Origin of the sequence: Anoxybacillus eryuanensis, assembly GCF_051200995.1 — a bacterium.
Classification (GTDB): domain Bacteria; phylum Bacillota; class Bacilli; order Bacillales; family Anoxybacillaceae; genus Anoxybacillus; species Anoxybacillus tengchongensis.
This window is the reverse complement of sequence record NZ_JBPODS010000002.1, coordinates 132518-190188: the sequence shown is the minus strand read 5'-3', so window position 1 is coordinate 190188 and position 57671 is coordinate 132518. Positions and strand designations below refer to the sequence as shown.

At 42.0% G+C, this 57671-nt stretch carries 53 protein-coding genes and 2 pseudogenes; 43 read left to right on the top strand and 12 right to left on the bottom strand.

What is annotated here, in order from left to right:
* Positions 1 to 40: 40 nt before the first annotated feature.
* Complete coding sequence (locus tag HNQ84_RS03440) at positions 41 to 745, bottom strand: polysaccharide deacetylase family protein (RefSeq protein WP_435621182.1); 705 nt, start codon at positions 743 to 745, stop codon at positions 41 to 43.
* A gap of 166 nt (positions 746 to 911) precedes the next feature.
* Between HNQ84_RS03440 and HNQ84_RS03435 the strand changes: the two genes are divergently transcribed.
* The 4 genes from HNQ84_RS03435 (at position 912) to HNQ84_RS03420 (ending at position 4284) form a co-directional block, all read left to right on the top strand.
* Positions 912 to 1736, top strand: coding sequence for an amidase (locus tag HNQ84_RS03435; RefSeq protein WP_435621181.1), 825 nt, complete (start codon positions 912 to 914; stop codon positions 1734 to 1736).
* Positions 1729 to 1869: a hypothetical protein gene (locus HNQ84_RS03430; protein ID WP_435621180.1), complete on the top strand. Its 141-nt coding sequence runs from the start codon at positions 1729 to 1731 to the stop codon at positions 1867 to 1869. The genes HNQ84_RS03435 and HNQ84_RS03430 overlap by 8 nt, the downstream gene beginning before the upstream one ends.
* 101 nt (positions 1870 to 1970) lie before the next feature.
* Entirely contained in the window at positions 1971 to 3461 is a 1491-nt protein-coding gene (locus tag HNQ84_RS03425) for a glycoside hydrolase family 32 protein (protein WP_435621179.1), read from the top strand.
* A gap of 100 nt (positions 3462 to 3561) precedes the next feature.
* Complete coding sequence (locus tag HNQ84_RS03420) at positions 3562 to 4284, top strand: TspO/MBR family protein (protein ID WP_435621178.1); 723 nt, start codon at positions 3562 to 3564, stop codon at positions 4282 to 4284.
* Positions 4285 to 4308: 24 nt separating this feature from the next.
* Here HNQ84_RS03420 and HNQ84_RS03415 read toward each other — a convergent pair whose 3' ends face one another.
* Positions 4309 to 4590 (bottom strand): hypothetical protein, encoded by a 282-nt coding sequence (locus tag HNQ84_RS03415; protein ID WP_435621177.1) that lies wholly within the window; start codon positions 4588 to 4590, stop codon positions 4309 to 4311.
* A gap of 136 nt (positions 4591 to 4726) precedes the next feature.
* Positions 4727 to 5046 (bottom strand): annotated as a pseudogene (locus HNQ84_RS03410) (IS701 family transposase); the annotation flags it as partial.
* Positions 5047 to 5422: 376 nt separating this feature from the next.
* Here HNQ84_RS03410 and HNQ84_RS03405 point away from each other — a divergent pair.
* From HNQ84_RS03405 to HNQ84_RS03355, 11 genes and pseudogenes are all read left to right on the top strand, one after another.
* Positions 5423 to 6796 carry a sensor histidine kinase gene (locus HNQ84_RS03405; RefSeq protein ID WP_435621176.1) on the top strand — a complete coding sequence of 458 codons (1374 nt, stop codon included), beginning with the start codon at positions 5423 to 5425 and terminating at the stop codon, positions 6794 to 6796.
* Positions 6797 to 6801: 5 nt separating this feature from the next.
* Positions 6802 to 7473 carry a response regulator transcription factor gene (locus tag HNQ84_RS03400; protein ID WP_435621175.1) on the top strand — a complete coding sequence of 224 codons (672 nt, stop codon included), beginning with the start codon at positions 6802 to 6804 and terminating at the stop codon, positions 7471 to 7473.
* Complete coding sequence (locus HNQ84_RS03395; protein WP_435621174.1) at positions 7474 to 8022, top strand: TVP38/TMEM64 family protein; 549 nt, start codon at positions 7474 to 7476, stop codon at positions 8020 to 8022.
* Positions 8023 to 8070: 48 nt separating this feature from the next.
* Positions 8071 to 8376: a metal-sensing transcriptional repressor gene (locus HNQ84_RS03390; protein ID WP_055441593.1), complete on the top strand. Its 306-nt coding sequence runs from the start codon at positions 8071 to 8073 to the stop codon at positions 8374 to 8376.
* 14 nt (positions 8377 to 8390) lie between these two features.
* A complete protein-coding gene (locus tag HNQ84_RS03385) occupies positions 8391 to 10772 on the top strand; it encodes a heavy metal translocating P-type ATPase (protein WP_435621173.1) in 2382 nt (793 codons plus the stop codon).
* Positions 10773 to 10807: 35 nt separating this feature from the next.
* Positions 10808 to 11011: a copper chaperone CopZ gene (copZ, locus tag HNQ84_RS03380; RefSeq protein WP_435621172.1), complete on the top strand. Its 204-nt coding sequence runs from the start codon at positions 10808 to 10810 to the stop codon at positions 11009 to 11011.
* Between the two features lie 927 nt (positions 11012 to 11938).
* A complete protein-coding gene (locus tag HNQ84_RS03375; protein WP_183246799.1) occupies positions 11939 to 12634 on the top strand; it encodes an ATP-binding cassette domain-containing protein in 696 nt (231 codons plus the stop codon).
* Positions 12627 to 13820, top strand: a complete 1194-nt coding sequence (locus HNQ84_RS03370) for a hypothetical protein (RefSeq protein ID WP_435621171.1) — start codon at positions 12627 to 12629, stop codon at positions 13818 to 13820. The genes HNQ84_RS03375 and HNQ84_RS03370 overlap by 8 nt, the downstream gene beginning before the upstream one ends.
* Positions 13821 to 13926: 106 nt before the next feature.
* A pseudogene (locus tag HNQ84_RS03365) lies at positions 13927 to 14013 on the top strand (copper-binding protein); the annotation flags it as partial.
* Between the two features lie 164 nt (positions 14014 to 14177).
* On the top strand, positions 14178 to 14453 hold the full coding sequence (locus HNQ84_RS03360) for a nucleotidyltransferase family protein (protein ID WP_435621308.1): 276 nt from the start codon (positions 14178 to 14180) through the stop codon (positions 14451 to 14453).
* On the top strand, positions 14437 to 14781 hold the full coding sequence (locus tag HNQ84_RS03355) for a HepT-like ribonuclease domain-containing protein (protein ID WP_435621170.1): 345 nt from the start codon (positions 14437 to 14439) through the stop codon (positions 14779 to 14781). The genes HNQ84_RS03360 and HNQ84_RS03355 overlap by 17 nt, the downstream gene beginning before the upstream one ends.
* A gap of 36 nt (positions 14782 to 14817) precedes the next feature.
* Here the strand turns inward: HNQ84_RS03355 and HNQ84_RS03350 are convergent, their stop codons facing one another.
* Positions 14818 to 16305, bottom strand: a complete 1488-nt coding sequence (locus HNQ84_RS03350) for a multicopper oxidase family protein (protein ID WP_435621169.1) — start codon at positions 16303 to 16305, stop codon at positions 14818 to 14820.
* Between the two features lie 126 nt (positions 16306 to 16431).
* Between HNQ84_RS03350 and HNQ84_RS03345 the strand changes: the two genes are divergently transcribed.
* Positions 16432 to 16836 carry a protease complex subunit PrcB family protein gene (locus HNQ84_RS03345; RefSeq protein WP_435621168.1) on the top strand — a complete coding sequence of 135 codons (405 nt, stop codon included), beginning with the start codon at positions 16432 to 16434 and terminating at the stop codon, positions 16834 to 16836.
* A 22-nt stretch (positions 16837 to 16858) separates the two neighbouring features.
* On the opposite strand, the gene HNQ84_RS03340 is transcribed toward HNQ84_RS03345, so the two are convergent.
* A complete protein-coding gene (locus HNQ84_RS03340) occupies positions 16859 to 18319 on the bottom strand; it encodes a phytoene desaturase family protein (protein ID WP_435621167.1) in 1461 nt (486 codons plus the stop codon).
* Between the two features lie 80 nt (positions 18320 to 18399).
* On the opposite strand from HNQ84_RS03340, the gene HNQ84_RS03335 reads away from it, so the two are divergent.
* The 3 genes from HNQ84_RS03335 to HNQ84_RS03325 all read left to right on the top strand — a co-directional run bounded on the left by HNQ84_RS03335 (position 18400) and on the right by HNQ84_RS03325 (position 22408).
* On the top strand, positions 18400 to 19806 hold the full coding sequence (locus HNQ84_RS03335) for a cryptochrome/photolyase family protein (RefSeq protein WP_435621166.1): 1407 nt from the start codon (positions 18400 to 18402) through the stop codon (positions 19804 to 19806).
* Between the two features lie 179 nt (positions 19807 to 19985).
* Complete coding sequence (locus HNQ84_RS03330) at positions 19986 to 21425, top strand: aldehyde dehydrogenase family protein (protein ID WP_435621165.1); 1440 nt, start codon at positions 19986 to 19988, stop codon at positions 21423 to 21425.
* Positions 21426 to 21484: 59 nt separating this feature from the next.
* A complete protein-coding gene (locus tag HNQ84_RS03325; protein ID WP_435621164.1) occupies positions 21485 to 22408 on the top strand; it encodes an AEC family transporter in 924 nt (307 codons plus the stop codon).
* Between the two features lie 53 nt (positions 22409 to 22461).
* Here HNQ84_RS03325 and HNQ84_RS03320 read toward each other — a convergent pair whose 3' ends face one another.
* Positions 22462 to 22923, bottom strand: a complete 462-nt coding sequence (locus HNQ84_RS03320; RefSeq protein WP_435621163.1) for a GyrI-like domain-containing protein — start codon at positions 22921 to 22923, stop codon at positions 22462 to 22464.
* Positions 22924 to 23039: 116 nt separating this feature from the next.
* Here HNQ84_RS03320 and HNQ84_RS03315 point away from each other — a divergent pair, with 116 nt between their 5' ends.
* Both HNQ84_RS03315 and HNQ84_RS03310 read left to right on the top strand, forming a co-directional pair.
* Entirely contained in the window at positions 23040 to 23435 is a 396-nt protein-coding gene (locus HNQ84_RS03315) for a GtrA family protein (protein ID WP_435621307.1), read from the top strand.
* A 96-nt stretch (positions 23436 to 23531) separates the two neighbouring features.
* Positions 23532 to 24893: a methyl-accepting chemotaxis protein gene (locus HNQ84_RS03310; protein ID WP_032101473.1), complete on the top strand. Its 1362-nt coding sequence runs from the start codon at positions 23532 to 23534 to the stop codon at positions 24891 to 24893.
* A gap of 32 nt (positions 24894 to 24925) precedes the next feature.
* Here HNQ84_RS03310 and gltC read toward each other — a convergent pair whose 3' ends face one another.
* On the bottom strand, positions 24926 to 25825 hold the full coding sequence (gene gltC, locus HNQ84_RS03305; RefSeq protein ID WP_055441604.1) for a glutamate biosynthesis transcriptional regulator GltC: 900 nt from the start codon (positions 25823 to 25825) through the stop codon (positions 24926 to 24928).
* A 119-nt stretch (positions 25826 to 25944) separates the two neighbouring features.
* Here gltC and gltB point away from each other — a divergent pair, with 119 nt between their 5' ends.
* The 5 genes from gltB to HNQ84_RS03280 all read left to right on the top strand — a co-directional run bounded on the left by gltB (position 25945) and on the right by HNQ84_RS03280 (position 34614).
* Positions 25945 to 30489, top strand: a complete 4545-nt coding sequence (gene gltB, locus HNQ84_RS03300; protein ID WP_435621162.1) for a glutamate synthase large subunit — start codon at positions 25945 to 25947, stop codon at positions 30487 to 30489.
* A 36-nt stretch (positions 30490 to 30525) separates the two neighbouring features.
* A complete protein-coding gene (locus HNQ84_RS03295; RefSeq protein WP_435621161.1) occupies positions 30526 to 31986 on the top strand; it encodes a glutamate synthase subunit beta in 1461 nt (486 codons plus the stop codon).
* 65 nt (positions 31987 to 32051) lie between these two features.
* Positions 32052 to 32411: an alpha-helical endospore appendage domain-containing protein gene (locus HNQ84_RS03290; protein WP_183242236.1), complete on the top strand. Its 360-nt coding sequence runs from the start codon at positions 32052 to 32054 to the stop codon at positions 32409 to 32411.
* 109 nt (positions 32412 to 32520) lie between these two features.
* On the top strand, positions 32521 to 34203 hold the full coding sequence (ilvD, locus tag HNQ84_RS03285; protein WP_435621160.1) for a dihydroxy-acid dehydratase: 1683 nt from the start codon (positions 32521 to 32523) through the stop codon (positions 34201 to 34203).
* Between the two features lie 84 nt (positions 34204 to 34287).
* Positions 34288 to 34614 (top strand): DUF3870 domain-containing protein, encoded by a 327-nt coding sequence (locus HNQ84_RS03280; RefSeq protein ID WP_032101467.1) that lies wholly within the window; start codon positions 34288 to 34290, stop codon positions 34612 to 34614.
* 19 nt (positions 34615 to 34633) lie between these two features.
* Here the strand turns inward: HNQ84_RS03280 and HNQ84_RS03275 are convergent, their stop codons facing one another.
* Complete coding sequence (locus tag HNQ84_RS03275) at positions 34634 to 35827, bottom strand: acyl-CoA dehydrogenase family protein (RefSeq protein WP_035019864.1); 1194 nt, start codon at positions 35825 to 35827, stop codon at positions 34634 to 34636.
* Positions 35814 to 36971, bottom strand: a complete 1158-nt coding sequence (locus HNQ84_RS03270; RefSeq protein ID WP_435621159.1) for a CaiB/BaiF CoA transferase family protein — start codon at positions 36969 to 36971, stop codon at positions 35814 to 35816. The genes HNQ84_RS03275 and HNQ84_RS03270 overlap by 14 nt, the downstream gene beginning before the upstream one ends.
* Before the next feature lie 411 nt (positions 36972 to 37382).
* Here HNQ84_RS03270 and gabT point away from each other — a divergent pair, with 411 nt between their 5' ends.
* From gabT to HNQ84_RS03185, 17 genes are all read left to right on the top strand, one after another.
* Entirely contained in the window at positions 37383 to 38684 is a 1302-nt protein-coding gene (gene gabT / locus HNQ84_RS03265) for a 4-aminobutyrate--2-oxoglutarate transaminase (RefSeq protein ID WP_435621158.1), read from the top strand.
* Positions 38684 to 40126, top strand: a complete 1443-nt coding sequence (locus HNQ84_RS03260; protein WP_435621157.1) for an aldehyde dehydrogenase family protein — start codon at positions 38684 to 38686, stop codon at positions 40124 to 40126. The genes gabT and HNQ84_RS03260 overlap by 1 nt, the downstream gene beginning before the upstream one ends.
* A 14-nt stretch (positions 40127 to 40140) precedes the next feature.
* Entirely contained in the window at positions 40141 to 41520 is a 1380-nt protein-coding gene (locus tag HNQ84_RS03255; protein ID WP_435621156.1) for an APC family permease, read from the top strand.
* Between the two features lie 89 nt (positions 41521 to 41609).
* A complete protein-coding gene (locus HNQ84_RS03250) occupies positions 41610 to 43235 on the top strand; it encodes a thiamine pyrophosphate-binding protein (RefSeq protein ID WP_435621155.1) in 1626 nt (541 codons plus the stop codon).
* Positions 43232 to 44707 (top strand): aldehyde dehydrogenase family protein, encoded by a 1476-nt coding sequence (locus tag HNQ84_RS03245; RefSeq protein WP_435621154.1) that lies wholly within the window; start codon positions 43232 to 43234, stop codon positions 44705 to 44707. Before HNQ84_RS03250 ends, HNQ84_RS03245 begins: the two co-directional genes overlap by 4 nt.
* A gap of 12 nt (positions 44708 to 44719) precedes the next feature.
* Complete coding sequence (locus HNQ84_RS03240; protein ID WP_435621153.1) at positions 44720 to 45868, top strand: saccharopine dehydrogenase family protein; 1149 nt, start codon at positions 44720 to 44722, stop codon at positions 45866 to 45868.
* Between the two features lie 98 nt (positions 45869 to 45966).
* A complete protein-coding gene (locus tag HNQ84_RS03235) occupies positions 45967 to 46779 on the top strand; it encodes an electron transfer flavoprotein subunit beta/FixA family protein (protein WP_435621152.1) in 813 nt (270 codons plus the stop codon).
* 11 nt (positions 46780 to 46790) lie between these two features.
* The gene (locus tag HNQ84_RS03230; protein ID WP_435621151.1) at positions 46791 to 47840 is read left to right on the top strand and encodes an electron transfer flavoprotein subunit alpha/FixB family protein; all 1050 of its coding nucleotides are present in this window, start codon (positions 46791 to 46793) and stop codon (positions 47838 to 47840) included.
* Positions 47833 to 49128 carry an FAD-dependent oxidoreductase gene (locus tag HNQ84_RS03225; RefSeq protein WP_435621150.1) on the top strand — a complete coding sequence of 432 codons (1296 nt, stop codon included), beginning with the start codon at positions 47833 to 47835 and terminating at the stop codon, positions 49126 to 49128. Before HNQ84_RS03230 ends, HNQ84_RS03225 begins: the two co-directional genes overlap by 8 nt.
* Complete coding sequence (locus HNQ84_RS03220; RefSeq protein ID WP_041638309.1) at positions 49125 to 49412, top strand: ferredoxin family protein; 288 nt, start codon at positions 49125 to 49127, stop codon at positions 49410 to 49412. Before HNQ84_RS03225 ends, HNQ84_RS03220 begins: the two co-directional genes overlap by 4 nt.
* A gap of 5 nt (positions 49413 to 49417) precedes the next feature.
* Positions 49418 to 49621, top strand: a complete 204-nt coding sequence (locus HNQ84_RS03215) for a hypothetical protein (RefSeq protein WP_435621149.1) — start codon at positions 49418 to 49420, stop codon at positions 49619 to 49621.
* Between the two features lie 146 nt (positions 49622 to 49767).
* Positions 49768 to 50808, top strand: coding sequence for a S8 family peptidase (locus HNQ84_RS03210; RefSeq protein WP_435621148.1), 1041 nt, complete (start codon positions 49768 to 49770; stop codon positions 50806 to 50808).
* 15 nt (positions 50809 to 50823) lie between these two features.
* Complete coding sequence (locus HNQ84_RS03205) at positions 50824 to 51696, top strand: SAR2788 family putative toxin (RefSeq protein ID WP_435621147.1); 873 nt, start codon at positions 50824 to 50826, stop codon at positions 51694 to 51696.
* Positions 51697 to 51711: 15 nt separating this feature from the next.
* Entirely contained in the window at positions 51712 to 52254 is a 543-nt protein-coding gene (locus HNQ84_RS03200; RefSeq protein WP_429633090.1) for a hypothetical protein, read from the top strand.
* 717 nt (positions 52255 to 52971) lie between these two features.
* Positions 52972 to 53169 carry a hypothetical protein gene (locus HNQ84_RS03195; protein ID WP_183248175.1) on the top strand — a complete coding sequence of 66 codons (198 nt, stop codon included), beginning with the start codon at positions 52972 to 52974 and terminating at the stop codon, positions 53167 to 53169.
* Between the two features lie 100 nt (positions 53170 to 53269).
* On the top strand, positions 53270 to 54103 hold the full coding sequence (locus HNQ84_RS03190) for a 5'-3' exonuclease (RefSeq protein WP_435621146.1): 834 nt from the start codon (positions 53270 to 53272) through the stop codon (positions 54101 to 54103).
* Between the two features lie 22 nt (positions 54104 to 54125).
* On the top strand, positions 54126 to 54608 hold the full coding sequence (locus HNQ84_RS03185) for a hypothetical protein (protein WP_435621145.1): 483 nt from the start codon (positions 54126 to 54128) through the stop codon (positions 54606 to 54608).
* Positions 54609 to 54632: 24 nt separating this feature from the next.
* On the opposite strand, the gene HNQ84_RS03180 is transcribed toward HNQ84_RS03185, so the two are convergent.
* The 3 genes from HNQ84_RS03180 to HNQ84_RS03170 all read right to left on the bottom strand — a co-directional run.
* Positions 54633 to 55874 (bottom strand): glutamate-5-semialdehyde dehydrogenase, encoded by a 1242-nt coding sequence (locus HNQ84_RS03180; protein WP_435621144.1) that lies wholly within the window; start codon positions 55872 to 55874, stop codon positions 54633 to 54635.
* A gap of 21 nt (positions 55875 to 55895) precedes the next feature.
* Complete coding sequence (gene proB / locus HNQ84_RS03175) at positions 55896 to 57014, bottom strand: glutamate 5-kinase (RefSeq protein WP_435621143.1); 1119 nt, start codon at positions 57012 to 57014, stop codon at positions 55896 to 55898.
* Between the two features lie 311 nt (positions 57015 to 57325).
* Positions 57326 to 57671 (bottom strand): DUF1640 domain-containing protein (locus HNQ84_RS03170; RefSeq protein ID WP_435621142.1); only part of this gene is annotated, 346 nt, incomplete at its 5' end.

Here is a 57671-nt window from a genome sequence, read left to right as displayed (position 1 = left end):
ATGGGCTGAAAAATCAAAATATATGCTTACATGAAAGGTGCTACAAGTTCAACTCGCGATAGTTTGGATGGTGTTTTAACAGCTCCGAGACAGTGACGAACGTATATCCTTTTTCCTTTAAAATCGCCAAAATTTCTTTTAAAGCTTGAACGGTTTGTTTGCGACTACCGCTTCCATGGTCGTGAAATAAAATAATTTGCCCAGGCTGAATATGGCTAATGACACGGCGCACGATGCGGCTTGTTCCAGGGTTTTGCCAGTCATACGTGTCTTGATGTTTTGACCACATCACGACGGTATATCCTCGTTGCTTAGCAATGTCAATGATACGTTTATTGTAGTAACCGAGCGGGGGACGAAACAATGTCGGTCGTTTTCCTGTTATTTGATATATAACATCTTCGCTTTTTTTTATTTCCTCTTCAATCGTTTGCTTTGATTTACCTCGAAAATCGAGATGTTTATACGAATGATTGGCAATTTCATGTCCTTCGTTCATTTGGCGTTTAATAATGTCAGGGTATTTTTCCGCTCGAAATCCAACGACGAAAAAAGTCGCTTTGGCGTCATACTGCTTTAAAATTGTTAAAATGTCAGGCGTATATAACATATCCGGTCCGTCATCAAACGTAATAGCGACCATTTTTTCATCGGTCGGAACGTTCCAAACAATATCGTCATTCATTCGCTGAACAGGTGTTGTCGCCATAACGAATAAAGACAAAAATAAGAAAAATGCATTCATTTTTCATCCCCACTTTTTTTATATATCATGTGAAAAAAGTCGTTTTGTCATTCTCTTTTCTATGCAAAACATAGTAAAATAAAGATAATCGATATGTGTGGGAAGGGATATAGATGAAAAAAGTGATCAGTATGATTACATTTTTATTTGTACTTGTTGTAGGGGGGTGTATTTGTTCGCACAAGAAAAACAGCTCGTGCGCACCACATGGCTTTGGAATCCGTGGCTGCTCGTGAAAAATGAAGAGCGCATCTTTTCATTTTTAGAAAAGAAGCAAATAAGCGATGTATACGTACAAATCGACGAAGAAATCCCTATTGATACGTACCGTCAATTTGTTCGGCATGCAACCGAAAAAGGGATTCGTGTTTATGTACTAGATGGAGCACCGCATTGGATTGAAACGAACGAAGGAATTGAACGTTTATTCCGATGGATTGACCGATATGAAAGCGCTGCCGAACAAAATGAAAAGTTTAGCGGTGTACACTTAGACGTTGAACCGTACTTGCATGAACGTTGGCGTACGAACCGAGAAGAAGCGATCGTTTCGTATCAAACACTTTTACAGCGCACACGTCAGCTCTCAAGCGAACGATCGCTACGTTTTGAAGTCGACATCCCGTTTTGGTTTGATGAAGTACAATACGTGAACGGCAACTTAGCGGAATGGGTGATTGCACATGCAGACGGTGTGGCGATCATGGCGTATCGCGATGAAGCAAAGGCAATCATTAACATTGTAAAAAAAGAAATGAACTTTGCGAAAAAGTACAACAAATCGATTGTCATCGGTGTGGAAACAGGACAAGTTGAGGAAGGAGATCACGTTTCATTTGTTGAAGAGAGCGAAACGTATATGAATGAACAATTAGCGATCGTTCAGCAACATTATGCTCGTACAAAAAGTTTTTCCGGCATTGCGGTGCATCATTTAGAACAATGGATGAATAGGAATGAAAAAACAGGCGAAGGTGGGATGGATGAGTGAGCGTGAAGAAAAACGACTATATACGTTTGCCGAGTTTTTTGAGCTTTTCGGAGAACGACGAATGGAGTTGTACGAAGGCACTCCTGTGCTCATGCCCCCGGCTTCGTACGAGCATGGAGGGGGGAAGGTGTAATTGGAGAAATGACGTTCCACTTTATTTCCGAACATAAAGTTCTCTACACATCATATTTTTTCATTTCTTGATATATAAACAAAAGAGGAAGGGGCAAATTTATGTCGAAACATACGAAGCACATTCACGAGGTAGAAACACGAGTACAGCTTGCCAAACAAAACATGGACGGCACATACCGGCTAGCATATCATATTATGGCTCCGGTACACTGGATGAATGATCCAAACGGATTGATTCAATGGAATGGGGAGTACCACGTATTTTATCAATTTCATCCCGACAGTCCAACATGGGGGCCGATGCACTGGGGGCATGTGAAAAGTAACGACCTTGTACATTGGGAACGTGTACCGATTGCGCTTGCGCCGAGCGAATGGTACGACGAAGGCGGCTGTTTTTCAGGAAGTGCAGTCAATGACAATGGCGTGCTCACGCTCATTTACACCGGAAATGTCTGGGTGAACGAGGAACAAACGGAGTTGAAGCAATACCAATGCATTGCGACAAGCAAAGACGGCATTCATTTTGAAAAGGACGAAGCGAACCCTGTTTTAGCTGAGCCTCCGTTTAATTGCCAAGGCCATATTCGCGACCCGAAGGTATGGAAACACGGCGATAATTGGTATATGGTGCTTGGGACAAGAGAGGGAAATAACGGAAAAGTTGTTTTATATAAATCGAACGATTTACGCCATTGGAAATATGTAAATATCATGGCTGAAAGCGATGGTAGCTTAGGTTATATGTGGGAGTGTCCAGATGTCTTTCATTTGAACGGCAAGGATATTTTGTTATTTTCACCGCAAGGGATTGAACCAGACGGGGATCGTTTTCAAAACCTTCATCAAACAGGCTACGTCGTTGGTACGCTTAATTATGAAACAGGAAAACTTGTGCACGGGGCGTTTGAAGAGCTCGATAAAGGGTTTGATTTTTACGCTGCGCAAACGTTTGAAGATGAAAAAGGTCGGCGCATTTTGTTCGGCTGGATGGATATGTGGGAGTCGCAAATGCCGACGCAAGCGCACGGTTGGGCAGGAGCGTTGACGATTCCGCGTCTTTTGGAATTAGCAGATGATGAGAAGCTATTGATGAAGCCGGTGCCGGAATTGCAATTATTGCGCCAAGAGCACGTGAGGCTGGAATCGATTTCAGTAAACGATAGAACGTATACACTTCCAGTAAAAGGTGATCGACTAGAATTGCTCGTTCGTTTTTCATTAGCCGATTTTCGTGGGAATGCATTTGGTGTAAAGGTGCGCTGTGCGGAAGACGGAAGTGAAGAAACGGTTTTCCGCTATGACGTAAAAGACGCTCTCGTCACATTTGACCGAAACCGATCCGGAAAAGGAGAGGGTGGCATTCGCCGTGCCGTATTGGATAAACAAAAAGATGTTGTCACGTTCCATGTTTTTATTGACCGTTCTTCTGTTGAGTTATTCGTCAACGATGGTCGGCTTGTGATGACAGGGAGAATATATCCATCTGAAACGAGCCAAGGGATTGAATTGTTTGCAGAAGGTGGAAAATTGACCGTGCTTTCTGTTGAGGCGTGGACGTTGAAAGATATTTGGGGTGAGCTAGTGTAAAAGAGGCGGGACAAAAACCGTCTCTTTTTGTTATAAACGGTTATCGTGTCCATATGGAAGGAATAATATAAATGATAAAGAAAAGAGTTGGAGGATAGCGATGGGGCGATTTATTGGTTATGTTATAGCGTATGTCGTGATGGTGTTTGTTAATGTGATAGCTGAGTGGCTTCCGTTAAACGGTCAGACGACAGGAGACATATCGCGTAAAGTTAACGTCTTGTTTACACCTGCAGGGTACGTATTTTCGATTTGGGGCTTTATTTATGTGCTATTAGCGATTTGGATTTTTAGACAAATCCCAACTTCTCGTCGCCATTTACCTATGTACCGCCAAGCGTTTATTCCTTTTGTCGCTAGCTGTATGCTTAATGCGTTATGGATTGTTGTATGGCATTATGAATATTTTCTTTTTTCTGTTATTGTGATGCTTCTTCTTCTTTTGACACTTATTTCGTTGTATATGGCTGTTAAACGTACGAATTCAACAAGTCTTGATTTGCTCCCATTTTCTGTGTATCTCAGTTGGATTAGCGTTGCGACAATTGCAAACATTTCCTTTGTTTTAAAATACAATGGTTGGGACGGACTCGGGTTACCTGAAGTATTTTGGGCGATTGCGATGTTACTTGTTGCAACAACTTTAGCTCTTCTCTTCATGGTTCGGCAACACGATTACATATATCCACTTGTATTTGTTTGGGCGTTTGTTGGAATTGGCGTGAAAAATCAAGGTGCTGCGTCACTTGTCGCATACGTTTCATTTTTGTTGGCAGGAGTTATATTAATTAGCACAGCATCTTTATACAAAGAAAAAACATAATCGTCCACCTTTGTCGTGGGCGATTTATACATATTTGCTGATCGCTTCGTTGAACTGTTTTTGCATATCTTTATCATGCAACAGTTTTTTGTAATTTGTTCTTGAATATAAATAGGTAGAAATGTTCGGATCTTGTAACAAACGCTTTACAGTGTTTTTGTCGAACGATTTTTGTGTTTCAATAATTCTTGTTTTTTGCATATGTTTCAATCTTCGTTTTGCTATGAGGTAATCAAACTGACCTAGCAGCAAAAAATTTAACAATCCTCCTACAAATTCAAAACATATCGTGACTAGTGTTTCCATTTCCTCCTCCGTCCCTTTGTTATTTTCAAATTAAGTGCCAGGCACATGTCGAACGGGGCGTCCAACAGTGTAACAATCTACTGATTGGACAGCTCCTTTTTTATTGGAGTCATCGACACCTAAGCGAGCCGCTACCCGTATCATCGATCGAAACAAAAAGGGGTGATTGTTCTGTTTAGCTATGCGTTCGACACGATGAAGCACCCACTTCTGGAGTTGGCGAAACAATGTTTCTTCATCACACGGACTTTTCGTGAAAAAATGGCTCAGTGTTGTGCGATGGTTCGGATGAAAGCTCCCATGATGAAGATCGGTCAGCGTTCCTGAAAAGCCCTTTGTCATCATCGCATCCACAATGTATGCGAGATGCTTCATGACCGGTTTTGAAAAATAAAGTGGTAACCCCAGCATCGTCAAAAACTTGTGAATTCCTTGATGATGTGCTAATCGATTCATGAGACATGAACCTCCTTGTCGATAGTTGTGGATACATCTATTCTAAACAAGGAATCGGGTTCATGTTTCCTTTTTGTTTCGATGTAAATTTATGTTAGTGGATTTGCTCATCTACAGAAGCTAAATTAAGTTACTTAAGGAACAGGCACCATTGGAATGTGGACATTGATTATCACTATATAAGCTAAACCAAGAAAAGTAACCACTTCCCTAAAACTAACGGATGAAGCTGGTTACTTCTTTTTGCTAATCTCTAATCTGGTTAGATATCGTGCATTCCCCTGTCTCAACCTCACAGGCGCATGTCGTCTCTCCACATTTTCTCCATATTTTTTCTGCTATAATAAAGAAAAACGCCTGTAAGGAAGGAATCTTCGTGCGAAAACTTTCATTTAAATTAGGGCTATTGTTTTTTGTCTTTGTGCTAGGAATTGAAACGGTGTTATTTGCGTCGTTGTATGTGACGCTTGTGAACGCGAGAATTAATGAAGAATTTGAGCAGTTGTTGGCAAGAGGGAATAATCATCGGGATGTATTGGAAAAAAGCTATCATCTTTCCACGTTAGAACATGTCGTGATGATGGAGTCGGAAGCAGAAACGGATGTCGTCATTACCGATGCGAACGGGAATATTTTATATTTTTCTGATCGCATTTTGCCGTTTGCGAAAAAACTCATTCCACATGCCGATGTTCGCCACATTTCTCATAGCGGGATGGTGGTGCAAAACAACTGGAAAAAACAACCGTATATCGCTACCGCCAGCCCGATTCGGATGGAAGGAAAGACAAAAGGGTATGTGTATATGTTTCAGCGGACGGCTTCCATTCAAAATATGATTTCTAAATTAAAACATCATTTTCTCGTCGTTGGGATTGTTTCTGTCTTTTTGACGATTATGACGATTTTTTTCTTATCAAGAGTCATTACGATTCCGCTCATTCGGATGAAACAAGCGACCGAGAAGCTAAGCAAAGGAGATTTTTCTGTCCGCCTGCAAGTAAAAGGGGAAGACGAGTTAGCGCAACTCGGAAAAGCGATTCAAACCCTTGCGACTGATTTGGAACATTTGAAAAAAGAACGAAACGAATTTTTAGCGAGCATTTCACATGAGTTACGTACTCCGCTTACATATGTGAAAGGATATGCGGACATTGCGCGTAGACCGAACATCGCCGAGGAAGAACGAGCGAACTATTTGTCCATTATTTATGAAGAAGCCGAGCATATGCAAAAGTTAGTGAAAGATTTGTTTGAGCTTGCGAAAATGGACCGACATTCGTTTCACATCGAGAAAGAGCCAACCCCGTTGTGCCTTTTTTTGAAAAAAATATACGAGAAAATGGCTCCTGCGTTTCAGGCGAAACAAATGGGGCTGATTTATCGTTGCGAAGAGAACGTTACCGTCCATATCGACCGACAGCGATTTGAACAAGTGATGATCAACCTTTTAGACAATGCGTTAAAATATTCTCATGAAGGCTCTACCGTTTCGATGAATGTCAAACGAGAGAAAAAGAACGTAATCATCACGATTTCTGACGAAGGAATAGGGATCCCTGAAGCAGATTTGCCGCATATTTTTGAACGGCTTTACCGAGTCGATAAATCTAGATCGCGAATAGGCGGAGGGACGGGGCTTGGATTGGCGATTGTAAAAGAAATTGTCGAAGCGCACGGCGGTTCGATTTCCGCCACAAGCCAATTCGGAAAAGGAACAACTATGCTTATTACATTGCCGAGGGGGTGATGAAGGTGTACACGGTTTTATTGGTTGATGACGAAAAACGAATGTTAGATTTATTAGAGCTGTATCTTACTCCGAACGGGTACCGTTGTGTGAAATGCGAGTCAGGAGTAGCGGCGATTCGCTATTTAGAAAATAATAAAGCGGATCTGGTGTTGCTTGATGTCATGATGCCAGAGATGGACGGATGGGAAACGTGCAAACAAATACGAGAGTTTTCGAACGTTCCGATTATTATGGTCACCGCAAGAGATGCGACGACAGACGTTGTCCAAGGGCTAAAAATCGGCGCAGATGATTATATTACAAAACCGTTTGACGAATCCGAATTGCTCGCTCGGATGGAGGCAGTATTGCGCCGTTCGGTCGGAAAACAAGCGAAACTAGAGTTTTACGGCTTAGTTTGGGACGAAGCGCAGCATAAAGTTCAATATGCCGAGCGCGATATTTCCCTCACGCCAAAGGAGTTTGCTATTTTAGGGATTTTTCTCAAACATCCAAATCGAGTATTTAGCCGCGAGCAACTGATCGTGACATTATGGGGGTATAATGCCAATACAGAAGAACGAACCGTCGATTCGCACGTAAAAAATATTCGCGAAAAACTTCGCCAAGCTGGTTTCCCGATTGATCAGTTTCTGCAAACCGTTTGGGGGGTAGGATATAAATGGGAGGCATAAATGGAACAACAGATGATTGCGTTATTCCGAACATATGAACCATTTGCTTTTTTAATCAGTATCGCAATGAATGTCATCATTAGTATTTTAGGCGTTGTCCCGAGCGTCTTTCTCACTGCCGCTAACTTGGCGGTATTCGGTTTTTGGAAAGGTACTTTTTTATCGTTTGTCGGGGAGGCTGTTGGGGCGATTGTATCTTTCGTTTTATATCGAAAAGGGTTTCGCCAATTTTCAGAAACAAAATGGTTTTCCTATCCGAAAGTGAAACGTTTGCTTATGGCAGAAGGAAAAGAAGCGTTTTTACTTGTTTTATCGTTGCGTCTTCTTCCATTTGTTCCATCCGGAATGGTCACGTTCGTTGCCGCTATCGGGCGCATGTCGCTCCTTCTTTTTACAGCAGCAAGCTCGATTGGGAAGCTGCCCGCACTGTTGTTAGAGGCATATTCGGTGCATCAAGTGATGAATTGGACATGGCAAGGGAAAGTCATTTTCACGTTCGTTGCGTTAGGGATATTTATCGTTGTTGTACGACGTATGTTTGCACGTTGAGTTTTATACCCACTACCGGTATAATGTATGATGAAGGTGGTGAAATAAATGTCCCATTGTGAGCCTCATGAACAACGAATGGTTCCGCGCACGGAAGAAGAAATTGAAAACATTATTAAACGTTTGAAGCGTATTGAAGGACAAGTGCGCGGTGTGCAAAAAATGGTCGAGGACAATCGGTATTGCATCGATATTTTAGTGCAAATTTCGGCGATTACGGCCGCGTTAAATAAAGTCGGATTGAATTTGTTAGAACGTCACGTCAGCCATTGTGTATCGAAAGCGATTCGCGAAGGAAATGGCGAAACGTCCATTCGTGAGCTGATGGATGTCATTAAGCAATTTTCAAAGTAAGGGAGGGAAAATGGATGCGAACGGTGACACTAAAGGTGACCGGCATGACATGTGCTGCCTGCTCTACCCGCATTGAAAAAGTGCTCAATAAAATGGACGGGGTAGAAGCAACCGTCAATTTAGCGATGGAAAAAGCGACTGTTCAATACGACCCGAATAAATGTAGCCTTGCCGATATTGAAGCGAAAATTGAAAAGTTAGGGTATGGCGTGGCGGCTGAAAAAGTGACGCTCGATATTGAAGGCATGACATGTGCAGCATGTGCGACACGGATTGAAAAAGGGTTAAATCGGATGGAAGGTGTTACAAGCGCTACGGTAAACTTAGCGACAAACAGTGCGGTTGTCGAATATAAAGAAGGCGTTACATCTGTCGAAGACATTTTAGAAAAAATCAAAAAGCTTGGGTACAAGGGACAAATTCGCAACGAGGAACAAGACGATGCTCGTCGGAAAGAAGAGAGGCTTAAACAAAAACAACAGCAACTTGTTATTTCTACCCTTTTATCCTTACCTTTGCTTTATACGATGGTTGCCCATATGCCATTTGATATAGGCTTGCCGATGCCGCACATATTAATGAATCCATGGGTTCAGCTTTTATTAGCAACACCGGTTCAGTTTTATATCGGTGCTCCGTTTTATGTCGGAGCGTACCGGGCGTTACGAAACAAGAGCGCGAATATGGACGTTCTTGTCGCACTTGGCACATCGGCTGCTTATTTTTATAGTTTATTTGAAACGTTGCGGGCGCTCACGAATCATGAACCGCGCTTATATTTTGAAACGAGCGCCGTCTTGATTACGCTTGTGCTTGTCGGCAAATACTTTGAAGCGCTTGCGAAAGGGAGAACGACGGAAGCGATTTCCAAGCTACTTCGTTTGCAGGCAAAAGAAGCGACTGTCATCCGTAATGGGGAAGAAAGAAAAGTTCCATTAGAGGAAGTAGTAATCGGCGATACAATCCTTGTCAAGCCAGGAGAAAAAATCCCGGTGGACGGTACGGTGATCGCCGGCTCTTCTTCAGTTGACGAATCGATGATTACCGGCGAATCGATTCCGGTAGATAAAAAAGAAGGGGACTTCGTGATCGGTGCAACAATCAACACGAACGGAATACTAACGATTCGCGCAGAAAAAGTCGGAAAAGATACCGCACTTGCCAATATTATTAAAATCGTCGAAGAGGCGCAAGGGTCGAAAGCGCCGATTCAGCGGATGGCGGATACGATTTCCGGCATTTTCGTTCCAATCGTTGTCGGCATTGCTGTGTTATCCTTTCTCATTTGGTATTTCGTTGTGGCGCCAAATGATTTACCAACTGCGCTGGAAGTGGCGATTGCCGTTCTTGTCATTGCGTGTCCTTGTGCACTCGGCCTTGCGACGCCGACGTCGATTATGGTCGGTACAGGAAAAGGAGCAGAACATGGCATTCTTTTTAAAGGGGGTGAGTATTTAGAAGGAACGCATAAAATTAACGCGGTGCTACTCGATAAAACCGGGACCGTAACAAAAGGAAAACCAGAAGTGACTGATGTTTTGTCATTTCAAGAACATATGCTTGAGCATGCTGTTTCCGCCGAAAGTGCTTCTGAACATCCGCTAGCACAAGCGATTGTGGCGTACGGAAAAGCAAACGGAATCGTCGCGCAACCGTTGACGCAATTTTCTGCGCTTGTTGGGCATGGAATTGAAGCAACGGTGAACGGAAAGCACGTGCTCATCGGCACGCGCAAGTTAATGAACGAACGTGCGGTCAATATTGCCGAACATGAGCCAACAATGATAAAGCTTGAAAGCGAAGGAAAAACGGTCATGCTTGTTGCGATCGATGGACAGCTTGCTGGAATGATCGCTGTTGCCGATACGATCAAGGAAACATCAAAACAAGCGATTGCGACATTAAAACAAATGGGCATCGATGTGTATATGGTGACAGGCGACAATAAACGAACAGCCGAGGCGATCGCGAAACAAGTCGGCATAGAACATGTGTATTCGGAAGTGCTTCCGGAAGACAAAGCGAAAATCGTCGAGGAATTGCAAAAACAAGGGAAACGAGTGGCGATGGTTGGCGACGGCATTAACGACGCTCCAGCGCTCGCGAAAGCGGATATTGGGATGGCGATTGGCACAGGCGCAGATGTCGCGATTGAAACGGCGGATGTGACGCTCGTTGGCGGCGATTTACTGCATATTCCAAAAGCGATTGAACTGAGCCGGCAAACGATGCGCAACATTCGGCAAAATTTGTTTTGGGCATTATTTTATAATAGCGTCGGCATTCCTGTCGCTGCAGCTGGATTATTACAACCGTGGATCGCTGGGGCAGCGATGGCGTTTAGCTCTGTATCGGTCGTAACAAATGCCCTTCGTTTGAAACGCGTGAAAATATAAACATTAAAATATAAACATTTAAGGAGGAATGGACGATGACGATTACATTACAAGTACAAGGAATGACATGCGGACATTGCAAAGCAGCGGTAACGAATGCACTTCAACAATTAGATGGCGTCAGCCGTGTAGAGGTGCATTTGCAAGAAGGTACGGTCGATGTCGAGTATGATGAAACGAAGGTCAGCGTAGACAAACTGAAAGAAGCGATTGAAGAGCAAGGATATGATGTGAAGTAAGGGAGAAAAGGGTATTCCTCTGTCGAAGGGATGCCCTTTTTTAGTATCGAAAGGTTTTTTCTTTTTATGAAGAATAATGAACCCGAGTTCGATAGTCACTAGGCAAACAAAATGCCTCTCGCCCCTTGATACAAAAAGGAACGGAGTCATTTGGGCACACTTCGGGCGTGTATCTAGAAGGCTGGTTAAAAAACATGATTTTCGCTCCATCCGCATTTTCTGTTGTGAGAGAAGAACTGATTTTTCATTAAATCACCGGTCTTCTAGAGCCGCAAAGAGTTGCGATTGTTTGGCCGTCAGTTCGGTTCGTTGATCAAGGTCTCCGTTTTTTAAAGAAAAATGCCCAAGCATGAGACGCTCGCATTCGTCTCTTACGTTCGGCCACGATTCATGAGTCAGGAGAAAGGAATCGCGAAATGCTTTTGGCCAGACGCTCCAAGACAATGCGATCCACCTCGTCTTCGCGCCCCAACGAATCCATCACCTTCGCTTTCGCATAGTTGGCCTTTGGGTCCCATTCTTATCATTCATCGCGTAAGATCGACAAAAAATCGGGGTACGTCTTTAAAGCTTTTGACAGTACCTCTTAAATTTTGTATTTTTTTTGAAACATAAACTGTTTATATTGATTGTTTTCCTTAAATTAAATAATAATAGAATTGTAGGTTTTTAATTCCATTTTGTAATAAGAAAGGTGGTGAATATGATGAATTTTGTAACTCCTAAAACGATTAATTCTCAAATTGCTGGATGTTACATTACACCTTTTAAGTCGAGACTACTTACCGCTTGCTGGAACCAATATTTGTTGGCTGTTTAACAAGTTCTTGTTTAGATCAAATATTCGTGAATTTTTTAGTAATTTTTATATTTTGGATCAGAATCAAAAATGTATTTTATTCGAAATAAATAAGTGAGGGCGAACATATGTTACGGTTAGAACATATCACTATAAAATACAATGAAAGAGTGATCTTTCGCGACTTAAGCTATCAATTTCAAGAGAATAAAATATATGGTCTAATCGGGAGAAACGGAGCGGGAAAGACAACATTGTTAAAAACGATCGTACGTTTGAAAAAAGAAGAATACGGAGATATTTTTTGGGGGGATGTTTCCATTAAAAACAAAGATTATTTTGATTTGGATGCTACGTTCATTAGCGATGATCACTCTTTTTTTCAAGATTTGACGATGTACGAACAAATGTTGTTTTTATGTAAAATTAAGGGACTTCAAAAAACAAAAGCACAAAAGAAAATAGAAGGAATTGTCGACCTGTTTAAGTTGGGAGACTACATTGATTATTTTCCTCATGCGCTTTCGAGGGGGACGCTTCAAAGGTTTGGTATTGCCTTTGGGTATTTAAGAGGGAGTAAGTTGCTGTTATTGGATGAACCTTTTATTACCCTTGATCCAATCCAAGTGAATACATTGGAAAAATTATTAATATCTCAAAAAAGTCCGAACAGAATTATTGTTGTTTCTAGCCATGACTTGGATAGTTTAGAAGCCATTTGCGATGAATATTTAATTATTAAAGATAAGAACGTTATTCGTTATCTTCCTAATGAAATTGGACGGTCAACAATTACTCAAATCATTGGTGATAGTTATGAATAGTCATATCGTATATTATTTTATACTCAATCAAATGAGAAAAGGGATGCGGATCGTCAAACAATATCCTTTCTATGTCGTTGGGATGATTGTTGCCATGTTTTTTCTTGTTCCCGTAGCAATCGATTTGAGTCGTGTTTATGGGAATATCGTTAATCACTATGCTCCTTATTTGATTTTTGTTTATGGGGTAGTCAAGTTATTTCAAAATAACCCGATCATAAATGTTCCGTTTCAAATTTTTCAGTATCGGCTTTTTGATTTTAAAAAATTTAAGCGATATTTGCTCATGAAAATGATTTTCCCCAGCATCGCTTTTTTGATCGTCTATGTGCTATTCATGCAACAAGTCAGCATATCGTTGATTATAGCTCTATTAGCTAATGTTCTTTTTAATTACCTATGTTTCATGCGTTATCAATATGAAATATTGTATGTTCAGTTGCTCATGATGAGTACAGTGGTGTTAGGTTTCATAGCGATTTATGTAAAGGCGATAATAATTCCAGCTTTGATGTTTGTGGCGATGATTATACATTTGTTTTCTTTGAAATCGCTAGACTATTCATTATTGCATCGCTACTATCAAATTATGTCTAAAATGGGAGAGGGACTGTTAAATAAAGATATAAGTAAAATATTGGAGATTCAACAGTTACTCACAACAAAAAAAGTGTCATCAAATACAAAGTTATTGCTGAAGTATTATGATCAAGATTATTCATTTTACTTCATGAGGGAAGCTTTAAAAATCAGGTACTATCAGAAAGATTTTTTTGCTTACGTAACAACTTTGTTACTATTTAGCATGGCAGGAATTTGGCTAGACCATTTTTATTACGAAGTGGTTTACATTTTTTTAGTCATTTTTTTCACGGATCATATGTTGACGAAATTGAACAAATATGAGTTAGAAACAATGAAAAAAAGTCTCGTTTTTCATATCAACTTGAGACAGTATGTGAAAAGAAAATATATATGCCACCTTATTTTTATGTTAGTGCCTATCATTTTAAGTTTTTCAATTTTGATAAAGCTACCGCTTTCCTTTTTGTTGATTTGGGGATGTTTACCTCTGAAAAATGTATTATTTAATTATACAGAAAAAAAGTTTTTCAGAGCGATGCTATATGCTCTAGGGGGGGTACTGTACTCTTTTCCTTATATAGAAATGACATGGCTCCATTAATAATTCAATTGGATTAAGAGTGAATGTGGGAGGCACAACTCATACGTTTGTATCCCCTCGTCAGCGATGTGTTTGTCTTTTTGCGAAGCGATCTGAAACCAAGGATACGGTTAATGTAGATTATGATGAAACAAAAGTAAGCGTAGAAAAACTGAAAGAAGCGATTGAAGAGCAAGGATATGATGTGAAGTGAGGAGAGAGGGTGTCCCGAAAATAATCGGGCACCCCTTTTCAATAGCGCAAATTTTTTCTTTTTCACGAAGAATAATAAAAAGCCGAGATGTTATAATGAAAATAGCAGATACGAAGAAAAAGGTGGTGATTCATTTGTTATCACAACAAGACATACTTCGTGAAATGTCAAAAAATTTAGATATATGGAGCAAAAAGTATGGCGTAAAACGAATCGGACTATTTGGTTCATACAGTCGTGGAGAACAAAGAGAATCGAGTGACATTGATGTGTTGGTAGAATTTATAGATCATGCGATGACATTCGATAACTATATGGAGCTGAAATTTAGTTTGGAAGATCATTTTCAAAAACCGGTAGATTTAGTTATTGTAGATGATATCAAACCGACATTAAAGCCGACTATTTTAAGGAGTGCTAAGTATGCAGAGAGAGCCTAGCGTTTTTTTACAAGATATTCTGGCTGCTGCAGAAAAAATTGAGAAGTACACCCAAGGGCTTTCTTATGATGACTTTCTAGATAATGATTTAATATCAGATGCGGTCATTAAAAACATATTAGTAATCGGAGAAGCAGCAAAACACATTCCAGACGAAATGAGACAGGCATCTCCACATATCGAATGGAGAAAGATGGCTGGCATGAGGGATATGATGATTCACGGTTATTTCTCCATTAATTATCGAATTGTTTGGGATGTTGTCCAAAATAAAATCCCCAGGCTAAAGCAACATATTATGCAATTGCTAAATGAGAAAAAAGTCTAACCCCCCTCCAACGCTTTTATTTAGAGGGGGGGATCTTTATTCCCCTTTATTCATTGTGTCATTCGGATCTGGGGTATAGTCCGATTTGTAGTCGGTATATTTGACCTCTGTCACCATTCCCGCTGACGCATGGTGCAAGTCGTGGCAATGGAACATCCAATTCCCTGAATTATTTGCTTGAAATGCGATGACATATTCTTCACTCGGATTTATATTTAACGTATCTTTAATCAATGGAGAGCCTGTAACTGGCTTCCCATTTTTGCTTAATACTTGGAAGAAATGTCCATGTACATGCATCGGGTGGATGTCCGTCGGTGAATGGTTCACGAATTTTACTTTGACGAGATCGCCTTTTTTCACGTTAACTGGAGCTGTGTCAGGATACGTTTTTCCGTTAATCGTGAAAACCATCCCATTTTTGCCCATTGCTGTTCCTAAATCCATTGTGTATTCGACATCATATGTTTGGTCTAATGTAAATCGAGCCGGTTTCTGTTTTCCGTATGTCGTTATATCTACAACAGGAAGCGTTTCTTTTGCATTTGCTTTGTCCGTATGGTTTGCTTGCCCCTCATATTGAATTTTTACTTTCATGCCATCGGTGCCTTTCATATTTCCATGGCATTCTAGTAACCATTCGCCTGGATTATCCGCTATAAATTCAATATCGTAACGCTCGCCGGGAGCGATATTTAACAATTCGTCTTTGATTGGTTGTGGGCTGTTGATCGGCTGACCATCCGTTGCGACAATTTGAAACTTATGTCCGTGCAAATGAAGCTTGTGGGACATGTACCCTGCGTTAATCAGACGAAGCCGTACTTTTTCCCCTTTTTTCACCTTTAACGGTTCAATGGACGTTCCGCTTTTTCCGTTTATGGTGAAAATATCGTACATGCTCATATCATGCATCATTCCATCGCCACCGTGGTGCATATTTGTATGTTGAGCATGTCCGTTTGTTGACGATGTTTCTGGTTGACTCATCCATTCGTCTAGCACTAGCGTATAGTCTCGATCGACTTTTTCTTCCTTTTTCGGTTCGACGATCAGAGTGCCGTATAACCCTTTATCCACTTGCTCGGCGCTTTTTTGATGCGAATGATACCAATATGTCCCAGGGATCGTTGCTGTAAATGCATACGTAAATGTTTCGCCAGGTTTGACTGCGTCCATTGTGACGCCAGGTACGCCATCTTGGTTAATTGGAACAGGATAGCCGTGCCAATGAATGGCCGTCGGTTCTGGTAATTCATTTTTAAAGACAATTTTTACGCGCTCTCCTTGCTTTACGCGGATTTGCGCTCCGGGAACGGAACCGTTATACGTATAAACAGGAACGGTTATGTTGTCATTTATTTGCAACTGCGCCTCTTTTGCAACAAGATGAATTTCTTGTCCAGATAATACGTCCGATCGTTTCGTTTTTTCTTTATGCTCTGTAGAATGATGTGGAGAATCATTTGTGCATGCAGCGGTGAACGTAGCGAGCACAGCCAATATAAACAGTTGTCGTAACATTTTATCTCCCCTTTCTAAATCTTATTGCCACTATTGTAAAATAAAAATATGGAGAATTTATGAATGTGGATGACGGTTGTCGTTTCAGCATAAGATGAAGAAGAAAAAGAAAAAAGGAGAATGTGTATGAAAAAATGGTTTTTTGTATTTAGCATTTTGTTTCTCTCTGCTTGCGGTGTATCAAAAGCGGATGAACGATATAAAGAGGGAGAAACGATCGCGTACGAAGTTGTAACAGGCGAACAGCTTCCACCACATGTAAAAGCATTATATGATAAACAACATAAACAATTTCAAACGTACACAGTTCAACAAGATGACATGACGTATGCGATCATTCATCTCGGAGAAAGAAAAACAGGAGGATATGGGGTTGAAGTTACCGAGGTCCGATATAAAAAAGGCAAAGCAATCGTCTATTATAAAGAACAAAAGCCAGCACCAGATGCAATCGTTACACAAGCGTTAACGTATCCGAAAGTCGCTATAAAAATAAAAACAACGATTCCGATCGAAATAAAGAAAAAATAAGCCCTATGCTTCATGCATAGAGCTATTTGACCATAGCAATCGCATCCGCCACGATCCACCCTGATAACGCGCAACCGAGCGAGCCTGCGCCAGGAAATACAGTATCTCCGCAAAGCCAAAGCCCTTCGACATTTGTTTGTAGGGCATACGTGGAAAACAAACTGAAGGCACCATTTGGAATATACCCACCTACTTTTCCGAACGCACGGTGAGTAAAGCGAGCAAATGTTACAGGTGTGCCGACTAATTGAACATGTATATTCGTTAATGGGAATGTTTTATTCACACGTTGCAATATTTGTTCTGTAAGCATCTTTTTCTGTTCATCATACGCATGACGATTCCACCAATGAAGTGGTTCGGTATGCGTGGAAATCGTGATGGAACGTTTTCCTACAGGCGTCATTTGTCGATCAAACGGTGCGGAAGTGGACAATAAAAATTGATTTCCTTCACTCATCGGCTTTGTTTTGTCAACGATAAATTGATGGTATAAGCTATCTGTCTGAAAGTTGTCGTCCACTCCCATGTAAATCGTAAACGCTCCCCAAGCCGGGCGTTTTTTTTCTTTTTCTTCGCGTATCGAAAATGTACGTTTAATAGAATCGTCTAAAATGGCAAAAATACTATGGACAGAGCCGTTAAATACAACATGTTTTGCTTCGTACGTTTGGTTTCGATTTGTCGTCACAAGCCAATGGCATTCTTTGCGAATGGAAATGACTTTCTCACGCATCCGTAGTTCTCCGCCAAGTTGTTTGTAGCGTTCTGCAAGTGCATGAACAACGGTTGCGAGCCCGCCCTCAACGTAAAATGCACCGCGATGGAAGATGCTTAAGGCAACGGCGCCAAGTAAAGCAGGACAACGTTCAATCGTTGTTTGCACACTATCAACGAGTTGGCCGTTTAAAAAAGCGATAAACGTCTCGTCGCGAATGCCATAATGTTGCAGGCGTTTTGCAATCGATTGAAATAAAAATGGTGCTGCGCTCAATAATTTTCGATCTGCTTTTTGTATCGTTTCGAATATATGTCTCATCGTTTTTGGTGGAATCATCGGTCGTTTATATATAAAAGAAAGGAGTGCATCTGCAAGAGAAAACATTTCTTCAAAAAAACGGACGATGGCTCCGCTATCTTTTGAAAACTGTAGGGCAATTTCATCAAACCAACGCTCTTTTTGTTGGTAATAACGAATCGTCCGCTCAGAAAAGTGTACATCCATTACGGTGTGTAATAAATGAACGGGAGGAGAGGACATGCCGAGCTCATGAAAAAGTTGTGAAAATACACCATCTTCTTCAAATCCCATCCCAAGCGTCGCTCCTGCTTGAAAGCGAAACGACTGCCGTTCAAATTTTCCTGCGCATCCGCCGAGTTCGTTTGCGGCTTCAAGCGTCAATGTGCGATATCCTTTTTTCGCAAGAAGGGCGCTTGTCGTTATCCCTCCAAATCCTGTTCCAACGATTATGACATCGTACAATATAGTCACCTTCTTTTTTCTTTTTATTATACAATTATTGAACAAATATTGTACAATGAAAGTGTGTAAAAGATGAAAGGATGGGATACATGCATACAGCAGTTGTTTGGTTTCGCCGAGATTTTCGTCTGCACGATCATACAGCGCTCGTGCACGCGCTTCATTGGGCGAAAGAAAGACAAGGGAAACTTCTTTTTTTCTTTCACTTTGACCCTTATTTTGCAAAAGAACGAACGTATCACCATGAATATTTTTTTCAAACAGTAGAGCAGTTTCGACAAACGTTGCGTCAACAATACGGGATACATGTTCACGTGTTGTATGGAGATGTGGATGATGTATTCGTTCGGCTAATCAGCCGTACACATATGAACACCATCTTTTTTAATAAAGACGAAGTCGGGCGTGGAAAAGAGCGGGACGATTACGTTCAGGCGTTGTTACAAAAACATGGGGTGGAAGTGTATACATATGATGATGCCCATATGCACGGCGCATTTGATGTGCTAAAAGCAGACGGAACTCCTTATAAAGTATATACACCGTATTACCGTGCCTGGCGGAAACGTCCGAAACGTTTCCCACTTTCTATTGATATGGATCTATTGAGTGCACATATGTTGCATATCACACCGCTGTCAGAAGATGACGAACGCGCTTTTACGCGCTGGCTTTCACAGTGTACGAAGCGTTGGGAACGTACGAGTGAACAAGATGCGCTGATCACTTTACAACATTTTATCGAATCAGCTCTTCCGTATTATGACGAAAAGCGCGATATTCCAAGCGTTGCGGGAACGAGTCGATTATCCCCACATTTAAAAACAGGAACGATTTCGATTCGGACAGTGTTTCATGCGGTTGCGCAACAATTTGGTAATGGCTATGACGAAGCGGTAGAAACATATATAAAAGAATTAGCATGGCGCGATTTTTACCATATGATTTACGCGCATTTTCCATTTACAAAAACAGAAGCGTTTATAGAAAAATACCGCCATCTTCCATGGTCACGCGATAATGAACGGTTTCAAGTTTGGAAAGAAGGAAAAACAGGCTTTCCACTCGTTGATGCAGGGATGCGTCAATTGAAAGAAGAAGGATGGATGCACAATCGTCTTCGTATGATCGTGGCATCGTTTTTAACAAAAGATTATTTGATCGATTGGCGCATGGGCGAGCAATATTTTCAGCACATGTTAATTGACTATGATGAAGCATCAAATATCGGAGGATGGCAATGGGCTGCTTCTGTTGGGACGGATGCTGTGCCGTATTTTCGTGTGTTTAACCCGATTGAACAGTCGAAAAAGTTTGATCCGGACGGCACGTATATTCGCACATATGTTCATGAACTTGCTTTTTTCCCTTCGCCACATATTCATGAACCGTGGAAAAGCAACTTCAACATCAATTATCCTGCGCCGACAGTCGATCATCGCCTGCAACGCCAACGTGCGATTGCGTTATTTCAGATAAATGAGTGAGTATAAAAGCCCGCTTGATGAAGTGGGCTTTTCATTTTTGTTGCGACTAAGACGTAAAGTTTGTGAAGGATTATAAACAAAGAAAAAAGAATAGGAATAAATATCATCTATGTTAGACGGATTGTATAGCACTATTCATCACCAAGTAAGGAATAAACGAAGAAGGGAAGGAAAACGAGATGAGAACAGCAATCGAAAGAAAGAGGTTCTATATTAATGGTGAATGGGTCGAAGCACAGTCGTATACCAAGCTTTTCTCCCCGTATTCTAGCGAAGTGTTAGCGGAGATTCCGCTCGCGTCAGAACAAGATGTGAAGCGGGCGATTGCGGCTGCGTACGAAGCACGGAAAAAGATAAAAAAAATGCCAGCACACGAGCGTGCAGCGATTTTAGAGCGAGTTGTTTTGCTATTGCAACAGCGTGCGGAAGAAGCGGCAATGCTAATCGCAAAAGAAGCAGCAAAACCAATCACGACCGCTAAAACAGAAGTCGCACGCACGATTCAAACGTACAAATTTGCGGCGGAAGAGGCGAAACGGATTCACGGAGAAACAATTCCGCTCGATGCCGCACCGGGCGGAGAACATCGCGTCGCATTTACGATGCGAGAGCCAATTGGAGTCATTGGAGCGATTACCCCGTTTAATTTTCCGATGAATTTAGTAGCACATAAACTAGGTCCCGCGATTGCAGCGGGAAACACCGTTGTATTGAAACCAGCCAGCCAAACGCCGCTTTCTGCGTATTTTATTGCGGAGTTGTTTGAACAGGCGGGACTGCCGAAAGGGGCGCTTAATGTCGTAACTGGAAGTGGAAAAACAGTCGGCGACCAAATTGTTACCGATCCTCGTGTGAGTATGGTGACGTTTACTGGAAGCCCAAAAGTAGGCATCGGCATTCGCAACAAAGCTGGCTTAAAACGCGTGACGCTAGAATTAGGATCAAACTCAGCTGTTATTATTGATGAACAAGTGGACGTTGATCGGATCATTCCGCGGTGCATTGTGGGTGTTTTCTCGTTCCAAGGACAAGTGTGTATTTCGTTGCAACGCATTTATGTGCATAAAAATCGGTATAAAGAGTTCGTTGAAAAGTTTATTGAAGCGGTGAAACAATTGAAAGTCGGTGATCCGCTTGACCCAAGCACAGACGTTTCGGCTCTTATTTCTGAAAAAGACGTTGAGCGTTCGTTACAATGGATTGAGGAAGCAAAACAAAACGGTGCGACCGTAGCGATCGGTGGAGAACGGCAGGGAAATATTTTGTTGCCGACTGTCATTTTAGATGCGGCGCCAACGATGAAAGTATCGTGCCAAGAAGTGTTTGCGCCAATTGTATTAATTAATCAAGTGTCTTCCATCGATGAAGCAATTGAACGAGTTAATGACTCGCGCTACGGGTTGCAAGCCGGTATATATACAGACAACGTTCATACCGCATGGGACGTAGCCGAGAAACTGCATGTTGGTGGAGTGTTGATTAATGACATTCCAACGTTTCGTGTTGATCATATGCCGTATGGTGGGGTAAAAGAAAGTGGCTTCGGACGTGAAGGCATTCGATATGCAATAGAAGAAATGACAGAATTAAAGTTGATTATTTTTAATCGGAATCGGTAATGCTTACCCGTACTATCAAATGGTAGTACGGGGTTTTACGTCGAAGAGAGGTGTTTTTCTTGACCATTTTCGTCCGCATAGTTGTTGATGTCATGTTGCCGTTATTTTTGTTGATTGGCGCAGGGGCGTATTTGCATCGATTGTTTCATTTTGACATGAATACATTATCGAAAATTACGACGTATTTTTTGCTTCCAGCGGTTGGATTTGTGAACGTTTATGAAAGTGACATGACAAGCGATGTATTGTTTGACGTTTTTTTCTTTCTTGTCTTACAAGCTGGGACGCTCATCGTTCTTAGTGCGATGATGGAAAAATGGCTAAGGCTTGACCGCAGCTTAGGAGCTACGTTTCAAAATACGATTGTCCTTAACAATTCCGGCAATTTTGGCATTCCAGTAAGTCAACTTGTGTTTCGCGATGAGCCGTTAGGTTTGTCGATCCAAATTGTCGTAACGATTTTTCAAAACTTTTTAACGAACACGTATGGATTGTTTCAGTTTATTTCTGCCAGTGAAAATAAAGGGAAAATGAGTCGTGAATTTTTTAAAAATCCAATTATTTATGCGCTAATCCTTGGTGTCATTTGTCGATTTTTTCATATTTCAGTACCGACATTTATTTGGCAACCGCTTACACATGTCGCTGATGCTTTTCTGGCAATTGCTTTGCTGACGTTAGGTGCTCAACTTGCTTATATGAACATCAAACAGATTCCGCGTCTTATGTTTGTAACGATTGGCAGTCGCCTTATTTTATCTCCTATGATTGCTTTTTTGATCATTTTGATTTTACATATCAAAGGGACGACAGCACAAGCGCTGCTTATTGCTAGTGCATATCCTTGTTCCCGAAACACGGCGTTGTATGCATTACAATACAACCATCATCCAGAATATGCTGCTCAAGCTGTATTTTTATCTACCTTGCTTAGTCCGTTGACGGTATCGGGTGTCATCGGGCTTGCCCGTGTTTATTTTTAACTTGCATGCCAAAGGAGTGCTCTGACCTCGCTCCTTTGGCAATGTTTGTTCGATTATTTACGTATGACCGGAACCCATAATTCACTTTCTGGAAGGTGATTTGGTGCGTAGTAACATTCAATACATGGAGCATCAGCAAGTTCATATTGAGAAGAAGGGAGCCATTCATATAATTGATTCCACGCTTCGGTTACGTTTGGAATGACTGCCCACGTGTCGTGAGAGATCGTCATACATTGCATATCGTTCGGAGCTTCTCCGTCATAGCGTATCCCCATAAAATAAATAAACTCCTCATCTGTAATTTTCGCTTCTTTCCCACAAACACCTAAAAGCCCTTCAAGCGTGCATTTTGGACGCTCCCATGAGAGATCGATCAGTTTTTGCATAAACCCATCCTTTTTGGCATGATCCCAAAGCGAAGAAATCGTTTGGAATGCTTCATTTGTTTTTACACGGTACCTTTTTCCCACGATGGTCAATTCAAATGGAATCGTTTCAATTTTATGCTCCATTTTGATAGCTCCTTTTGTTGATATGATGGATATTTCTATATGAGTTGATATTCCTTACCTTTTTATATTAACATAAAAATCCAATATACACTTATAAATGTTTGAGAAGGTGCCTAATTATGTCGAATAAAGTAGTTACGATATTTCGCTTTGCAGTGGTTGGAGTAGGCAATACATTTGTAGATTTTGGACTGTTTTTCTTGCTTGTAGCCCTTGGTATGCCATATATGTGGGCGCAAATGTTTGGCTATAGTGCAGGTGTGATCAATAGCTACGTATGGAATCGGACGTGGACATTTCGAGCACAAGGGGCGATCATGAAGCAGTTTGTTCGTTTTCTTGTTATCAATCTTTGCTCTTTTATAGTGACGCTCTTACTTTTGTATGCGCTAAACAAAATTTACCCCATTTTTCTAAGTAAAGTAATTGCAACGATAGGTGGGATGGGCGTCAGTTGGTTAGGTAGCTATAAATGGGTATTTTCAGAACGAATGTTACGTAAAGATATATAACATAATATTTCGAAAAATATGAAAAAAATATTCCTTTCCCCTTCCTTAGATGTTATAATCGTGTTATGAAATATAACATAAGGGGGTGGGTTATACATGTTTTTGCTCAGAAAACGAGTAAAAATAGAAAAAGAAAACGAAGTGCAAACGAATGTGATGCTCGGTCAAATTGAAGTAGCTGCTGATCAACTGAAAGCAGTTGTAGAACAAATGAAATTGGCTGCCGAGTCGCTCGATCAAACATCGAGTGCTACACAACAAAGTACTGTACAGCTCATTGATCGTTTGGAAAAAACAGTGATTTATACGACACAAGTAGAAGAAAAAATGAAAATGATTGAACAGTCCGCGTTGAAAATTTCAGATGTTTCTCAGTGCATTCATGCAGACAGCGAAGCGTCTTGTAATGAACTTATTCGATCGTTACATTCATTAGAAAACCTTCAACGCGAAATGAATGATCTGCGAACAGGGCATTATGCACTGCTTCGTCAAATGGAATTGTTAGTAGAGCGCTCACAAGAAATTCATCATATTCTTTCAACGATCGCCTCTATTTCGCAACGGACGAGTATTTTAGCATTAAATGCAAACATTGAATCAGCGCGTGCGGGTGAGCACGGGAAAGGGTTTTCTGTCGTCGCGAATGAAGTTGGAAAATTAGCCAACCAAACGTCAGTTGCGGTAGAACAAACGCGTGATATTTTGTCATCTATTCAATCAGAAATTGCTTCAACGATGCACATGGTGAAATCGGAGACAGAACAAATCGAAAATGGGTCAAGCGAAATGAATAATGTTCTTTCGATTCTAACTGATTTTAGAAAAAAGCTTCATCATATGACAGCTATGGCATACGATTCATCGCAATCGGTCGAAGAACAAACAGGGAGTGTGCAAGAAATTTCGGCTTTACTTGCATATATTTCTTCGCTTGCCTTAGAAAACAAAGAGCATGCGCATAAGGTTGCGGATCATATGGATATACAGCATAAAAATGTCGAACAAATGTTACAAGTAAATAAAGCCATTGAACAAACATCAAATGAATTACAAGCCATTATAAAAAATGATGAACGAGAGCAGACATTTTCTGCAGATGTATATGTGATTGAGCAGATGAAAGAAAAGCTCACATCCTTTATCCGTTTTTATCCACTCGTTCGTTTAGATGCGACAGAACATGAGAGATATTTAAATGAATTTTTGCGGATGAACGAGAATATAGAAGCTGTTTGGTCAAATCGCATCGATGGAACGTTCATTTATTCAAATCCCCCGGCTGGTCTCGTAAATGCGAAAGCAAGACCGTGGTTCGTTGAGGCAACTAAAGGCAATGTGTACGTTTCTTCCGTATACACGTCAGCATTGACAAAACGTCCATGTTTAACGATTTCAGCACCGATTGTGCAAGAAGGTGACGTCATTGGAGTTGTCGGGATCGATTTATCTGTGTAAGAGGCAGTAAGCCGGCTAGTATATTAGCTGGCTTACTGGTATCGATCTAACATGGTGAAAAATTGTTTTACAAATTGATAAAATACGTTGACAGACGGTGCAAGTTCATATTTAGGTAAAATAATGCCGACATTACGGCGGACGAGTGGAAGTTCAATCGGTACTTTGACTGTATAACGCGGTGTTGTTTCGTAAAATGTACTTTCTGGCAACAAAGTAACGCCAATACCTGCCGAGACAAGTCCTTTAATTGCATCTAAATCTTCTCCTTCTGACGAAATGATCGGAGAAAAGCCGGCTTGTTTGCAAGCATCTTCAACAATTTTACGCAAAATAAATCCTTCTGGAAACATGACAAACGGCTCATGTCGTAATTCGCTTAAAGCAATGCTTCGTTTTTGATTGAGTGGATGATCTGTCGGAATGAGTGCGGCGAACGACTCGGTAAATAAAATATCGCCTTGAATGCCTTTTTCTTCTGTTGGTACAGGACCTAAAAAAGCTAAATCAATTTCTCGTTTTTTTACTGCCTCGATTAAAAACTTATAAGAACCTTGGCGTAAATGGAAAGAAATGTGCGGGTGTTGTTGCTTAAATGTTGAAATGACCATCGGCATCGTGTAACTTGCAAGACTTGTTGGAAAGCCGATTTTAATCGTTCCTCGTTCGGGATCTAAATATTCTTCAATTTGTTGTTTCGCATAGTCAATCGCTTTTAATGCTGATTCAATATGTTGTAGAAAGTGGCGTCCGATCGGTGTTAATTTCACATTTCTTCCTTCTCGTTCGAATAATTTGACCCCAAGTTCATCCTCTAAGTTTGCAATTTGGCGGCTGACAGCGGATTGAGCGACATGTAACGCTTCGGCGGCTTCTGATACATGTTCCCTTTTGGCAACTTCTGTGAAATAGACCAATTGTCTTAACTCCATTTTCTCCACCTCTTGCCATCGTTCTCAAAATGAGATGAATGTTATCTAAATTATATATTGTTTGTATGATTATTGAAACCTACAATTATACATACACGATGACGGAATGGGGGATTTACGTGAGAGGACTACCAAAGGCACAAGGACTGTACTGTCCACAATTTGAGCATGATGCATGCGGGATCGGGCTATACGCTCATTTAAAAGGAGAAGCATCTCATCATATTGTAAAACAAGGACTTCATATGTTGCGCCAACTAGAGCATCGAGGAGGTCAAGGAAGCGATCCGCAAACAGGTGACGGAGCTGGAATCATGGTGCAAATTCCTGATGATTATTTTCGATCCGTTTGTTCATTTTCACTTCCCGCCAAAGGACGTTACGGAGTCGGTATGGTTTTCTTTTTTGAACATGATGAACAAAAGAGAGTCATTTTAGAGAAGAAAATCAATGAAATCATCTGCGAGGAAGGACAAACGTTACTCGGATGGCGAGATGTACCTGTTGATGTCGAAAAACTTGGAACATTAGCAAAACAAAGTCGTCCATTTATTCGACAGCTTTTTGTGGCAGCGGGCAATGACGTAACAGATGAGCAACATTTTGAACGTAAATTATACGTCATTCGTAAACGGGCAGAAAAGTTAGTGAAAAACAATGAATATTATTTTGCTAGCTTATCAAGTCGAACGATCGTTTATAAAGGGCTAGTCACCCCTGAACAATTGGATGCTTTTTATATCGATTTACAAGATGAGCGATTTCGTTCGGCGTTTGCGCTCGTTCATTCGCGCTTTAGCACGAATACGTTTCCGAGTTGGGAGCGTGCGCACCCAAACCGCTATTTAATTCATAACGGGGAAATTAATACGCTACGTGGCAACATTCATTGGATGATGGCGCGAGAAAAACAATTTTCATCACCTGTTTTTGGTGAAGATTTACAAAAAGTACTTCCGATTTTAGATACGAATGGAAGCGATTCTTCCATGCTCGATAATGCGTTTGAGTTTTTCGTTTTAGCTGGAAAATCGCTTGCTGAAACAGCGATGATGCTCATTCCGGAGCCGTGGTATTGGGATGAAGAGATGGACGATGATAAAAAAGCATTTTATGAATATTATAGCTGTCTTATGGAGCCGTGGGACGGTCCGACGGCTATTGTGTTCACAAACGGAAAACAAATTGGTGGCATTTTAGATCGAAACGGTCTTCGTCCAGCTCGTTACTATGTGACAAAAGATGACTATATTATTTTTTCATCGGAAGTTGGAGTAATTGATGTGGCTCCAGAAAACATTTTATACAAAGAACGATTAAGCCCTGGAAAAATGCTTTTTATTGATTTTGAACAAGGCCGCATCATTTCTGATGAAGAAATAAAAAGACAAATTGCGAATGAACGACCATATCGTCAATGGGTAAATGAACAGATGATTTCTATTGATGAATGTGCAGAAGACGAGCAGGAACAACCGTTTGACAACCTTTTGACATGGCAAAAAGCGTTCGGATATACGTATGAAGATGTCGAAAAAACAATCATTCCGATGGCGACGGAAGGAAAAGATCCGACTGGAGCGATGGGGAATGATACGCCGTTAGCGGTTTTATCCGATCGACCGCAAAGTTTATTTAACTATTTTAAGCAACTGTTTGCCCAAGTGACAAACCCACCAATCGATGCGATACGCGAATATATCGTCACATCTACAGTTACGTTGCTTGGAAAAGAAGGAGATTTGTTAAATCCAGACGCATCTTCGGCTCGTCGCATTCGATTAGAGTCACCAATCATTACGAACAAACAATTAGAAGCGATCCGAATGAGCCCGTATCGTGAATTCGTTAGTGTGACATTGTCAACGGTGTTTACACATAACTTAAAAGAAGCGCTGGACGAATTATGTCAAGCGGCGGATGAAGCGATTGCTTCTGGCGTAACGTTGCTCATTTTATCCGATTGCTCGATAGATGAACATCGCGTTGCGATTCCAGCGCTCCTTGCGGTAAGTGCGGTACATCAACATCTCGTTCGAACAGGAACGCGCACAAAAGTCAGTTTAATCGTGGAAACTGGAGAAGCGCGTGAAGTGCATCATTTTGCGGCGTTAATCGGCTATGGGGCAGATGCGGTCAATCCGTATTTGGTATTTGCGACTATTCGAGAAGCGATTGAAAAAGGAGTGCTTCATTCCACATACGAAAAAGCAGTCGAAACGTACAAAAAAGCAGCGACAGACGGTGTTGTCAAAGTGATGTCTAAAATGGGCATTTCCACGGTGCAAAGTTATCGCGGAGCGCAAATTTTTGAAGCGATCGGCATTGGGAATGATGTCATCGATCAATATTTTACCGGCACAGCATCACAAATTGGTGGAATTGGTTTGAATGAAATTGCCCAAGAAGCAAAGATGCGTCATATGCAAGCGTTTCAAACAACTTATGATCATACACTAGATTCCGGTAGCGAGTTGCAATGGCGCAAAAACGGTGAACATCATGCGTTTAATCCGAAAACGATTCATACGCTACAATGGGCGTGTCGAAAAAATGACTATGGGTTATTTAAGCAATACTCAAATATGGCCAATGAAGAACAACTAACGTTTTTGCGGAATTTGTTTGAGTTTGACGAAACGCGTACGCCTATTCCGATTGAAGAAGTTGAACCGGTAGAAGCGATCGTCCGTCGCTTTAAAACAGGAGCGATGTCATACGGTTCTTTGAGTGAAGAAGCTCATGAAGCGCTTGCGATTGCGATGAATCGCATCGGTGGAAAAAGCAATAGCGGAGAAGGTGGCGAAGATCCGCGCCGCTATGTACGGGATGAGAATGGTGACTTCCGTCGCAGTGCGATTAAGCAAGTTGCATCGGGACGTTTTGGTGTGAAAAGTCATTATTTAGTTCATGCCGATGAGCTGCAAATTAAAATGGCGCAAGGGGCGAAACCGGGAGAAGGGGGACAACTTCCTGCGAATAAAGTATATCCGTGGATTGGAAAAGTGCGTGGATCTACGCCGGGTGTGGAACTTATTTCACCGCCGCCGCACCATGACATATACTCTATCGAAGATTTAGCGCAACTCATTTACGACTTGAAAAATGCGAATCGTCATGCGCGCATTAGCGTGAAGCTCGTTGCAAAATCTGGTGTTGGCACGATTGCTGCGGGAGTGGCTAAAGGTGGTGCGGACGTCATCGTCATTAGCGGATATGACGGCGGTACAGGTGCTTCACCGAAAACGAGTATTAAACATGCGGGGGTTCCTTGGGAGCTTGGTTTAGCTGAGACGCACCAGACGCTCATGTTAAACGGACTGCGCGATCGCGTCGTATTAGAAACAGATGGAAAATTAATGACTGGTCGCGATGTTGTCATGGCAGCGTTATTTGGCGCTGAAGAGTTTGGTTTTGCAACAGCTCCACTTGTCGTTTTAGGATGTGTCATGATGCGCGTTTGTCATCTAGATACGTGCCCAGTCGGTGTAGCGACGCAAAATCCAGAACTTAGAAAAAAATTCACAGGTAATCCAGAACATATTGTAAACTTTATGTATTTTATCGCTCAAGAAGTGCGTGAGACGATGGCGCAACTCGGGTTCCGTACGATCGACGAAATGGTTGGACGGGTAGATGTGTTAAAAGTAAGCGAGCGGGCAAAGCGGCATTGGAAAGCGAAACATCTTGATTTGTCGAGATTGTTGTATCAAGTGCAAGGACCGCGCACGTTTTCTAAACCGTACGATCACTGTCTTGAGCAAACGCTAGATTATGAAACTATTTTGCCGGCTGTACAGAAAGCAATAGAGGAGAAAAAGTCTGTGCAATTGCACGTACGAATTAACAACGTGCAGCGAACAGTCGGTGCGATCGTCGGGAGCGAAGTATCGAAACGATATGGGGAAGAGGGTCTCCCAGCAGATACGATTCAGCTAAGTTTTTACGGTTCAGCAGGACAAAGTTTTGCGGCGTTCGTGCCAAAAGGGATGACGATGACATTAGTCGGTGATGCGAACGATTATGTCGGTAAAGGTTTATCAGGTGGAAAAGTAATCATTCGACCGCCGCATGAAGCGACGTTTGCGTGCAACGATCAAGTCATTATTGGAAATGTAGCGTTTTACGGTGCAACGAGCGGTGAAGCGTACATTCGTGGCCGGGCTGGCGAACGTTTTTGCGTTCGAAATAGCGGTGTTCACGCAGTTGTTGAAGGTGTTGGTGATCATGGCTGTGAGTATATGACGGGTGGACGTGTCGTCATCCTCGGTTCTGTTGGGAAAAATTTCGCCGCTGGAATGTCCGGCGGTATAGCATACGTATTTGCTGATGACGATGTGTGGAAAAAACGCGCGAACTGTGAACTCGTTTTATTTGAGTCATTAGTCGACGAAAACGAAATACGAGATGTGCAACATATGATTATGAAACATTACGAATATACAGAAAGCCCGAAAGCGGCGTATGTGCTTGCAAATTGGGAGCGTGTTGTGCGAGACATAGTCAAAGTGATCCCGAAAAATTACAAACTCATGATTGAAACAATTGAAGCGATGAAGCAACGCGGCATGTCGCATGACGAAGCGGTATTTGAAGCGTTTGAAACGGTCGCAAGAAAAAAAGGTGTCGTCGTTGAAAAAGGAATCGAAGCGGTCGCAAAGTAAGCGCTCGCTTCTGTAAAAGAAGAAAGGGGGAGAACGATGGGGAAAGCAACAGGATTTATGGAATATGTACGGGAAGAAGAACAAAAGCGTGATCCGCTTTCTCGGTTACATGATTGGGAAGAATATGCGTTTCCGTTTCCAAACGATACGTTAGCTCGTCAAGGAGCACGATGTATGGATTGCGGTACGCCATTTTGCCATATGGGAATGGAGCTAAATGGCTTAACGTCAGGATGCCCGATTCACAATCTCATTCCAGAATGGAACGATCTTGTATACCGTGGACGTTGGAAAGAAGCGTTTGAACGGTTAGTAAAAACGAATAACTTTCCCGAGTTTACGGGACGTGTCTGCCCAGCACCGTGTGAAGGATCGTGCACTGTAGCTATTTTCGATTCCCCGGTAGCCATTAAAGGAATCGAGCGAGCAATCATCGACAAAGCATTCGCAGAAGGGTGGGTTCAACCACGCATACCGACAAAGCGCACAGGAAAAAAGGTAGCGGTGATCGGATCAGGACCTTCCGGCTTAGCATGTGCAGACGAATTAAATCAAGCAGGTCATTTTGTGACTGTGTATGAACGTGCGGATCGCATAGGTGGTTTGTTAACGTATGGCATTCCAAATATGAAACTTGGAAAAGATGTCGTTGAACGACGTGTACGTTTGCTTGAAGAAGAAGGGATTACGTTTATTACAAACACGGAAGTTGGCAAGCATATTACCGCTGATGAACTGCGGAAACGATACGACGCTGTTGTGCTTTGTATCGGAGCGCAAAAACAACGCGATCTCGTCATCGAAGGACGAGAATTAGCGGGCATTCATTTGGCGATGGACTATTTAACGGTAACGACAAAATGGTTATTGACGGGTGAAAAGGATGAGATGTTTATTGATGCAAAACATAAACATGTCATCGTTATTGGTGGCGGTGATACAGGAGCAGACTGCGTGGCAACTGCACTTCGTCAACAATGTAAAAGCGTGGTGCAGTTTGGTAAACATCCTGCGTTGCCAAAAGAGCGTACGGATGATAACCCTTGGCCGCAATACCCGCTCATTTTTACTGTTGATTATGCGTATGAAGAAGCGGAAGCGAAGTTTGGTGCGGATCCACGGCAATATTGCATTCAAACGAAAAAAATTGTCGGTGATGAAAGTGGAAAAGTAAAAGCGTTGCATACGATTCAAATGGAAAAAATAGTAGATGAACATGGGCGTATTGTATTTAAAGAAATTCCGGGTACAGAGAAAGTATGGTCGTGTGACATCGTGTTGATTGCCATCGGTTTTGAGGGACCAGAGCCATCACTTTTACAACAATTTGGAGTAGAAACAGTAAACAAAAAGGCGAAGGCGCCAAGATACAAGACGAATATCGAAGGAGTATTTGTAGCAGGTGATGCAAGACGTGGACAAAGCCTTGTCGTTTGGGCGATTCACGAAGGACGAGAAGCAGCGAAAGCAGTGAGCGATTTCTTGATGAAACGTTAAGGAAATGAATCATCCCCTTTTTTTGTGCATATATTGAGTTATCATAAAAAAAGGAGATGATCTACTTGTCTTTTCCAAACATCCCAAACATTAAACCGGACATTGACTTAGATGAAGAAGATGTGCTGTCGTTATTGCTTGCATCAATTGCGTTAGAAGAACTGAGTTTGGCTCACATTATGAATGCAGAAGCAGAAAAGTTACAAGCAGTATTAGGCACGTTGACGACAAGCGCAAGCGGGACGAAAGCACAATCGCTTCACGATTTGCTGAAAGTGAACCGTTCAGTAGAGCGAACGCTAAGGACGGTACTTAAAAACCAAATGTTATTACAATTTAAACTAGAAGATGTTAGCGATTTAATTCAGCTTCTTCATGAACAAAAGAGAAAAAAACATAAAGATAAAGCAGACTGCGATCAATAAATGAACATGCCCCCTTTATCTACAATGTTTGTGGATAAAGGGATTTTTATTTTTTGGAATTGTCATTTTATTTAAAAAAGTGTTACAATGTTTAACAAGTTCAGAAAAGATGGAGGGATTTGTTTTGCGTAGCGATATGATTAAAAAAGGATTTGACCGTGCGCCACATCGTAGTTTATTGCGCGCGGCAGGAGTAAAAGAAGAAGATTTTCATAAACCGTTTATTGCGGTCGTGAATTCGTATATTGATATTATTCCAGGTCATGTTCATTTACAAGAGTTTGGGAAAATCGTGAAAGAAGCGATTCGTGAAGCAGGTGGGGTGCCGTTTGAAATGAATACAATCGGAGTCGATGATGGCATCGCGATGGGGCATATCGGTATGCGCTATTCGTTGCCAAGCCGTGAAATTATTGCTGATTCCGTTGAAACAGTTATCTCTGCTCATTGGTTTGATGGCATGGTTTGCATTCCAAACTGTGATAAAATTACACCTGGTATGATGATGGCAGCGATGCGTTTAAATATCCCAACAATTTTCGTGAGCGGGGGACCGATGAAGGCGGGTGTCACAAGCGATGGAAAAAAAATTTCGCTTTCCTCTGTATTTGAAGGTGTCGGTGCATATCAAGCAGGGAAAATTGATGAAAGAGGATTACAGGAGTTGGAACAGTACGGCTGTCCGACTTGTGGTTCTTGTTCAGGAATGTTTACAGCCAATTCGATGAACTGTTTAGCCGAAGCACTCGGTTTAGCACTTCCTGGAAACGGTACGATTTTAGCAATTGATCCGGCACGAAAAGAATTTGTTCGTCGTTCTGCTCAACAGTTAATGTATTTAATCGAACATGATATTAAACCGCGTGATATTGTAACTGAAAAAGCTATTGACAATGCGTTTGCGCTCGACATGGCTCTTGGTGGTTCAACAAATACCGTGCTACATACGCTAGCCATTGCTAACGAAGCGGGCATTCATTATCCGCTTGAGCGCATTAATGAAGTAGCAGCCCGCGTACCGCATTTAGCGAAACTCGCACCAGCGTCCGATATGCATATTGAAGATTTGCATGAAGCGGGTGGGGTATCGGCTGTATTACATGAATTGTCGAAAAAAGAAGGTACGCTTCATTTAGATGCATTGACGGTGTCGGGAAAACCGCTCGGTGAAAACATTGCAGGGTGTGAAGTGAAAAACTATGAAGTCATTCGTCCAATTGACAATCCGTATTCAGAAACAGGTGGACTAGCTGTGTTGTTTGGTAATTTAGCGCCAGATGGTGCAATTATTAAAACAGGTGGCATTCAAGGCGGCATTACGCGCCATGAAGGACCAGCGATCGTATTTGATTCTCAAGAAGAAGCACTTGAAGGCATTGCGGCAGGAAAAGTACAACCGGGACATGTCGTCATCATTCGTTATGAAGGACCAAAAGGCGGACCGGGCATGCCAGAAATGTTAGCCCCGACATCGCAAATTGTTGGGATGGGATTAGGAACGAAAGTAGCGCTCATTACGGACGGTCGTTTCTCTGGCGCTTCCCGTGGCTTATCCATCGGACACGTATCGCCGGAAGCAGCTGAGGGTGGTCCAATCGCTTTTGTACAAAATGGGGACCACATTGTCATTGACATTGTGAAACGCACAATTGATGTCCTCGTTCCAGAAGAAGAGTGGGAAAAGCGAAAAGCGAATTGGAAAGGTTTTGAACCAAAAGTGAAAACAGGTTACTTAGCACGTTATTCAAAACTTGTAACATCCGCAAGCACGGGAGGAATTATGAAAATTTAGCGTATTTTGTCGAAAGCTTGGTCGTAAATACAAAATCAGCCTCCGTTATAATTAAAGAAGTAAAACGATGATGGGGGGAGAGAAATGAATACGCAATTCATTGCCGGTCATGCGCGATTGCCTTCAGGAATGGCGGCAAAAAGCGTATTTGATACGTTGACGATTACGGCGGAAGTAGATAAAAAGTATGGCGTCATTGTTGATGCTTCTTGTACGTTAGCCACAGAGCACGGTCGCGATTATGTGGCACGATTGTTAAAAGGTCATTCATTAAAAGATGGAATCGACGAGCCGCTTGCTCAATTACATGAAGGGTATTTAGGAAAGGCAAATCAAGCGTTATGCGCAGCATTAAAAGATTTGTATAAACAATATTGTAAACTAGAAGAAAAGATGCATACAGAAAAATAGAAGGTGCGTTGGGCACCTTCTATTTTTCTTCCCAAGCTGGGAGCATTTTTCGAAGCGGTTTGTCTTGACGATAGCCAAGGACGTACTCCGCTTGCATAATTGTATGAATTTCACGCGTCCCTTCATAAATGACTGGAGCTTTGGAGTTACGTAAATATCGTTCGACTGGATATTCATTTGAATAACCGTATGCACCGTGAATTTGTACGGCATCGTCAGCCGCTTTGTTGGCAAAGTCGCACGCCATCCATTTCGCTAGCGACGTTTCGCGCGTATTTCTTCTCCCTTTATTTTTCAAAAATCCGGCTTTATATACGAGCAAACGGCTCATTTGTAAGCCTGCTTCCATATTTGCGATCATTTGTTGTACAAGTTGATGACGACCAATTTCTTTTCCGAATGTTTTTCGTTCGTGACAATATTTCACGCTCGCCTCTAAACAAGCCATAATTAAACCGCATGCTCCAGCAGCAACAGTAAATCGTCCGTTATCGAGTGCGGACATGGCAATTTTAAATCCTTCTCCTTCTTCTCCAAGTAAATTTTCTTTTGGGACGCGCACGTTGTCGAAAAATAGCTCGCCTGTATTGCCTGCGCGAATGCCGAGTTTTCCTTTAATGGCACGCGATGAAAAACCGGGCATCGTTCGTTCGACGATAAAGGCAGAAATGCCGCGATGTTTTTTCGATTTGTCTGTGTAAGCAAAAACGATAAAATGGTCAGCGATGTCACAAAGCGAAATCCACGTTTTTTGACCGTTTAAAATGTAGTCATCTCCATCGCGCACAGCCGTTGTCGAAATAGCGGCAACATCTGAACCAGCGTTCGGTTCGGTTAATCCGAACGCGCCAATTTTTTCCCCTTTTGCTTGTGGAACAAGATATTTTTGTTTTTGTTCCTCTGTCCCCCATTGAAGTAACGTTAAACTATTGAGCCCGATATGGACAGAAACAGCGGTGCGAAATGCTGTATCCCCACGTTCTAGCTCTTCACAAACAATAGCTAACGAATTGTAATCCATCCCCATTCCACCATATTGTTCAGGGATACATACACCCATTAAGTTTAATTCCGCTAAACGCTTCAAAATGTTTGGATCAAAATAGCCTCGTTCATCCCATTCCTTAATATGAGGTAAAATTTCTTTATCAACAAATTTTCTTACGGTTTGTCTTAACATTTCTTGTTCTTGTGTGAAATCAAAGTTCATCATATTTGCTTCCTCCTTCAATAAATAAATGGTTATGTTCTCCTGCGAGCGGTGGTGCTAATCGATATGTGACCGGTGTATGTGAAAACTTTAGCGGTGTTCCGACAAGTTTTAACTCACCGACATCTGGGTGATCCATGCGAATAATCATATTGCGTGCGAGTGTCTGCGGATGTTGAAATACTTGCTCAAGCGTATGCACAGGACCACAAGGAATGCCTTTTTGTTCAAATAATCGTTGCCATTCTGCACGCGATTTCTTTTTTAATTCATCGTTTAGCCGTTGGTTGAGTTCATGACGGTGGGCGACTCGACCGGCATTTGTTTGAAACCGTTCATCTGCACCAATCGTTTGATCTTCTAATAATTCACAAAGCGCTTGAAATTGCCGATCGTTTCCGACTGCGACAACAAGCAAACCATCGCTTGCTTCATACGTTGAATACGGCACGATATTCGGATGATCGTTTCCTAACGGCTTTGGTACTTCACCCGACATTAAATAGTTCAATGCGACGTTGACAAGTGCGCTAATGGCACAGTCAAATAAACTTAAATCAATTTTTTGTCCATTCCCTGTTTTTTCCCGAGCGATGAGCGCTGCTTGTACGGCAATGGCGGCATATAAACCTGTAAAAATATCTGTAACAGCGACACCGACTTTTAACGGACCGGATTGTTCTGTACCGTTAATACTCATCCAACCGCTCATCGCTTGAATGATATAATCGTAGCCAGCTAAATGGCGATATGGACCTGTTTCACCAAATCCGGTAATGGAACAGTAAATGAGTTTCGGATTGATGGCAGAAAGATCATCATATCCAAGTCCGAGCCGTTCCATCGTCCCGGTTTTAAAATTGTGTATAATGACGTCGGCTGTTTTTGCGAGTTGACGGACCGTTTCTTTTCCGCTTTCTTCTTTTAAATTGACAGTTATGCTTCGTTTATTTCGATTGACCGCTGCATAGTAAGCGCTCATACCGTTTTGGAACGGTGGTCCCCAAAATCGTGTATCATCCGATCCACCAGGTGCTTCGACTTTAATGACATCCGCCCCAAGATCACCTAAAATCATCGTGGCATATGGACCGGCAAGAACGCGTGTTAAGTCAAGAACACGAATGCCATCTAAAGCTCCCGTCATTTGCTCACCTCCATATTTTTGTAATAAAAAAGCCAGTCCCTTCCTAAAAACATACAGGAAAGGAACTGGCATGAACGATCCGAGCGTGCCTTTCGAAAAGAAAAGTCGGTCGAATCGGAACAGTTCTTTAAGAAATAGTGAAGTTGCTACCCGAAACCAAACGGTTCGTCGTCTGGTGGGGTTAGCTACTTTCAGTATAAAGCAATATGTTTATTTTGTAAATATTTTTTATTTTAAAAATAGTTTGACAAAATAAAAAAGATTGTCTTAAAATAAAAGCAAATAAGCAAAAAACTGTGGAGCTTATTTTACTCGTCTCATCGGCGAGAAACACATAAGCACCAGCCAGTTTAGTCATTGTGTCATCACGATGATTAAACTGGCTTTTTATTTGTCGAAGGGGGAGAGATAATGTCGAATTGGATGGAACGAAGAAAAGAGGCAGTTGCGCGGGCTCCGTATAATGTGACAGAAATTTTTATTAAAGAAGCGAAGGGAGCGATCATTCGCGACATAGACGATCGCGAATACATCGACTTTGCCGGAGGAATTGGTGTACAAAACGTCGGACATTGTCATCCGAAAGTCGTCGCTGCTATCCAGCAGCAAGCAGCAGCGTTTATTCATCCATGTTTTCATGTCACACCGTATGAATCGTATGTGTTATTAGCAGAAAAATTGAATCAGTTAACACCGGGCGATTTTTCGAAAAAAACGATCTTTTTAAATAGTGGTGCAGAAGCAGTCGAAAATGCCGTGAAAATTGCAAGGAAATATACAGGGCGTCCTGCGGTTGTTTCGTTTACAGGTGGGTATCATGGACGGACGTTATTGACGATGTCGTTAACGAGTAAAGTGATGCCATATAAAAAAGGATTCGGTCCGTTCGCACCAGAAGTTTATAAATTTCCATATCCATACTATTACCGTGCAAACGGTCAAACAGCAGATGAGGTGGATGAACGACTTATTGAAGCATTGCAACAATTTTTCGTCGCTGAAGTGGCACCTGATCATGTGGCAGCAATCATTATTGAGCCTGTTCAAGGAGAAGGAGGATTTGTTGTTCCATCCGCAACATTTATGCAAGCCATTCGTCGTATTTGTGATGAACATGGCATTGTCATGATTGCGGATGAAATCCAAACGGGTTTTGCGCGAACAGGTCGCATGTTTGCGATGGAGCACTTTGGAGTAGCGCCTGATTTAATGACGTTGTCAAAGTCGATGGGGGCGGGTGTACCGATTAGTGCGGTCGTTGGTCGAAGTGAAATGATGGATGCACCAGAAGTTGGTCAGCTTGGCGGTACGTTTTCTGGAAGTCCGCTTGCATGTGCCGCAGCATTAGCCGTTTTAGATGTGATCGAAGAAGAACAGCTTATTGAGCGTGCCCGCCATTTGGGTGAAAAAATGATGACGCTTTTAACAGAAATGAAGCAGCAGTTTGACATTATTGGGGACGTACGTGGACTTGGAGCGATGTGCGCGATTGAACTTGTGACTGATCGTAATCAAAAAACGCCGGCGAAAGAACAAACGGCATATATTGTTTCTCAAGCGTGGAAGCGTGGGGCGATTTTTTTAAGTGCTGGATTGTATAGTAACGTCGTTCGCTTTTTACCACCGCTCGTCATGACGGATGAACAGTTAGAGCGTGGCTTTTCGGTTTTGCGTGACTTACTAACAGACGTGCAACAAAAGGTGGTGAAATGATGCGTGAAGTGAAAAATTATATCGATGGACAATGGATCGAAGGAAGAAATGAAATGATTGAACGCTACAATCCAGCAGACAAAACAGAGCTTATTGCGGTTGTCGCTGGTTCATCTATTCATGATGTAGATGAGGCAGTGTTGGCTGCGGTGAAAGCAAAGAAAACATGGGCGCAAACAGCGGCGCCAGAACGTGGCGCGTACTTACAAAAAGTCGCCTATTTATTTGAGCAACATGCAAATGAATTGGCACAATTGGCTACAAAAGAAATGGGGAAACGTTTTGCTGAAACGAAAGGAGAAGTGTATCGCAGCGCGGCTATTTTACGTTATTATGCCGGGGAAGGATTGCGGAAAATTGGTGAAGTTCTACCATCGTTTGATGCTAAAAACTTATTTTTTACAAAGCGTGTTCCTGTCGGTGTTGTCGCAGTCATTGCTCCGTGGAATTTTCCGCTCGCCATTCCGGTCTGGAAAATCGCTCCTGCTCTCGTTTACGGTAATACGGTCGTATTTAAGCCTGCGCTAGAAGCAAGTGCGACTGGCGCTCGCATTGTTGAATTGTTTGCAGAAGCAGGGCTACCTCCAGGTGTTTTAAACTTAGTTGTTGGTCGCGGTAGTTCCATCGGCGATGCGATTGTTGAGCATGATGGGGTTGATGCGATTACGTTTACTGGTTCGAATGCGATTGGTAGTGAGATTGCGAAAAAAGCGGCAGCTCGTGGGGCGAAATATCAACTTGAGCTCGGTGGGAAAAATCCAGCCATCGTTTTAAGTGATGCAGATGTCGATTTTGCTGCTCGACTTGTCGTGGAAGGAGCAATGAAACAAACTGGACAACGTTGTACAGCAACGAGTCGGGTATTTGTTGAAAAAGAAGTCATGGACGTATTTCGAGAACGTGTGATTGAACATGTGAAACGCATTCGTGTCGGCAATGGGATGAATGATCAAGTGACGATGGGACCGGTTGTTTCGAAAGGACAATTTGAAACCGTTCAGCGCTATATCCATATTGGAAAACAAGAAGGGCGGTTGCTTGTTGGAGGAGGTGCTAGCGATGATATAGGTTGGTATATTGAGCCAACTGTATTTGACTCTGTTTCTCATCACGCTACCATCGCGAGAGAAGAAATATTTGGACCTGTGTTGTCAATTGTAGAAGCAGCATCTATTGATGAAGCGATTAACATGGCAAACGACAGCATTTACGGTTTAAGCGCTTCATTATTTACAAATAACTTATCGAAAGCGCTTTACTTTATTGAACATATCGAAGCGGGCATGGTGCAAGTGAACGGTGAAACAGGAGGTGCAGAACCGCAAGCCCCGTTTGGCGGGATGAAGCAATCAAGCTCAGGTACGCGTGAACAAGGGCAAGCGGCCATTGAGTTTTTTACAGCGTATCAAACGATTTCTATTCGACCGCATCCAAAAATGTGAAAGGGGGACATGTGATGGATCAACAGTTTCACAAAGTACTAACGAAACTCGATGTGTTGTTATTGGCATTTGGTGCGATGATCGGTTGGGGATGGGTTGTACTCTCAGGTACGTGGATCACGAGTGCAGGTGCACTCGGGGCTATCATCGCCTTTTTAATTGGGGGAATTCTCGTTATTTTTGTCGGTTTAACGTATGCGGAGTTATCATCAGCTATGCCGAAAGTAGGGGGGGAACATTATTTCGTTTTGCGTGCTCTCGGTCCTAAAGCTTCGTTTATCGCTGCCTGGGCCATTGCCCTTGGTTATTTATCGGTTGTAGCGTTTGAAGCCGTTGCGCTTCCAACCGTTATTGAATATTTATTTCCAACATTTAAATTTGGTTACCTTTGGACGATTGCGGGGTGGGAGGTAAACGCCTCGTGGGTGATGGTTGGTATGCTCGGTTCCGTCATTATTACGTGGATCAACTATCGTGGCGTAAAAAGTGCCGCTTTCTTACAAGTTGTATTAACGTTTGTCATTTTTCTTGTTGGTATGGCACTTTTAGGTGGTTCGCTTGTAAACGGAGAAACAGCAAATTTGCAGCCGTTATTTAAAGACGGTTCCGCTGGCTTGCTCGCTGTGTTGGTGATGACACCATTTATGTTTGTCGGCTTTGACGTTATTCCTCAAACAGCGGAGGAAATGAAAATCCCACAACGGTCTATTGGGAAACTTCTTATTTTGTCCGTCGCTCTAGCTGTTTTGTTTTATGTCGCCGTTGTGTTTGCGGTATCTTACATTTTACCAGACGATGTGTTAACAAATTCATCTCTTCCAACAGCGGATGCAATGGCAGCTGCATTAGGTAGTTCGTTTTTTTCAAAAGTGCTTATTATCGGCGGATTAGCAGGTATTTTGACAAGCTGGAATGCATTTATTATCGGGGGAAGTCGCGTACTCTACGCGATGGCGAAAGAAGAATTTCTTCCACAATGGTTTGCCCACATGCACCCAATATACAAAACACCATCAAACGCAGTTTTATTCATTGGAACGCTCGCCACGTTTGCTCCTCTACTTGGCAGACCAATGCTCGTTTGGCTTGTAGATGCGGGAGGTTTTTCGATCATCATCGCCTATTTCCTCGTTGCTTGGTCATTTATCGCGTTGCGTCAAAAAGAACCAAATATGCCACGGCCATTCCAAGTGGGGAAATCGCCAGCTGTTGGTTGGATTGCACTCGTGTTGTCGATCGGATTTATTGTTTTATACATGCCAGGTATGCCATCGCAGCTCGTTTGGCCGTATGAGTGGCTCATATTTATTGGATGGTGGGTTATTGGTGCATTTTTTATCGGACGAATAAAGAAAAAAGTGATGGAACGAACAGAACATGTACATCGAATGTAGAGGGGCGAATATGCGCCTCTTTTTGTTTGCAAGGTCATAAAACAAATTCATTTGTGTATACATGATACAAAAAGAAAGGAGGGCTTGCGGTGAATGCAGCTGAGGTGATCATTCAATGTTTGAAAAGCGAGGACATTTCTCACGTTTTTTGCGTGCCAGGGGAAAGTTATTTGCCGATTCTTGATGCCCTTTTTTCTGAACAGATGATCGAGCTCATTTCTGCTCGTCATGAAGGCGGAGCTGCCTTTATGGCAGAAGGATATGCGAAGGCAAGCGGAAAAGTTGGTGTCGTCATGGCAACGAGAGCGGTAGGGGCGACGAATGCTGCCATCGGTATTCATACAGCGAAGCAAGATTCAACGCCGATGGTTGTATTATTAGGACAAGTTGCACGATCGTTTCGGGGACGTGAAGGATTTCAAGAGGTAGATGTTGAAGCGTTTTTTCGCCCGCTAGCAAAATGGGCGGTAGAAATTGACGAAGCAAAAAGATTACCAGAATTGCTAACAAGGGCGTTTCGAATCGCACAAACAGGGAGACCTGGTCCAGTTGTCGTTTCGCTTCCTGAAGATATTCTTCATGAACAAATTCATGATGTCAAATTTTCTAAAACATTTGTTCCAAAACCAGCACCAAACGAAGAAGACGTTGGGCGTATCGAGCAACTGCTACAGTCAGCAAAACGTCCAGTTGTCATTGCCGGTGGAGGGGTTATACGTTCAAAAGCTACCGATGTTCTTCGTTTGTTCGCTGAAAAATGGTCGCTTCCAGTTATGGCGTCTTTTCGTCGGCATGATGTATTTCCAAACGATCATTCGCTGTATGTTGGTCATCTCGGTTTAGGAACGCATCGAGTGATTATTGAAACAGTTGAACAAGCCGATGTTGTTTTAGCAATCGGTACACGGTTATCAGAAGTGACGACACAAGATTATAAGTTATTATCAACGCAACAACTCATCCATATCGACATTGATTACGATGTTATCGGTGTGACATATTCCCCACACATTGGAATTGTTTCTGATGCGAAAGAAGTTTTACAGCGATTGCTTACCATTAAGCTTCAACCAACTTGGGCGGCGTGGACAAAAGAACGACGAAAAGCGTATGAACACGTATCATCGCTTCCACCTGTTAAACGTAACATAAATGAGAGTGTCATTGATGACATCCAACACCTTCTCCCCTCAAACTCGATTATTACAAATGATGCTGGCAATTTCGCAAGTTGGCTTCATTCATTTTTTCAATTTCAGCAACATACATATATTGGACCAACGTCAGGAGCGATGGGTTATGGACTACCCGCAGCCATTGGTGCAAAATTAGCTCATCCGCATCGTTCGGTCATTTCGTTGAGTGGGGATGGTGGGTTTATGATGACGATGCAAGAACTAGAAACGGCCGTTCGATACAACATTCCTATCATTAGTATCGTATTTAACAATCAAATGTATGGAACGATTCGTATGTACCAAGAGCTCCGTTACCCAAACCGCGTCATCGGAACAGACTTAAGCAATATATCGTTCGCAAACGTAGCATATAGCCTCGGAGCTGATGGTATACGTGTAGAAAGCGGAGAACAATTTTCACATGCGCTCACCAAGGCACTTCAAAGCAATAAGCCGACTGTCATCGAAGTGATAACAGATCGGCACGTATTATCGCCATTTTTAACAGTTGAACAAGTGAGAGGAGGAAAACAATGAAAGTATTAAACTATATTGATGGACGATGGATGCCGTCTATAAGTGAGCAGTTTGTTCCAATTATTAATCCAGCTAATGGTGAAAGTATTGGAGAAGTGACGATCTCAAATGAGCAAGATGTGGAACAGGCGGTGTTGGCGGCGAAACGGGCACAGAAAACATGGGCATTCGTTCCTGCACCGAAGCGTGCTGAAGTGCTTTATAAAGTCGGTATGTTGCTACAGGAACGGAAAGAACAAATTGCTCGCCTATTAACGATGGAAATGGGAAAGGTCATTGAAGAAGCGCGTGGTGAAGTGCAGGAAGGGATTGATATGGCGTTTTACATGGCAGGAGAAGGTAGACGGTTATTTGGTGATACGACTCCGTCAGAGTTGCCGAATAAATTTGCGATGAGCGTTCGCGCCCCGATTGGCGTCGTCGGTTTAATTACTCCGTGGAACTTTCCAATTGCGATCGCAACGTGGAAGTCGTTTCCTGCCATCGTTGCCGGAAATGCAGTCGTTTGGAAACCCGCGCTTGAAACACCAATGATGGCACAGCAACTTGCGCAAATATTCGAGCAGGCCGGATTACCAAATGGTGTATTCAATGTTGTACATGGACGCGGTTCTATTGTTGGCGAAGCGGTTGTTAAACATCCAAATGTCAAAGTGATTTCGTTTACAGGATCCAATGAAGTCGGAAGACGAATTGCCGAAACGTGCGGCCGTCAGTTGAAAAAAGTATCGCTTGAAATGGGTGGGAAAAACGCCATTATCGTCATGGACGATGCTGATATCTCACTTGCTGTGGAGGCGATCATATGGAGCGCTTTTGGTACGTCTGGGCAACGCTGTACTGCATGCAGTCGAATTATCGTTCATGAACGTGTGAAACAACAATTGGAAGAACGTTTACTCGCGGCGATGAACACATTAACGGTTGGAAACGGCCTAGAGGAAGGAGTGAAAGTTGGACCAGTCATTAATCAAGAGGCATTGCAAAAAATTCATCATTACGTTCAAATCGGGAAAAACGAAGGAGCAACGTTGCTTGCAGGAGGCTATATCATGCAAGGTGATCAGTATAAAGGCGGGTTTTATTATGCCCCAACATTGTTTACAAACGTCACACCAACAATGACTATTGCACGTGAAGAAATTTTCGGTCCAGTCGCATCGATCATATGTGTTCGCAGTTTAGAAGAAGCGATTGAAGTCAATAACAGCGTTGATTATGGACTTTCGAGTGCCATTTTTACACGTGATATTCACCGAGCTTTTACAGCGATGCGCGATTTCGATACAGGAATTGTATACGTTAACGCGGGAACGACAGGGGCAGAAATCCACTTGCCGTTCGGTGGAACGAAAGGAACAGGGAATGGGCATCGTGATTCAGGTGTAGCTGCACTTGATGTGTTTACGGAGTGGAAAAGCATTTACGTTGACTATAGTGGTAAATTACAACGTGCACAAATTGATGTGTGAGGAGGTTGAAAGATGAATGTCATTGTTCTTGGGGCAGGTTTAATGGGGAAAGAAGCTGTACGCGATTTAATTGAACAGCAAGCGGTGTCATCGGTGACGCTTGCTGATGTCGATGAGGAGAAAGCAAAAGCCGTTCAACGTTCGTTGGCATCAGAAAAAGTGAAAGTGAAGCGAGTGAATGCAGCGAATGATCAAGAACTGCAGGCTGCGATGCATGGGCATGATGTGGCCATCAATGCACTGTTTTATACGTTTAACGAAAAGGTAGCGAAAGCGGCCATTGAAACGGGTGTACACGCCGTAGACTTAGGTGGCCATATCGGACATGTGACCGACCGGGTTCTCGCTTTACATGAGCAAGCAAAACGAGCAGGAGTCACGTTAATTCCCGATTTAGGCGTTGCTCCAGGGATGATTAATATTTTAACAGGATATGGAGCAAGTAAACTTGATCGCGTTCATACTATTAAATTATATGTTGGTGGCATTCCTCTTCGGCCAGAGCCACCACTTGGATACAATCACGTCTTTTCCCTTGAAGGTTTGCTTGATCATTACACCGATCCTTCGTTTATTATTCGTGATGGGCAAAAACAACAAGTGCCGTCTTTATCAGAAGTTGAAACGATTTATTTTGAACGTTTCGGACCGCTTGAAGCGTTTCATACATCAGGAGGAACATCAACGTTGCCGCGTTCCTACCCGAATGTAAAATGTTTAGAATATAAAACCATTCGCTATCCAGGTCATGCGGAAAAATTTCAACTCCTTGTTGATTTACAACTAACACATCGCGATTATGAAGTGGAGGTAGACGGGATAGTCGTACGTCCACGCGATGTATTATTGAAAGTGCTCACACCGCTTTTGGAGTTAAAAGAAAAAGACGATGTTGTTTTATTGCGTGTCGTTGTAGCAGGGGAAAAAGACGGGAAAGAAAGAACGTATGAATACGAAATGGTGACAGAAAAAGATCGCCACAAACATGTGACGGCCATGGCACGTTCCACTGCATATACCATTTCTGTCGTTGCACAAATGATTGGAGACGGAACGATTCAAAAGCGCGGGGCATACCCACCTGAGCAAATCGTTCCGGGCGATCGCTATATTGAAGAAATGGTTCGTCGCGGCGTCGTTATTCGTTCGACTGTTCGCTGAGATTGTGAACAAAATAGTAAATTTTCTGATTATTATGACGGATGGTTTATGAATTATGCTAGAATATTCATACATCAAGTGGATATGGAGGTGAACATATGCTACATATTGTAGCTTGTATTAAGCAAGTACCAGATACGAAAATTATTAAAATGAATCCGAAAACGAACACGATGGACCGTGGGAGCGCTCCTGCCATTTTGAATCCGTATGATGCTCATGCGGTAGAAGAGGCTGTTCGTTTAAAAAAGAAATATGGCGGAACCGTTTCTGTCTTAACGATGGGTCCTCCACCAGCAGTAAAAGCCATTAAAAAATGTGTTGAGCTTGGAGCAGATGAAGGGTATATGATCTCCGACCGAGCATTTGCCGGAGCAGATACGCTCGCTACAAGCTATGCATTGACAAAAGCGCTTGAAAAAATCGCAAAACAGCGTCCGATTGACCTCATTATTTGTGGAAAAATGACGATTGACGGAGATACAGGACAAGTCGGGCCAGGCATTGCACGTCGTTTAAATATTCCTCCTCTCACTGGCGTAAACAAAGTTGTTGAAGTAAATAAAGAAAAAGGGTATGCGATTGTTCATCGCAAACTAGAAGATGGATATGAAGTGGTGAAATCGCAGTTACCTTGTTTGTTTACCGTAGAAAAAGACATCAACGACATCTCCTTTGCACCTTTGCCAAACATGATTAAAGCCGCACGATATCAACCAACGATTTGGACAGCAGACGACTTAGAAAATGTTGACCGCAAACAACTAGGACTAAAAGGATCTCCAACGATTGTTTCAAAAGTATGGGCACCGCCAAAACCGGAAGGTGGAAAAATATTAACAGGAACAAAAGAACAACAAGTGAGCGAACTTCTATCTATTGTACTTGAGAAAAAAGAGCTTTTTTCATAGGGGGAGTAGCGATGAATTTTGATAATTACCGGGGGATATGGATATACATTGAAGTGAAAGACGGACACGTTGCGCCTGTATCGTTAGAGCTGTTAGGAGCAGGACGTGCGCTTGCAGATAAACGGAAAACAGAACTCGCTGGTGTTTTAATTGGTAGTGGTGTAAAAACAATTGCACCAACGCTTTTTCAATACGGTGCGGATGTTATATATGTATATGACGATCCGATTTTTGAGCATTACCGAACAGAACCATATATGCGCGCATTACTAGATTGTTGTCATAAACATAAACCTGAAGTTATTTTATATGGAGCAACGCCATCTGGAAAAGATTTAGCAAGCGCCATCGCTACCGATTTACCGACAGGCTTAACGGCCGACACAACGATACTCGATATTGAGGAAGACACCGGGCTATTATTGGCGAGCCGTCCTGCGTTTGGCGGAAACATTATGGCGACAATTTTATGTAAAAAATATCGTCCGCAAATGGCAACCGTTCGTCCAAAAGTAATGAAAGCGCTACCGCCAGATCCGTCGAGAACAGGAAAAATAGTGGAAGAACACATTGAATTACGCGAAGAAGAGATGCGGACGAAAGTATTAGAGATTGTAAGAGAGGCAACGAAAAAAGCGAGAATTGATGAAGCGGATATTATTGTTGCTGGCGGAAAAGGCATGGGCAGCAAAGAAGGATTCCAACTCATTCACCAACTAGCCGAAGTGCTTGGCGGTGCAGTTGGGGCGAGCCGTGATGTCGTCGAGGCAGGGTGGATTGACCATCATCACCAAGTCGGGCAAACCGGCGTAACAGTGACGCCGAAAATTTATTTTGCGATCGGCATTTCGGGTGCCATTCAACACGTCGTCGGTATGCAAAATTCCGACCTCATTATCGCCATCAATAAAGACCCGAACGCACCGATTTTCCAATCATGTCATTACGGCATTGTTGGCGATGCGTTTGAAATCGTTCCGCTGTTAATCGAACGATTCAAAGAAGAAATTCCGAAGCTAAAAGCAGCTGCCGATGTGAAGGAGGAGATCCGCCATGTCTGAAAAATTTGATTGTATTGTCGTTGGCGCAGGCCCAGCTGGGACGGCTTGTGCCTATGAACTAGCAAAAGCTGGAGTAAACGTGTTGCTTCTAGAACGTGGCGAGTATCCAGGGGCGAAAAACGTTATGGGCGGCGTATTGTACCGCAAAATGATGGAAGATATTATTCCCGAGTTTTATAAAGAAGCGCCGTTAGAACGCCCGATTGTTGAGCAACGGTTTATGATGATGGATAAACAATCGGCCGTCACGTTTAGCTATAAAGGGTTAGAATGGGGGCGTGAGCCGTACAATAATTTTACCGTATTGCGTGCGAAATTTGACCAATGGTTTGCGGAAAAAGCAGTCGAACAAGGAGCGCTTCTTGTATGTGAGACGGTAGCGGTCGAATGTATTGTCGAAAACGGCCGCGTCGTTGGCGTCCGTACGGACCGGCCAGATGGGGATATTTATGCCGATGTCGTCGTGTTAGCGGATGGCGTCAACTCGTTGCTTGCGAAGCAGCTCGGCTTCCATCGTGAATGGCGGCCAGATGAAGTCGCTTTAGCGACGATGGAAATTTTAAAATTAGATAAAAATATTATTGAAGATCGATTTAATCTTGAAGCGAATCAAGGCTGTACGATTGAAATTTTTGGCGATGCAACAAAAGGGATTTTAGGAACGGGATTTTTATATACGAATAAAGACACGCTTAGTATCGGCGTTGGTACACTTTTATCCGGATTAATTAAGCATAAAATCAAGCCTTATGAACTGCTTGAATATGTAAAAAATCACCCAATGATTCGCCCGTACATTCAAGGTAGTGAACCGGTGGAATATTTAGCGCATTTAATTCCAGAAGGCGGCTATCATTCGATTCCGAAAGTGGCAGGAAACGGAGTGCTTGTCGTTGGAGATGCGGCACAGCTTGTCAATGCAATTCATCGCGAAGGTTCCAACATGGCGATGACGTCCGGTCGGTTAGCGGCAGAAACAATCATCATGGCAAAAGAACGAAACGACTTTTCCGAAAGCATGCTTGACCAATACCGAATGAAGCTCATGGAAAGCTTTATCGGGCAAGATTTGAAAAAATATAAAGACGCGACGCATCATTTTGAGAGATTCCCACAATATTTTGAACAATATATCCCGATGATGAACCGCGCAGCAAGCCAAATGTTTACAGTGGACGGTGCGTCAAAATGGGAAAAACAGAAAAAAATTTGGCATGATCTCGGCTCGACAAAGCAGAAGTTTAAACTGGTGCGCGATATGATGAAAGCGTGGAAGGTGATGAAATGATGAAGGCGCAAACGATTGAAGAAAAGCAATATTTAGTCCGTTTTAACGCGGATACGAAATCGCATCTTCACGTGCTTGATGACAACATTTGTTTAACGAAATGCCCCGATAAAATTTGTACAATTTTTTGCCCAGCAGCTGTTTATAAATGGGAAGAAGTTCGGATGCACGTTGGCTATGAAGGCTGTCATGAGTGCGGCAGCTGTCGCATCGGCTGTCCGCACGAAAACATTCGCTGGGAATATCCACGCGGCGGTCATGGCATCGTCTTCCGTCTAGGGTGATGTGCATGGTTCAAGTCGGAGATTGCGTCGTATTTATGCGTGATGGTGTGCGTGGTATCGTACTTGAAGTTGACGATCACTCGTGCCACGTTTTATGGGAAGACTATGTTGTTAGCTGGGAGAAAAAAGAGCTATTGAAGGTTGATAAAGAACTAACGAAAAAACAAACGATTCGCGTTTCTTCTAACATCAGCCACCCTTTATCTTAGGGTGGTTTTTTGTTTCTTTATATACAATTTATTCTAAAAAAGGGGTTGACAGATATTATTATTATTAACCCGTGGTGTTAGTTGAGTGGAAGAGTTCAACTAGTACCACGAGTTTAATTAAATAGTCCTATTTTGCTAGAAAGGGGGTGGTTAGGTTGAAAAAGATTATTTTACTGATACTATCGTTGGTTCTAGTAATTTCCTTTTATGTTTCAAAGAATTTTTTTAAAACTGATAATTTCAAAACACATGCCAGTAGTGCTAATGATGGAGGGGAAAAATCAAACCATCTAAGGCTGATAGATAACTCACGAAGAAAATTAAATGATATGCAGTTACTGATGAGTACTAAAAAACAAGTTATTCCCTGGGGAGCAAATAGTATAGGTATCAATAAACTGCAGGTTAAGCAGGAGCTTGTCTCAAAAGTTAAGGTTGCAATTTTAGATAGTGGTATTAACAGAGAACATGAGGATCTTAAAGGAAAAGTAGTAAAGGAGTTTAATGCAATCAATCCAGGTCAACCTCTGTATGATACATATGGTCACGGAACAGCTATTGCAGGTATTATAGCTGCTAGTGATAACGAGATTGGCATTCGAGGAGTTTCTCCTAACGTAGAAATATATTCAGTAAAAGTTCTGGATGATAAAGGGCGTGGAAATGTTAGAGACTTAGTAAGAGGAATCAAATGGTGCATTGATAATAAAGTACAGGTAATGAATATTAGTTTTGGCATGTCATTGGATAATCCAGAACTGCGGAAAGCAATTGAAACTGCTATTAACTCTGGCATAATCGTTGTAGCTGCTGCAGGAAATAATTATGGGGGAAAGACAGATTATCCTGCTAATTATAAAGATGTTATTTCTGTAACAGCAGTAAATAGTAATTATAAAATGGCCAGTTTTTCAGCACGGGGAAAGATTGATTTTTCTGCTCCAGGTGTAGATATTCTAACCACGTCCAATAATGGCGGCTATGGCATGTATAGCGGAACTTCCTTAGCAGCGGCCTATGTAACAGGAATTGTTGCTATTATTTTAGAGGAACCAGAGCAATTTGGAATATCTAAACTTAAAAAGAATAAAAAGTTTTCATCTGAAGTGATAGATATTTTAAGAAGATATTCTATAAAAATAGGAAATAAAACATATTATGGGAACGGATTTGTAAAATTATCATAAAAAGGTGAGATATGAATGTTTAAATTTAAACGGGTTATATCCATTCCATTGACTTTAATTCTTCTTATTGGAATAATACCAGTAAGTAGTAACGTATTAGCAGATGAGATAACAGACACCTCGACACAAACGGGTGTAGTAAATGAAGAAAATATTACAGTTGTACAAAATAACGAGAAAACATTAGAGATTCAGAGTGAAGTTTCAACTGATATTGACAACGTAATAGAAGGGACTAGTGATGTTGCAACAGATGCTACTGATGATGGGCATGCCACTGTCTCTCTGTCTATGGATAAAGATACGAGGGAATTTACAGTGAAATCTGTAGAAACAGATTCTGAAGGAAACCAAGTAGAGAAAGAATACAAGGTAGATGTACAACAGGCTACAGAATATGGAATAGTCGCCACTTTTACAGATATGAATACAGGTGAAAAATACGAAATAAATACAAATGAATTGCATGCATCTTTTGCATTCCTGATTCCAATCGCTGTAGTTGTAGGTGAAGCTCTATTAGAACATTTAATTGCTCTTGGTCTTGCATTTGTGATAGCAGGGGTAACTTATACTTTAGCATCTGAGATAGTTCCAACATTACGAAATAAGAATTATGACCATTATGCAGCCTATCTAAAAACAAAGGAAGGAGTATATATTGGTAATCCTATCTCTTTGAGTGAAGCAATAAGCAGGTTGAATGGAAAAGATTTCGAAACTAATAACGTTTGGTCAAAAACAAGTGGATTAGCAAAAAAAGTAGCTAAGGAGGCTGGTGGTGGTAGAGAGCCAGTTTTTGACTCACCACATGGATCTTATCCTAAATTTTTACCTCATTTCCACAAATGGAATCGTTCTGGAGGTCATTCATTCTATTCGTACTAAAAACGGGGGGATATGATGATTCTATCATTTAATGATTTTGATGAACTTGAAGCTCATAAAAAATACAAACAATTGAACCTTCCTAAATTTAATCTAAACCAAATTGATAATATTCTAAAAACTAAATATAATGCTGAAGAAGTGGATATTAAATTATTTCCAGAACTACAAAATGATCCTTATTTTAATTCTTCTCATGTGACAAAATGTTATGCTATACACGATCCAGAAGTTTTAAAAAATTTGTTCAGTGAGGAAGAGAAAAAAGATCATTTAGAATTTATGAGATTGAATGGAGTGCTTAATAAGAAGGTAGATCATTCAGTAGTTGAAGATCGATTACATGCTATAGGTCAAGGAAGTTTACTCTATATATTTTTTCAAAGCCCTGACGGAACATACCTAGGCTCGTTTCTCTCGACTCATGGACAATGTGAAAAGATATCTCATGAATTAATTGTGTTCAAAGGAATAGCCCCTGAAAACTGTGTCATCGGAAACATAGATTACAAGCTATATCTTTTTTCCCTTGTCAAAGCAGGATATATTGATATGTAATTGATATGTAACTGTAGTTGAGCAATTTTCATGACAATAATTATTATGTGAAAAAGGCAAACAGGGTACCCCCTATGCCACATGGAGCTGTTTTTCACGGTATCAATAGGAATATTTTGTTTTGCTGCGCTGTAAATGAACTCCACAAGACTTTGCCCTTTTCTCTTGCGCAGGATGTCGTTGTGCCTGTTACCTGTCGAACTTTGATGAGACATGAACCTCCTTGTGAGTAGTTGTGGCACATCTATTCTAACCAAGGAATCGGGTTCATGTCTTCTTTTTTGTTTGTTTGTAAATTTATGTTAGTAAATTTGTTCATCTACAGTTATTTAGTGTAAATAGTTGCACTGAACTTGACGGTGAGCGTAATCCTTTAGAGATAAAAAAAGTTTTTACTCCACTTGACAAATACTGTATCATTCATTGTGTTATTTCGCATGTTGAAAAAACTGATAGATTTGTTGAAATGATATGGTATCATCCACATGGAGAAGCAGTTTTTAGGATTAAGATAGAACTTGATCAGAAAAAAGATACAAAAAGTATTTTCAATTGTAGATTTTTCTTTTTTTCTTCATTTGGATAAACCAGATGGTATTTGGAAAATTCGTATCATGCCCTTCAATCTAGAGTACGATTTAGAAATAAAAACATTTGGTTTTCGAGTTAATGGTGTTTTATCTACTTATGACTTCAAAGTATGAAAGAGGAAATATCATGAAAAAAAGTTACATTGCTTTCTTTGCATTTCTTATGTGTCTTTTGTACATGAGTTGGTCTAAAGAGAGTTGGAAAGGAATTTTACTTCTTTTATTAAAAGGTATTGTTATTTTTGTCGTTGTTTACGGTGTCGTATTTGTTATTGTATGGTCAATTATGAAGTTAGTTCGTTTTTTAAAAAGACGTCTGCAATAAATTATACCTTGGACAAAATATGTTTGAACGTTTCAGCCATCCTATATGGGGTGGTTTTTTGTTATACTTGTTTCATCGATACATAGAAAGGACAACGAAGATGGAACGAGGACATTTGTTATTAATTGACGGGATGGCGTTATTGTTTCGATCGTTTTATGCGACAGCACCACGTTGGATGATCAATAGCCGTGGCGTGCCGACGAACGCGGTATATGGGGTAGTGAAACAAATCGAAGCAGCAACAAATGCATTTCAGCCGACGCATGTCATTTGTTGTTGGGATATGGGAAGCACGACGTTTCGCACCGAATGGTTTCCAGATTATAAGGCGAATCGAGGCGAGCCGCCGCATGAATTAATGCCGCAGTTTGATTTGGCGAAAGAAGCGGTTGCGATGCTAGGTATTCCGAATATCGGCGTACTTGGTGCCGAAGCGGACGATTGCATCGGCTCGCTTGTAAAGCAATATCGTGATGAGATGGGCATTTCGATTGTAACCGGAGACCGCGATTTGTTTCAGCTTCTTTCAGAGCGTGTCACTGTCTATTTGTTGGCAAAAGGCATCGGCAACTACGAGGCGTATACGCTCGGACGCTTTATTGAAGAAAAACGGATTCAACCACAGCAGCTCGTCGATGTGAAGGCGCTTATGGGCGATGCAAGCGACAATTACCCAGGCGTGCGCGGCATCGGCGAAAAACAAGCGTTTAAACTCATTCAACAATACGGCTCGATTGAAGGAATTTTGGCAAACGTAGCGAACTTAACGAAAGCCCAGCAACAAAAAATAACTGAACATCTCGACTTGCTTCATTTGTCGCGAAAACTTGCGGTCATCCATTGCGATATTCCGATTTCCTTACGATTGGAAGAAGCGAAATGGGAGGGAGAGCGCAAGCGGTTTGCGGAAGTATTAGAAGCGATTCGGTAGGACGAAGTATAGGAGGATATGTATGTTAGTGGGAGGAACAACAAGTGGATTGTTTCATTGTCGCAGAAAAAGCCGGACGTTGAACAATAAAAAAGTGCTAACGAATGTAGACGAGTCTACATTAAGGGCATTAGATTTAGAGTCTTTTCCTATCATTGATGATTTTGAAATTTTAATAACGGCTAAGAGTAACAAAACATGGGGAAAACATATTTACTTTTATAGCGCAAAACGAAATGAAATTGTTACTACATTTCCATGGTGGGATTTTGCAGAGGAATTTTTGGGGATGTGGGATGAACATGATATTCCGATCGGCACAATTGATCGCCCTTTTTTTGACCTCGAGCAAGGTTGGCATATTATTATTTTCGAAAAGCGTGACTATGTGTATATTTTAGAAGGTGATGAGTTTTGTAGCGAGCATAATAAAATTCACACATGGTATCGAGTCCCGAAAGATGTGTATTATGAACAGTGGAAAAAGTTGTTGAATATGTTTTAACCAGCCCCATATAGAGGCTGGTTTTTATTTACGAACTTGCCCATTTCCATACACGAGCGTTTTTGTTGTCGTGATGGCGCGCAAGCCCATTGGGCCGCGGGCGTGCAGTTTTTGCGTGCTAATGCCGATTTCCGCGCCGTACCCGAATTGTTCGCCGTCGGTGAAACGGGTAGAGGCGTTATGGTACAATACAGCGGCATCGACGCGCGCGAAAAACTGCTCTACATGTTCATTGCATTCGGAAATAATCGCTTCCGAATGTTTCGTGCCGTAGCGTTCAATATGCTCAATGGCTTCATCGACTGTTTTGACGAGCTTCACCGCTAAAATTGGGGCTAAAAATTCGGTCGCCCAGTCTTCTTCTTTTGCCTCACAGACGAACGGGTATGTAGCCGCAAGCTGTTTGTCGGCACGCAATTCGACCCCTTTTCCGTGCAACGTTTCAAGCAATTCTTTTGTATATGACCACTTTTCGTGAATCAATACTGTTTCGACCGCGTTGCATACGGACGGGCGTTGCAGTTTGGCGTTTATGACAATATCGATCGCCATTTCTTTTTCAGCAGAGTCGTCAATGAAAATATGACAATTGCCGACCCCTGTTTCTAATACAGGAATCGTGGCGTTTTCGACGACGGATTGAATGAGACCAGCGCCGCCGCGTGGGATGAGAACGTCTACATATTCTTTTAAGCGAAACATATGTTGTGCCGTTTCGCGACTCGTATCTTCTAGTAGTTGAATCGCGTCAACTGGAACAGAAGACCGTTTTAACGCTTGTTGCATAACGGAAACAAGCGCTTTATTTGAGTGAATAGCGGAAGAACTGCCGCGTAACAAGACGGCATTTCCCGTTTTTAAGCAAAGACTAGCTGCATCGACTGTCACATTTGGCCGCGCTTCGTACACTATGCCGACAACACCAAGCGGTACGCGAATTTGTTTCAATCGTAGTCCGTTTGGTCGCGTCCATTGTTCGATCGTTTCTCCAATCGGATCTGGCAAGTTGATAACTTGGCGAACGCCATCAGCCATTTGATGAATGCGTTCTTCGGTAAGTTGCAACCGGTCAAGCAAGGAAGGAGAGAGCCCGTTTTCTTTTCCGAGCGCCATATCTTTTTCGTTTTCTTGTAAAATGTACGGCATTTGCGCAATTAGCGCTTCCGCGATCATTGAAAGCGCCTCGTTTTTTTCTTCCGTCGATAAAATCGCTAAACGTTTCGCGGCTTGTTTCAACTTTTTTGCTTTTGTTAGTAATTCACTCATCCGTTTTCGCTCCTTTCGTTTTTAGCGGACAGACGTCCTTTTTAAGCAAACTAAATGATCACGATGAATAACTTCTGGACGGTGATGAAAAGAATATTGTTTTGCTTGTTCACTTGCCATTCCTTTTACTTTTTGTAAGTCGTCTGCTGCATAATATACTTGCCCTCTAGCAATCACATCGCCTTTTTGATTGACGACGTTGACGACATCGAGCGCTTGAAATGAGCCAAACACATTGGTCACCCCAGCAGGCAACAAACTTTTTCCTTTATGCAAAAGGGCGCTTTCTGCTCCTTCATCAATTTCAATTGCTCCAGCCACTTTTGAGTGATAGGCAATCCATTGCTTCCGTGTTTGCATATGTCCGTGAAAAGGAGTGCCGATATACGTTCCGTCACCTTTTCCTTCTAAAATATGTTTGAGCTTTTCTTTTCCTTTCCCGGTGCCGATAAAGACGCTGACGCCGAAAGAAAGTGCCTTTTGCGCCGCAAGTAGCTTCGATTTCATTCCGCCTGTTCCAACCGTTGACCCGCTTCCGCCTGCTTGTTCCATCAGTTCGTCAGTAATTTCGGAGAGAAAATGATATTTTTTTGCTTCTGGGTGGCTCGGGTGTTGGTCATATAGCCCGTTAATGTCCGTTAAAATGATTAAGGCATCGGCATGTAAAAAACCGCTCACCAAGGCGGATAATAAATCATTATCCCCAAATGTCAACTCTTCGACAGAGACTGAGTCATTTTCGTTAATAATTGGAAGAACCCCGCGGTCAAGTAGTGTAGAAATTGTTGCAAACAAATTGCGAAATCGCTCGCGGTCGTAAAAATCTGCGCGTGTTAACAACAATTGCCCAGTAACGATATGAAACGAACGAAAGGAAGAAATGTAGCTTTGCATGAGCATTCCTTGCCCAACAGCTGCGGCTGCTTGCTTTCCCGCCATTGTTTTCGGGCGGGAACGATATCCGAGCAACCCAAATCCAGCGGCGACCGCTCCGGAAGAAATGAGAATGACATCGTGCCCAAGCTGTTTCATATACGCCAGTGCTTCGACATGTTCACGAAGCTTTTGCTCCGAAAGCGTTCCGTTTTTTTCAGTTAATGAGCTACTGCCAATTTTGACGACGATTCGCTTTTTTTTCACCATTTCACTCCTTTACTGCAAAATAAAAAACGCTTCCCCGCCCTTGTAGAAAAGGACGGAAAAACGTTATTTCCGCGGTACCACCTTTTTTGACGCAATGCGCCCACCTCTTACCCTGTAACGTAGGGGAGACGGCTTATGTTTGCATAAGCGGCCGTATAGGGTAGGTTCAACCGACTTTCCGTGAGGAACCTTCCAGCCTATGAGTTCCACTCTCTTGCACGTTCCATCGGTTTACTCGTCCCGTACCTCGTTCCATATATACCTTTTTTCAGAATTATGAAACAAAATAACGAAGATGTCAACGGATTTTACGACTGTTTAGACAAAAGACGGAGTTTACGCTCATGTTGAAGTGTTTTAGAAGAAAGTAGATCGACAGTTTCTTGCGTGTCGGTTAGTTCATCGCGTAGTTGATCAACTTTTTCGTTTAGTTGCTCAAACTGCTTGTCCATTTCTTGTTTAAGATCGTCAATTTTCGCTTCTAATTTGCTTTCTACGCCTCGAATTTCCGAGCGAAGCTGTTGCCCCATTTCCTGCATTTCAGTACGGAGTTGATTGCCCATTTCCTGCATTTCAGTACGGAGTTGATTGCCCATTTCCTGCATTTCAGTACGGAGTTGATTGCCCATTTCCTGCATTTCAGTACGGAGTTGA

What these genes read in the sequence shown, in the direction of transcription:
- HNQ84_RS03440 (WP_435621182.1), bottom strand. Translation starts at nt 745, where the DNA reads ATGAATGCATTTTTCTTATTTTTGTCTTTATTCGTTATGGCGACAACA.
- HNQ84_RS03430 (WP_435621180.1), top strand. Translation starts at nt 1,729, where the DNA reads ATGAGTGAGCGTGAAGAAAAACGACTATATACGTTTGCCGAGTTTTTT.
- HNQ84_RS03425 (WP_435621179.1), top strand. Translation starts at nt 1,971, where the DNA reads ATGTCGAAACATACGAAGCACATTCACGAGGTAGAAACACGAGTACAG.
- HNQ84_RS03420 (WP_435621178.1), top strand. Translation starts at nt 3,562, where the DNA reads ATGGGGCGATTTATTGGTTATGTTATAGCGTATGTCGTGATGGTGTTT.
- HNQ84_RS03415 (WP_435621177.1), bottom strand. Translation starts at nt 4,590, where the DNA reads ATGGAAACACTAGTCACGATATGTTTTGAATTTGTAGGAGGATTGTTA.
- HNQ84_RS03395 (WP_435621174.1), top strand. Translation starts at nt 7,474, where the DNA reads ATGGAACAACAGATGATTGCGTTATTCCGAACATATGAACCATTTGCT.
- HNQ84_RS03390 (WP_055441593.1), top strand. Translation starts at nt 8,071, where the DNA reads ATGTCCCATTGTGAGCCTCATGAACAACGAATGGTTCCGCGCACGGAA.
- HNQ84_RS03385 (WP_435621173.1), top strand. Translation starts at nt 8,391, where the DNA reads ATGCGAACGGTGACACTAAAGGTGACCGGCATGACATGTGCTGCCTGC.
- copZ (WP_435621172.1), top strand. Translation starts at nt 10,808, where the DNA reads ATGACGATTACATTACAAGTACAAGGAATGACATGCGGACATTGCAAA.
- HNQ84_RS03375 (WP_183246799.1), top strand. Translation starts at nt 11,939, where the DNA reads ATGTTACGGTTAGAACATATCACTATAAAATACAATGAAAGAGTGATC.
- HNQ84_RS03370 (WP_435621171.1), top strand. Translation starts at nt 12,627, where the DNA reads ATGAATAGTCATATCGTATATTATTTTATACTCAATCAAATGAGAAAA.
- HNQ84_RS03360 (WP_435621308.1), top strand. Translation starts at nt 14,178, where the DNA reads ATGTCAAAAAATTTAGATATATGGAGCAAAAAGTATGGCGTAAAACGA.
- HNQ84_RS03355 (WP_435621170.1), top strand. Translation starts at nt 14,437, where the DNA reads ATGCAGAGAGAGCCTAGCGTTTTTTTACAAGATATTCTGGCTGCTGCA.
- HNQ84_RS03350 (WP_435621169.1), bottom strand. Translation starts at nt 16,305, where the DNA reads ATGTTACGACAACTGTTTATATTGGCTGTGCTCGCTACGTTCACCGCT.
- HNQ84_RS03345 (WP_435621168.1), top strand. Translation starts at nt 16,432, where the DNA reads ATGAAAAAATGGTTTTTTGTATTTAGCATTTTGTTTCTCTCTGCTTGC.
- HNQ84_RS03335 (WP_435621166.1), top strand. Translation starts at nt 18,400, where the DNA reads ATGGGATACATGCATACAGCAGTTGTTTGGTTTCGCCGAGATTTTCGT.
- HNQ84_RS03330 (WP_435621165.1), top strand. Translation starts at nt 19,986, where the DNA reads ATGAGAACAGCAATCGAAAGAAAGAGGTTCTATATTAATGGTGAATGG.
- HNQ84_RS03320 (WP_435621163.1), bottom strand. Translation starts at nt 22,923, where the DNA reads ATGGAGCATAAAATTGAAACGATTCCATTTGAATTGACCATCGTGGGA.
- HNQ84_RS03310 (WP_032101473.1), top strand. Translation starts at nt 23,532, where the DNA reads ATGTTTTTGCTCAGAAAACGAGTAAAAATAGAAAAAGAAAACGAAGTG.
- gltC (WP_055441604.1), bottom strand. Translation starts at nt 25,825, where the DNA reads ATGGAGTTAAGACAATTGGTCTATTTCACAGAAGTTGCCAAAAGGGAA.
- HNQ84_RS03295 (WP_435621161.1), top strand. Translation starts at nt 30,526, where the DNA reads ATGGGGAAAGCAACAGGATTTATGGAATATGTACGGGAAGAAGAACAA.
- ilvD (WP_435621160.1), top strand. Translation starts at nt 32,521, where the DNA reads ATGGAGGGATTTGTTTTGCGTAGCGATATGATTAAAAAAGGATTTGAC.
- HNQ84_RS03280 (WP_032101467.1), top strand. Translation starts at nt 34,288, where the DNA reads ATGAATACGCAATTCATTGCCGGTCATGCGCGATTGCCTTCAGGAATG.
- HNQ84_RS03275 (WP_035019864.1), bottom strand. Translation starts at nt 35,827, where the DNA reads ATGATGAACTTTGATTTCACACAAGAACAAGAAATGTTAAGACAAACC.
- HNQ84_RS03270 (WP_435621159.1), bottom strand. Translation starts at nt 36,971, where the DNA reads ATGACGGGAGCTTTAGATGGCATTCGTGTTCTTGACTTAACACGCGTT.
- gabT (WP_435621158.1), top strand. Translation starts at nt 37,383, where the DNA reads ATGTCGAATTGGATGGAACGAAGAAAAGAGGCAGTTGCGCGGGCTCCG.
- HNQ84_RS03260 (WP_435621157.1), top strand. Translation starts at nt 38,684, where the DNA reads ATGCGTGAAGTGAAAAATTATATCGATGGACAATGGATCGAAGGAAGA.
- HNQ84_RS03255 (WP_435621156.1), top strand. Translation starts at nt 40,141, where the DNA reads ATGGATCAACAGTTTCACAAAGTACTAACGAAACTCGATGTGTTGTTA.
- HNQ84_RS03245 (WP_435621154.1), top strand. Translation starts at nt 43,232, where the DNA reads ATGAAAGTATTAAACTATATTGATGGACGATGGATGCCGTCTATAAGT.
- HNQ84_RS03240 (WP_435621153.1), top strand. Translation starts at nt 44,720, where the DNA reads ATGAATGTCATTGTTCTTGGGGCAGGTTTAATGGGGAAAGAAGCTGTA.
- HNQ84_RS03235 (WP_435621152.1), top strand. Translation starts at nt 45,967, where the DNA reads ATGCTACATATTGTAGCTTGTATTAAGCAAGTACCAGATACGAAAATT.
- HNQ84_RS03230 (WP_435621151.1), top strand. Translation starts at nt 46,791, where the DNA reads ATGAATTTTGATAATTACCGGGGGATATGGATATACATTGAAGTGAAA.
- HNQ84_RS03225 (WP_435621150.1), top strand. Translation starts at nt 47,833, where the DNA reads ATGTCTGAAAAATTTGATTGTATTGTCGTTGGCGCAGGCCCAGCTGGG.
- HNQ84_RS03220 (WP_041638309.1), top strand. Translation starts at nt 49,125, where the DNA reads ATGATGAAGGCGCAAACGATTGAAGAAAAGCAATATTTAGTCCGTTTT.
- HNQ84_RS03215 (WP_435621149.1), top strand. Translation starts at nt 49,418, where the DNA reads ATGGTTCAAGTCGGAGATTGCGTCGTATTTATGCGTGATGGTGTGCGT.
- HNQ84_RS03205 (WP_435621147.1), top strand. Translation starts at nt 50,824, where the DNA reads ATGTTTAAATTTAAACGGGTTATATCCATTCCATTGACTTTAATTCTT.
- HNQ84_RS03200 (WP_429633090.1), top strand. Translation starts at nt 51,712, where the DNA reads ATGATTCTATCATTTAATGATTTTGATGAACTTGAAGCTCATAAAAAA.
- HNQ84_RS03195 (WP_183248175.1), top strand. Translation starts at nt 52,972, where the DNA reads ATGAAAAAAAGTTACATTGCTTTCTTTGCATTTCTTATGTGTCTTTTG.
- HNQ84_RS03190 (WP_435621146.1), top strand. Translation starts at nt 53,270, where the DNA reads ATGGAACGAGGACATTTGTTATTAATTGACGGGATGGCGTTATTGTTT.
- HNQ84_RS03185 (WP_435621145.1), top strand. Translation starts at nt 54,126, where the DNA reads ATGTTAGTGGGAGGAACAACAAGTGGATTGTTTCATTGTCGCAGAAAA.
- HNQ84_RS03180 (WP_435621144.1), bottom strand. Translation starts at nt 55,874, where the DNA reads ATGAGTGAATTACTAACAAAAGCAAAAAAGTTGAAACAAGCCGCGAAA.